Consider the following 56,181-nt stretch of genomic DNA (forward strand, 5'->3'; position numbering starts at 1 on the left):
TCGTGCGCCGTGCCAGCGCTTTGCAAATGACTGCAGATGCTCGCCAAGTGAATGCTGAGCAAGAGGTGGCCGCATGATTGAGGCGATTTTTGCTTTCGGACAAGGTCTGGTGGGTGCGAGCTGGTGGTCCGGTGGCGCTTGGCCGGTCATCTGGAACCTGGTCAAGATCGTGCTGGTGCTTTTGCCGCTGATGGGCTGCGTGGCCTACCTCACGCTGTGGGAACGCAAGGCCATTGGCTGGACCCAGATCCGTATCGGCCCCAACCGGGTGGGCCCTTTGGGTTTGCTGCAGCCGATTGCCGATGCATTGAAGCTGCTCACCAAAGAAATTATTCTTCCTACGGTTGCAAACAAGGGCTTATTTTTTCTGGGCCCCATCATGACCATCATGCCCGCTTTGGCGGCATGGGCGGTGATTCCTTTCGGGCCCGAGATTGCGTTGTCGAACATCAACGCAGGCTTGCTGTTCTTGATGGCGATTACCTCGATGGAAGTCTATGGGGTCATCATTGCGGGTTGGGCATCGAACTCCAAATATGCGTTCCTGGGTGCTCTGCGGGCGTCTGCACAAATGGTCAGTTATGAAATTGCGATGGGCTTTTGCCTGGTGATTGTGTTGATGGTGTCCGCCAGTTTGAACTTGACAGATATCGTCATGGGCCAGGCCAAGGGCATGTTTGCCGAAAAAGGGCTTACCTTCTTGTCCTGGAACTGGCTGCCTTTGTTGCCCGTCTTCTTGGTCTATTTCATTTCGGGTCTGGCCGAGACCAACCGCCACCCGTTTGACGTGGTGGAAGGTGAATCGGAAATTGTGGCCGGCCACATGGTTGAGTATTCCGGCATGAGCTTTGCGATGTTCTTCTTGGCCGAATACGCCAACATGTGGCTCGTATCGATCATGACGGTGCTGATGTTCCTTGGCGGCTGGTTGTCGCCGATCGATAGCGTGCTGTTCAACTGGATTCCAGGCTGGATCTGGCTCGGAATCAAGACCTTTGCTGTCGTCACCATGTTCTTGTGGGTGCGAGCTAGCTTCCCACGTTTCCGCTACGACCAGATCATGCGACTGGGCTGGAAGATTTTTATCCCCGTCACCCTGGTGTGGCTGGTGGTTGTGGGTGGCTGGATGCAGACCCCGTTTAATATCTGGAAATAAAGCGAGTCACGTATGTCCACATTGGCTACTCCTGCCTTTTCGCTCAAAGACTTTCTCTCCAGCTTCATGTTGGCAGAACTGTTCAAAGGCTTGGCGCTGACCGGCAAGCATGCGTTTCGGCGCAAGATTACGGTGCAGTTTCCAGAGGAAAAAACACCCTTGTCTCCCCGTTTTCGTGGCCTGCATGCTTTGCGCCGCTATGAAAACGGCGAAGAGCGCTGCATTGCCTGCAAGTTGTGCGAAGCAGTCTGCCCCGCCATGGCGATCACTATTGAATCGGATGTACGGGCTGATGGTTCACGCCGCACCAGCCGGTACGACATCGATTTGACCAAATGTATTTTTTGTGGGTTTTGCGAAGAAAGCTGCCCGGTGGATTCCATTGTGGAAACACATGTGTTTGAGTACCACGGCGAAAAGCGTGGTGACTTGTATTTCACTAAAGACATGCTGTTGGCTGTGGGAGATAGGTATGAAAAAGAAATTGCAGCCGCCCGTGCTGCAGATGCCAAGTACCGTTAGAGCCCGTTCACAGCTGCTCATTGCTACCCTCGTTTCCACACAATAAGAACTGCTCCATGGACGTTAAGACAGGCCTCTTTTATCTCTTCGCGACAGTGTTGCTGTTCGCAGGGTTCCGGGTGATTACCTCACGTAACCCTGTGTACGCCGCGCTGTATCTGGTGCTTGCGTTTTTCCAGGCAGCCGCTATTTGGATTCTGCTGAAAGCCGAGTTCCTGGCAATTACCTTGGTACTGGTTTACGTCGGTGCGGTGATGGTCTTATTCCTGTTCGTTGTGATGATGTTGGACATCAATGTCGACGCGCTTCGCCAAGGGTTTTGGAAGCATTTTCCGATTGCCGCAGGTGGTGGCGTTTTACTGGCGCTCGAAATGGCTATGGTGCTGATGGGCGGGTTTCGTACCAACGATGAGACACGTAACCTGACCGGCGGGGCCAATATCGGTGCCCAGGTATCCAACACCAAAGAATTGGGCAAGATCCTGTACACCGAGTATCTCTATCCGCTTGAAATTGCCGCGGTGATTTTGTTGGTGGCCATCGTGGCGGCCATTGCCCTGACCCTGCGCCAGCGAAAAGACAGCAAACACGCGAATCCATCCGACCAGGTGCGCGTCAAAGCCCGTGACCGTGTGGAGATCATCAAAATGAAGGTAACCCAGCACGCGGTGGAAGTTGCTGCGCCTGTTGCCCCAGCAGCGGCGGTTGTGGAGAAAAAAGCATGACCTTGACGCTTGGACACTTTCTTTCACTCGGGGCTATTTTGTTTGCCTTGTCGGTGATCGGCATCTTTCTGAACCGCAAAAACTTAATCGTATTGTTGATGGCCATCGAGTTGATGCTGTTAGCGGTAAACATGAATTTTGTGGCGTTCTCGTATTACCTGAACGATATGCGCGGCCAAATATTCGTCTTCTTTATCCTGACGGTGGCCGCAGCCGAGTCGGCCATCGGCCTGGCCATCCTGGTGCTGCTGTTCCGTAATAAGTCCAGCATCAATGTGGATGAACTCAATACGCTCAAGGGTTAATAGAAAATGAGTCAAACCCTCGCAGTTTCTACTCTGCTAGCTGTTCCGCTGGCACCTCTGGCGGGCGCTTTGCTTGCTGGTGTTTTGGGTACCGCATTTGGCGGTAACGTGATTGGCCGCAGTGCCAGTCACTCGCTCACTATTTTGGGTGTGTTCATTGCCTTCGTCTTGTCGGCAATGACGCTGAACAGCGTGGTCAACGACGGTGCCCGCTTCAATGAAACGCTCTACACCTGGATGGATGTGGGCGGTCTTCGCATGGAGATCGGTTTCATGGTGGACGGCTTGACTGCCATGATGATGTGCGTGGTGACCTTTGTGTCTCTGATGGTGCACATCTACACCATCGGCTACATGGAAGAAGACGCAGGTTACAACCGTTTCTTTGCCTACATCTCGCTGTTTACTTTCTCGATGTTGATGCTGGTGATGAGCAACAACATGCTCCAGCTGTTTTTCGGCTGGGAGGCTGTTGGCCTGGTGTCGTACCTGCTGATCGGTTTCTGGTTCAACCGTCCCACCGCCATTTTTGCCAACATGAAGGCCTTTTTGGTGAACCGTGTAGGTGACTTTGGTTTCATCCTGGGCATTGGCCTGATCGCTGCCTATGCCGGTACCTTGAACTACACCGAAGCCTTCGCGAAGAAGGAAGAGTTGGCGCAACTGCTGCTTCCGGGCACCAACTGGATGCTGGTAACCGTGATCTGCATCTGCCTGTTCATCGGTGCCATGGGCAAGTCGGCCCAGTTCCCGCTGCATGTGTGGTTGCCCGACTCCATGGAGGGTCCCACGCCTATTTCGGCTCTGATCCACGCGGCCACTATGGTGACCGCCGGTATTTTCATGGTGGCACGCATGTCGCCCTTGTTTGAGCTGAGTGAAACTGCGTTGAACTTTGTTATGGTCATCGGTGCCATTACGGCACTGTTCATGGGCTTTTTGGGCATCATCCAGAATGACATCAAACGGGTGGTGGCGTATTCCACACTGTCGCAGTTGGGTTACATGACGGTGGCCTTAGGCGCTTCGGCTTATTCGGTTGCTGTGTTCCATTTAATGACCCATGCTTTCTTCAAAGCCTTGCTGTTCCTTGCAGCCGGCTCGGTCATCATGGGTGTACACCACAACCAAGACATTCGCTGGATGGGTGGCTTGCGCAAGTACATGCCGATCACCTGGATTACTTCTCTGCTGGGTTCGCTGGCTCTGATTGGTACACCGCTGTTTTCCGGTTTCTACTCTAAAGACAGTATCATCGTAGCGGTTCAAGCCAGCCATTTGCCTGGCGCAGGATTCGCAAGCTTTGCGGTGTTGGCAGGTGTGTTCGTGACGGCTTTTTATTCGTTCCGCATGTACTTTCTGGTGTTCCACGGCAAAGAGCGCTTTGACCAGAATCCGGATGCCCACCACGGCCATGACGACCAACACAGCGACCATAGCCACGGTGAAAGCAAGCCACACGAGTCCCCTTGGGTGGTGACACTGCCATTGGTTTTGCTGGCAATTCCCTCGGTGGTGTTAGGGTACTTTACGATTGATCCTATGCTTTACGGCGACTTCTTCAAGGGCGCGATTTTTATCGACCTTGAAAAACATGCCGCCATGGAAGAGCTGGCGCACGAGTTTCACGGCGCATGGGGTATGGCAGTCCACGCTTTAACATCTATGCCGTTTATTTTGGCGGTTGCCGGTGTGGCCACTTCCTATTACATGTACATGGTGAATCCGGCTCTGCCCGCCGCCATCAAGCGTGCTTGCCAGCCCATCTACACGCTGCTGGAAAACAAGTACTACCTGGACTTGTTCAATGAAAACGTCTTGGCGCGGGGTGCCCGTGGCCTGGGTACCGGCCTGTGGCAGGTGGGTGACCGCACCATTATTGACGGTGGTGTGGTGAACGGTTCCTGGAAAATCGTGGGATGGATTTCGGGCATGGTGCGTTGGGTCCAAACCGGATTCATTTACGACTACGCGTTTGCCATGATCGTGGGCGTTTTTGCGCTGATGACGTATTTCGTTTGGCTCAATCAGTAGAGGAATAAGAAAAATGGGATTGTTGAGCCTTGCCATCTGGATACCTATCTTTTTTGGCGTTGTACTTTTGGCCTTAGGCCGTGATGAGCAGGCAGGGGCCGTCCGCTGGGTCGCTCTGGTGGGTTCTGTAGTGGGTTTCCTGGTGACTTTGCCGCTGTACAGCGGTTTCAAGCTGGGCACTTCCGCGATGCAGTTTGTGGAAAACACCAGCTGGATCGAACGTTTCAATGTGAATTACCACCTGGGTGTAGACGGCATATCGGTTTGGTTTGTGATCTTGACGGCATTTATCAATGTCATCGTAGTCATCGCCGGTTGGGAAGCCATTACCCACAAGATCAACCAGTACATGGGCGCCTTTTTGATCCTCAGCGGATTGATGATTGGTGTCTTTTGTGCGCTGGACGGAATTTTGTTTTACGTCTTCTTTGAGGCCACCCTCATCCCGATGTATCTGATCATCGGTATCTGGGGCGGGCCTAACAAGATCTACGCAGCCTTCAAGTTCTTCCTGTACACGCTGCTGGGTTCCTTGTTAATGCTGGTGGCGCTGATTTTCCTGTACGTCAAGTCGGGCGGCAGCTTTGACATCGCTACCTGGCACCAGTTGCCATTGGACAGCCGCACCCAGACCCTGTTGTTCTTCGCCTTCCTGTCGGCGTTTGCCGTCAAGGTGCCGATGTGGCCAGTGCACACCTGGTTGCCGGATGTGCACGTGGAAGCGCCTACCGGTGGCTCTGCCGTGCTGGCGGCCATCATGTTGAAGTTAGGCGCCTACGGTTTCCTGCGTTTCTCCTTGCCTATCGCACCGGATGCAGCCCACGAGTGGTCTGGCCTGATGATTGGCCTGTCGCTCACTGCCGTGGTGTATGTCGGCCTGGTGGCCATGGTGCAGGAAGACATGAAGAAGCTGGTGGCCTATTCATCGGTCGCTCACATGGGCTTCGTCACCCTGGGGTTCTTCATCTTCAACCCGCTGGGCATTGCGGGCGGCATCGTGCAGATGATCGCCCACGGTTTTGTGTCTGCCGCCATGTTCTTGTCCATCGGCGTGCTGTACGACCGCATGCATTCGCGTGAAATTGCCAGCTACGGCGGCGTGGTCAACACTATGCCCAAGTTTGCGGCCTTTGCCTTGCTGTTTGCCATGGCCAATTGCGGTTTGCCCGCAACGGCTGGCTTCGTGGGTGAGTGGATGGTGATTTTGGGCGCAGTCAAGTTCAACTTCTGGGTCGGTTTTGCTGCAGCCACCGCGTTGATTTTCGGAGCCGCCTACACCTTGTGGATGTACAAGCGCGTCTACCTCGGCCCGGTGACCAATGACCACGTAAAAGAGCTGAAGGACATCAACGGACGCGAATTCTTTATGTTGCTCTTGCTGGCGATTGCGGTGTTGGCCATGGGCCTGTACCCCAAGCCTTTCACCGATGTGATGGACGCTTCGGTGGCCGATTTGATCAAACACGTTGCAGCATCCAAGCTCAACTGACCCCACTGGATTGAGAACGAAAAGATGATTGACACAATCAGTTGGATCACGGTCTACCCTGAAATCGTGCTGTTGGCGATGGCCTGCATCATTGCGCTGGTCGACCTGGGGGTGAAAAGCCCACGCCGCACTGGCACCTACGCGCTGACCCTTCTGTCGCTGGGTGTGGTGGCCATCCTGCAAGGCCTGTACGCCAGCGGCAACACTACCTTGTACGGTTTCGGCAATATGGTCGTCAGCGATCCGATGGGTAATTGGCTCAAGTGCTTTGCCACCATCGCAGTCATGATTACCCTGGTGTATGGTCGGCCATATGCAGGTGACCGTGGCATGCTGCACGGCGGCGAAATGTTCACCCTGAGCATGTTTGCGCTGCTGGGCATGTCGGTGATGATTTCGGGCAACAACTTCCTGGTCATCTACATGGGCCTGGAGCTGTTGACCTTGTCCAGCTATGCTTTGGTGGCTTTGCGCCGCGACAACGCCACTGCCAGCGAAGCCGCCATGAAGTATTTTGTGCTGGGTGCCCTGGCTTCGGGTTTCCTGCTGTACGGCTTGTCGATGATGTACGGTGCTACCGGCACATTGGAAGTCGGCCAGGTCTTTAAGGTCATTGCCTCCGGCCAGGTCAAGCACCAGGTGCTGGTGTTTGGCCTGGTGTTTGTGGTGGCAGGTCTGGCGTTCAAGCTGGGTGTGGTGCCATTCCACATGTGGATTCCCGACGTGTACCAGGGCGCACCCACGGCCGTGACGCTGATGATTGGCGGCGCGCCCAAGCTGGCGGCGTTTGCCATCTGCATCCGTTTACTGGTCGAGGGCATGCTGCCGCTGGCTATTGACTGGCAGCAAATGCTGGTGGTCTTGTCTGTAGGCTCATTGGCGTTGGGTAATCTGGCCGCCATTGCCCAAACCAATTTGAAGCGCATGCTGGCCTATTCGACCATTTCGCAGATGGGCTTTGTGCTGCTGGGCCTGCTGTCGGGCGTGGTCAATGGCAACACCTTGTCGGCAGCCAATGCCTACAGCTCGTCCATGTTCTACGTCATCACCTACGTGTTGACCACCCTGGCCGGTTTCGGCGTGATTTTGCTGCTGGCCCGCGAAGGCTTTGAGAGCGAAGAAATCTCCGATCTGGCTGGTTTGAATGAACGCAGCCCCTTGTATGCCGCGGTGATGGCCATCTGCCTGTTCTCCATGGCAGGTATTCCACCCATGGTCGGCTTCTACGCCAAGCTGTCGGTGCTGCAAGCGCTGATCGCGTCGGGCTACACCGGTTACATCGCACTGGCGGTGTTTGCGGTGCTGATGTCGCTGATCGGTGCCTTCTACTACCTGCGTGTGGTGAAGGTCATGTACTTCGATGCACCCATTACCGCCACCACCGTGTCCGCACCTTTGGACGTGCGCGCTGTGCTGTCGGTCAATGGCGCATTGGTGCTGATTCTGGGTATCGTGCCTGGCGGCTTGATGACCCTGTGCGCACGGGCGATCGTGCTGACGTTGGGCACCTGATGGTGGCTGGCAGGGGTTTGATTAAGTGACCCAGACCGTTTCCGTGTGGTTGGTGCTGTTGGCGGCCGTGTGTGCTGCCAACCTGCCGTTCATGGGCCGCCGCCTGTTTCTCGTGTTCAAGCTGGCCCAGTCCAAGACTTTGGCCATGCGCTTGGGCGAGCTGGTGGTGTACTACTTTGCGGTAGGTGGCCTGGGCTTGCTGCTGGAAAATCACGGCGGCCAGATCGTTCCCCAGGGCTGGGAGTTCTACGCCATCACCGGCACCCTGTTCATCACCTTGGCGTTTCCGGGCTTCATTGCCCGGTACCTGCTTAAGCACCGCATTTGAGCTTTGCCGAACTGCCGCCAGTGACGCTGTCGGCCCTCCCGAATGATTTCCATGTCTATCCCCGATCAGCACCTCGTTGAGCACAAGACCGGCAGTGAAGAGCTGCTCAAGGGCCGCTTCCTGCACGCCTTTCGCGACACCGTGCAATTGCCAGATGGCAGTACTTCCACCCGTGAATTCATCCAACACCCCGGCGCGGTGATGGTTGTGCCGATGCTGGACGATGGCCGCCTGGTGCTGGAGCGCCAGTTCCGCTACCCGCTGGACCGGGTGATGGTCGAATTCCCGGCAGGTAAGCTGGATGTGGGGGAGGCCACCTTCGCCTGCGCCCAGCGCGAGCTACTTGAAGAAACCGGCTATTCCGCCACCGAATGGGCACGGGCTGGCATGCTGCACCCGGTGATTGCCTACTCCACCGAATTCATCGACATCTGGTTTGCCCGTGGCCTGACGTTGGGTGAGCGCAAGCTCGACGCGGGCGAGTTTCTGGACGTGTTCACCGCCACCTTGCCCGAGCTGCTGGAATGGTGCCGCGATGGCCGGGTGAGCGACAGCAAAACCCTCACCGCCGCCCTGTGGCTGCAAAACATGGCCTCTGGTGCCTGGTTGCTGGATTGGCAGCCTACCGCGTCTGTAGTAGCCTAGTCAGATGAAAGTCCTGGATCTCCAATGCGCCCACCAGCACAGCTTTGAAGGTTGGTTTGGATCGGAGGATGATTTCCAGAGCCAACTCGCCCGGGGCTTGGTCGAATGCCCGCTGTGCGGCAGCAGTCAGATTGTCAAGAAGCTCAGCGCCCCGCGCCTGAATTTGGGTGCGGTGCAAGTGCCCGCCAAGTCCGATACCGCACCTGTCGTCGAGCCCAGCTCTGCCGTAGCCGCCCCGGCACCGTCGCCCGAAGCCCAGGCCGCCTGGATGAAGATGGTCCGCCACGTGATCGCCAACACCGAAGATGTGGGCAGCCAGTTCGCCGAAGAAGCCCGCAAGATCCATTACGGGGAGCGCAAGGAACGCAACATCCGGGGCGAGGCCACGGTGGAAGAAACCGAAGCCTTGCTCGACGAGGGCATCGACGTGCTGCCGCTGCCGATTCCAGCAGCGCTGAAAAGGCCGCTGCAATAGACGAGCGGATAATTAAAATGCTATTGATTTAATAGCTGCTTCCGCATGCTAAACAAATGTCAGCGGTACAAACGGCTTTAAGCCAGCGCAATTAGCACCCCTTCCAGAGATACCGCGGAACTGGCTTTGCCAGGCCGCTGGTATCGCCCCCTGCAAGGGGGTTGGCGAAAAGTGCGTAGCACTGCAGCATGGGGGTGTTGCAATTTCAGGGGTAGAGACCGCGCAGTTCGCGGGTGTGCAGAATCCGCTTGCAGGCCACGATGAAAGTGGCGGTGCGCAGGCTCACCTTGTTCTCTTGCGCCACCAGCCAGACGGCGTTGAAGGCCTCTTTCATGATGCGCACCAGGCGGGCGTTGATTTCGTCTTCGTCCCAGAAGAAGCTCGAAAAGTCCTGTACCCATTCAAAGTAGCTCACCGTCACGCCGCCCGCATTGGCGATCACGTCGGGCAGCACCAGGATGTTGCGTTCTTGCAGGATGTCATCCGCCTCAGGGGTGGTGGGGCCGTTGGCGCCCTCGATCACCATGCGCGCGGTGATGCGTCCGGCGTTGTCTTTGGTGATTTGCTGCTCCAGCGCGGCGGGGATCAGGATGTCGCAGGGTACGTCCCAGAATGCGTCCTTGGCAATTACCTCGCCACCGGCAAAGCCGCCGACACCGCCGGTGTCTTTCACATGCTGCAGCAGGGCAGGTACGTTGAAGCCGGCTTCGCAGTAAATGGTGCCGCTGTGGTCCTGCACGGCCACCACGCGGGCACCGGCTTCGGCAAACAGCTTGGCCGCCACGCCACCTACATTGCCGAAACCCTGCACCGCGAGGCGGGCGGTAGACACGTCCAGGCCGATGTGTTTGGCGGCTTCCGTGCCCACGGTGAACACGCCGCGGCCCGTGGCTTCACGGCGGCCCAGCGAGCCCCCCAGATCGACCGGCTTGCCGGTGACCACGCCGGTGGCGGTGGAGCCCTGGTTCATGGAATAGGTGTCCATCATCCAGGCCATGATCTGCTCGTTGGTGTTCACATCGGGGGCCGGAATGTCCTTGTTCGGGCCAATGATGATGCCGATCTCGCTGGTATAGCGGCGCGTCATGCGCTCCAGTTCACCGCGTGACAGGGTTTTAGGGTCCACGCGGATGCCGCCCTTGGCGCCGCCGTAAGGCACGTTGACGGCGGCGTTTTTGATCGACATCCAGGCCGACAGCGCCATCACTTCCGACAGGGTCACATCCTGGTGGAAGCGCACGCCGCCTTTGCCTGGGCCGCGCGAGGTGTTGTGCTGCACGCGGTAGCCTTCAAAGTGGGCCACCGAACCGTCGTCCAGGTGAATCGGCACATCGACCACCAAAATGCGCTTGGGGCGCTTCAGGGTTTCGACCCAGCGCGCCAGGTTGCCCAGGTAGGGTTCGACCCGGTCCACTTGCTGGAGAAAAATGCCCCACGGACCCACATGGTCCGGGTTCAGGTACGAGGGCAGGGCGTGCACGGTAGGCGCTTGGTTGGACATGGAATAAATCCCTTGTGTAGGTAGAAAGCAGAAGCTTAAAACCCGCGCCCCCATCTGTCCAAGGCCAGCTTTAAGGCCATCTATGCACAAAATGCATGGATTTACAAACGCGGCTTCAGCCCGGCGTATCCACCGCCAGCAGCCGCCCGGCCTGTACCCGCAGCGGCGGCAGCAGATTGCCGATCAGGGCCAGTTGGCTTTGCACCACCCGGTGCGCCGCGTCGGTGGGGGCGGCGCACAAGGCCTCCAGCACAGCCTCTTCGTCGGGTTTGGCGGGCGGCACGGGCTGGCTGGCAGCCAGACTGGTGGCCAGTTCGTCCAGTACCTTGCTGACCAGGGCGGCGGCCTGCTCGGTCGACGCATCGCCCGGGGCGTTTTGCAAAGCTTCGCGGTGTGCGCCCAGGCCCGACAGGTAGTTCAACAAGGTGTGCGAGAGCAGCAAAAACCGCAAACCGCTATCGCTGCGGCCCTGCAGGAAGCCCGGCTCCTGGAACAGGTTGGACAGCGCGGTAGACAAGGCCGCATCCGCGTTGTGCGCGTTGCGCCGGGCCGTGCGGTAGGCCAGGTCATCGCGCTGGCCGCCTTGGCCGCTTTGGTATTGGGCCATAATCTGGCGCAGATACAGGTTGCAGGTGGCCAGGGTGCGGGCCGCCACCTCGTGCATGCGGCGGCCTTGCCAGTCGGGCAGGATCAAAAACACCGCCAGCCCGGCGATCAGGCTACCCACCACGGTGTCCACCAGGCGCGGCACGATCAGGCCATAGCCGTCACCAATTTGGTTAAAGCTCAGCAGCACCAGCAGCGTCATCGAGCCCGTGGCTAGCGCGTAGTGCCGCGTGCGGTTGCCAAAGAACACCACGCCCGCCGCCACCGCAAACATGGCCTGTAGCAGCAGGCTGGGGAACAGCCGAAACAGCGCCCAGCCCACCACCAGCCCGGCCATGGTCCCCACCACCCGCTGAACCATGCGCCTGCGGGTCGCGCCAAAGCTTTGTTGGCACACAAACACCGTGGTCAGCAAGATCCAGTAGCCCTGGCGCGCATGCAGCCAGTGCAGCAGCCCGTAGCCCACGGCCAGCGCAATGCTCAGGCGCACCGCGTGGCGAAACAGCGGCGTGGCTGGGGTGAGTTGGCGCCACACCCGGTCGAACGCGTCGCGCAGCGACTGGGGCGAGCGGTCCAGCAGGGCGTGGTCTTGTACCTCCGCTTCGGGGGCAGGTAGGCTGGCGCTGGTCAGCCGGGTTTGCAGCGTGCCCAGGTTTTTGGCCAGCGCCGTCAAGGTGGCCAGCAGACGCTGCCAATGGGGTTGCTGCAGGCCCTCCAGGTGCGCCAGCGCGTCTTGCAAGTCCTGCTGGGCTTGGGCGCTCACTGTGTCGGGAATCACCGCCACGCGCAGCAAAATCGCCCGCGCCAGCCGCTCGCAGGCATGGCCTTGCAGCTTCAACAGCCGCTGGCAGCGGAACAGCACATCGCTGTGGAAAAACGTCTCGGTCAGCTCGCTGTACGGCGAATGGGAAGAACTGGCCCGCTCATGCACCTCCTGCGCGATGAAGTACAGCCGCAGGTAGTACTGCATGCGGTGGCTGGGCACGGCTTCCAGCCGGTTCAGAATGCTTTCCTTGGTGGTGTTCAGCGCTGTGACTACCGCGCCGTTGCGCTGCGCCAAGGCCAGGCGCTTCACCTCCTGGTCCACCCCGCGCACCGGCTCAAACAAAGATGCCTTTAGCGTCAAATACCCGCCCAGCACCCGGTACAGCGCCGCCAGGTTTTGCTGCACGGGCTGGTGGGTGAACAGCACGCACCACAGCACCGACAGCAGGCCGTACCAGGTCGCCCCGGTCAGCAGCAGTGCGGGCTCCAGCCACTCGGCGTTGCCTTGGCCGCTGCGCTGGTCCATGCCGATGGTGGTGTAGATCGACAAGATCAGCGTGCCATAGGCAATCGCCTGGTAGCGCGGGCTGATGGCACCCAGCATGGTCAGCCCAAACGTGGCCAGTACCATGGCGATGGGGAACAGCCAGGGGTGCGGAAACAGCGCCTGCACGGAGAAAGCCGCCAGCGCAAAGCACAGCAGCGTCACCAGCAGCGCCCGCAGCCGCCCGCGCCAGTTGTCGTCGGTCTCGGCCAGGGCGCAGGCAATGGTGCCCAGAAATACCGGCATCACCAGCGCCATCTGGTCTTGCGCCCAGCCCACCGCCATGGTGGTGCTCAGCGCGATGAAGATGCGCAGGCTGTACGGAAAGGTGTCTAGCGCCCAGAGGCGGCGCAAAGACTGGGAGAGCGGCAAAAAGGGCATGCGGGCTTCACTATTAAAAATATAGCTGCTCGTGCTGGTGGAACAAGCGCTAGGCCCTGATTCTATGCAATAACTATGCCGTGAACTGTAATGCGGCCAAGCGGGCGTACACGCCGTTCTGCGCTACCAGCGCCGCGTGGGTGCCCTGTTCGACGATGCGGCCATGCTCCAGCACCACGATGCGGTTGGCCTGCTGCACGGTGGCCAGGCGGTGGGCAATCACCAGGGTGGTACGGCCCCGCATGGCGGATTCCAGGGCGGCCTGCACCATGCGTTCGCTTTCTGCGTCCAGTGCGCTGGTGGCTTCGTCCAGCAACAGCAGCGGGGCGTTTTTCAGCATGGCGCGGGCAATCGCCACGCGCTGGCGCTGGCCGCCGCTGAGGCGCACACCGCGCTCGCCTAGGAAGGTGTTGTAGCCCTCGGGCAGGGCGGTGATGAAGGTGTGGGCAAAGGCCGATTCGGCAGCGGCCATCACCTCGGCATCGGTCGCGTCGGGGCGGCCGTAGCGGATGTTTTCCATCGCGCTGGTCGAGAACATCACCGCATCCTGCGGCACGATGCCGATGTGCTGGCGCAGGTCCGCGAGGGCCAGGTCGGGTGTAGCCACGCCGTCCAGCCGGATGTTGCCGCTTTGCGGATCGTAAAAACGCAGCAGCAGCTGGAACACCGTGCTTTTGCCCGCGCCGCTGGCCCCCACCAGGGCCACGGTTTCGCCCGGGGCCACAGCCAGGCTGAAATCGGCCAAGGCGGGTTGCAGCGGGCGCGATGGGTAGTTGAAATTGATATTTTCAAAAACAATAGCGCTACCCGCAGATGTAATCAGCGCTGGAGCCGAATTTTGTGCAGATTTGATGGGTGACTCGGTGGCCAGCAATTCCATCAGCCGTTCGCTCGCACCGGCTGCCCGCAGCACGTCGCCGTAGACCTCGCCCAGCACGGCGGTGGCGCTGGCCAGAATGATCACGTACACCACCGTCTGCCCCAGGTGCCCTGCCGTAATGCTGCCCTGCAACACCGCCTGCGTGCCCTGGTACAGACCCCACAGCAGGGCAGCCGAGGTGGCGATGATGATGAAGGCCACCAGCACCGAGCGCGCTTTGCTGCGCCCCACGGCGGTCTGGAATGCCGCGGCAGTGGACGCGTTGAAACGGGCTGATTCCCGCCCTTCGGCGGTGTAGCTCTGCACCACGGGAATGGCGTTCAGCACCTCGGCGGCGATGGCGCTGCTGTCGGCCACCCGGTCCTGGCTGGCGCGCGACAGTTTGCGCACCCGGCGGCCAAACCAGGCGCTGGGCAGCACGATCAGCACCAAGATGCCAAACACCTGGGTCATCACCACCGGATTGGTCCACACCAGCACGCCCAAAGCGCCCAGGCCCATCACCGCATTGCGCAGGCCCATGCTGAGCGACGAGCCCACCACGGTTTGCACCAGCGTGGTGTCTACCGTCAGGCGTGACAGCACTTCGCCGGTCTGGGTGGTTTCAAAAAATTCCGGGCTTTGGCGCAGCACGTGGGCGTAGACGGCATTGCGGATGTCGGCGGTGACGCGCTCGCCCAGCCAACTCACGGTGTAGAAGCGCGCCGCCGAAAACAGGCCCAGCGCGGCCGCCACCGCAAACAGCTCAAAGAAATGGTCGCGCAGCGCCAGCACCTGCGCGCCCCGGTCCACGCTGCCGTCGGCACTGGTGTGCACCAGCCCCTGGTCGATCAGCGTGCGCAAGGCCAGCGGAAACGCCAGCGTGGCCGCTGCTGCCAGCACCAGGAACACGATGGCCAGGCCAATGCGGAAGCGGTAGGGCTTTAGGAACGGCAGCAAGCCCGACAGCGAGCGCGGGGACCCCTTGGCCCCAGCCGCGGTGGACGCGGATGCGGAGATCGGGGAGGGGGATGAGGGGAGTGCAGAGGTGGCCATCCCTGCAGTGTAGCCAAATCAAATGTCCAAACAAACAAAGACTTGACAATAATTGCTTAGACAATTAATAATACCGGCCATGACTACACGAGCACTCCCACCGCCAGCAGCGTCGGCCCCGGCTTTCTATGCGTCGGACAGCTACGTTGCCGGAGGCAATGGTGTCGGCCACCTGCTGTCGCGGGTTTTCAACACTCTGACCCAGGAGCTGGAGCGCCAGTTCGAGCCCAGCGGCCTGACCAATGCACAGTGGAAGCCGCTGTTCAAGCTGTCCACCGGTGAGGTGTCCACCGTGGCCGAGCTGGCCCGGGTGTGCACGCTGGATGCCGGTGGCATGACCCGCATGCTCGACCGCCTGGAGGCCAAAGGTCTGTGCCAGCGCGTGCGCTCCAGCGAAGACCGCCGGGTGGTCAATCTGGAGATCACCGAAGCTGGGCGCGATGCCGCCAAGGTCATCCCCGAAGTGCTCAGCCGGGTGCAAAACGCCTACCTCGCAGGCTTCTCGGTCGAGGAGTGGGAGGCCCTGAAAAGCTACCTGCGCCGCATGCTCGACAACGCCAACGATTTTCAACAAGCCCAACAAACCCTATCCGATGCCGGAGAAAACAATGCCGTTTAATTCCTTTACAGTGCCGCGCCTGGCCCTGGCCGCCGTTGCGCTGGCCAGTCTGGCAGCCTGTGCCAATTTTTCGGGCATCACGCCCCAGGCCCAAATGCAGACCCAGACGCAGCCCGCCACCGTGGCTGGTGCGTCGGATGTGGCTGCTGTCGATGCTGAGTGGTGGCACGGGTTTGCTGATCCGCAGCTCGACCGCCTGGTCGCCCAGGCCTTGGACGGCAGCCCTAGCCTGAAGCTGGCCCAGGCCCGCCTGCGCCGCGCCCAGGCCGCCACCGACGGGGCCCGCTCGGCCACGTTGCCCAAGGTCGGTGCCGATGTAGAAGGCATGCGCCAGCTCTACACGGCCAAGGGCCTGTACCCCGCCCCTTTGGCGGGTGAGATCTACAACAGTGGCACGGCCCAGCTCACCGCCAGCTGGGAGCTGGACTTTTTCGGCAAAAACCGCGCGGCCCTCGATGCCGCCCTGGGCCAGGCCAAAGCCGCCCAGGCCGATACCCAGGCCGCCCGCGTGCTGCTGGTCAGCCAAGTGGCGCGCAGCTACTTCCAGCTGCTGCGCCTGAACGGCCAGCTGGAGCTGGCCAACCGCACCCTGGCCCAGCGCAACGAGCTGCTGTCGCTGGTGCGCGACCGCGTCAACGCCGGGCTGGACACCCGCCTGGAGCTGAACCAAAGCCAGGGCAGCCTGCCCGAAGCCCGCCAACAAATCGAAGCCCTGAACGAGCAAATCGCCCTGGCCCGCAACGGCCTGTCGGCCCTGGTGGGTCAGTCGAATGCGGCGGATGCGCTGGTACTGCCTGCGCTGTCAGCTATTAAAACCGCAGCAAATGCGCAGGCCATTCCGGCCGACCTGCTGGGCCGCCGCGCCGACATCGCCGCCGCTCGCTGGCGCGTAGCCGCCGCGGGTGCCGATGTCAGTAGCTCCAAGGCGCAGTTCTACCCTGACATCAACCTGGTGGGCTTTGCCGGTTTCTCCAGCATCGGCCTGGGCAACCTGCTGCATGCGGGCAGCGAGCAGTGGGGCATTGGCCCGGCCATCCACCTGCCAATCTTTGACGCGGGCCGTTTGCGCGCCGGTTTGAAGGTCAAGACTGCCGATCTGGACGCTGCGGTCGAGAGCTACAACGCCGCGCTGATCGACGCCGTGCGCGACGTGGCCGACCAGCTCACCTCGCAGCAGTCCATCGCCCGCCAGCAAACCGAGCAGCGCGCCGCGCAGCAAGCCGCCGAAGCCGCTTACGAGATTGCCGTGCAGCGCTACAGCGCCGGGCTGGGCAACTACCTGAACGTGCTGACATCCGAGACCGCCGTGCTGGCGCAACGCCGGTCGCAGGTCGATCTGGCCGCCCGGGCTCTGGATACGCAGGTGGCGCTGGTGCGCTCCTTGGGTGGCGGCTATGCCGACACCGCTCCCGTACTGGGCGGTTACAGCGCATCTGCTACTGAATCCATAGCTACTAGCGCATATTAAGCCTGCGCTAGAGCCCCATTCCTTATAAATTTATCCGAGGTGAACACCATGTCTGATGCCACAAACAACGCTCCCGCTACTCCTGCTGCCAACCCCCAGCGCAAAAAATCCCTGATCGCTATCGCCGCCGTGGTGGTGCTGGCCGGGCTGGGCTGGATTGCCTACGATGCCGTCGTCGCCAGCCACTTTGAGGACACCGACAACGCCTATGTGCAGGGCAACGTGATCCAGATCACCCCGCAGGTCGGCGGCACCGTGATGGCCATCCTGGCCGACGACACCGACTTTGTGAAGGCCGGCCAGCCGCTGGTCAAGCTCGACCCCGCCGACTCCAAGCTGGCCCTGGACCAGGCCGAGGCCAACCTGGCCCAGGCCGTGCGCCAGGTGCGCACTCTGTACGCCAACAACGGCACGCTGACCGCCCAGATCGCTCTGCGCACGGCAGACGTCACCCGCACCCAGACCGACATCGCCCGCGCCCAGGCCGAGGTGGCCCGTGCCCAGGATGATTTGCGCCGCCGCCAGGCCCTGACTGGCAACGGCGCGGTCTCTAAAGAAGAACTGAGCCATGCCCAAACCCAGTTGGCCAATGCTCAAAGCGGCCTGTCCACCGTGCAGGCCAGCGTAGCCGCGGCCCAGGCCGGTGTGGCCGCTGCCAAAGAGCAACTGACCAGCAACCAGGCCATGACCGACGGCACCAGCATCGACCAGCACCCCAGCGTGCTGGCCGCTGCCGCAAAGGTCCGCGAGGCCTACCTGGCCAGCCAACGCGCCGCCATCCTGGCCCCGGTGGACGGCTATGTGGCCAAGCGCACCGTGCAGCTCGGCCAGCGCATCGCCGCAGGCGCGCCTTTGATGTCCATCATCCCGCTGAGCCAGGTGTGGGTGGATGCCAACTACAAGGAAGTGCAGCTGCGTAACATCCGCATCGGCCAAAGCGTCAAGCTGACCGCCGACCTGTACGGCAAAAAGATGGAATACACCGGCACCGTGGCCGGGCTGGGTGTGGGCACGGGCGCTGCCTTTGCGCTGCTGCCGGCGCAAAACGCTACCGGCAACTGGATCAAGGTGGTGCAGCGCGTGCCGGTGCGCATCGCCCTGGATCCGCAGCAACTGGTCAGCCATCCACTGCGCGTGGGCCTGTCTATGGATGCCACGATTGACGTGACCAAGCAGGACGGTCAAATGCTGGCGGAAGCGCCACGCACGGCCGCCTTGTCCACCATGCAGGTGGGGGCCACGCCAGAGAGTGGTGCCGATGCCGACGTGCAGCGCGTGATCACCGCCAACCTCGGCAACAAGGCCGTTGCCGTGGCCGTGGCCCATGCACCGGTCAAGCTGGCCGCTGCCCACGCCGCTCAGGTGCAATAAGCCCGCCATGGCGACCGCTTTTACCTACACGCCACCGCCTCCACTGGAGGGTTCAGCCCGCATGTGGGGCACCATCGCCCTGTCTACTGCCACGTTCATGAACGTGCTGGACTCGTCGATTGCCAACGTGTCCCTGTCGGCCATCGCCGGGGACCTGGGCGTCAGCCCCAACCAGGGTACCTGGGTGATTACCAGCTTTGCCGTGGCCAACGCTATCTCGGTGCCGCTCACCGGTTGGCTGTCGCAGCGCTTTGGCCAGGTGCGGCTGTTCGTCATCAGCATTTTGCTGTTCGTTCTGGCCTCCTGGATGTGCGGGCTGGCCCCCAACATGAGTACGCTGATCGCCTTCCGCATCTTGCAGGGCTTTGTGGCCGGGCCGATGATTCCGTTGTCGCAGGCGTTGCTGCTGTCCAGCTACCCCAAAGCGCTGGCGGGCACGGCGATGGCGATGTGGGCCATGACCACCTTGGTGGCGCCAGTGATGGGGCCGCTACTGGGTGGTTGGATCACTGACAACATCTCGTGGCCGTGGATTTTCTACATCAATATTCCGGTCGGCATTCTGGCCGCCGGGGCCGCCTGGAGCCTGTACCGCAAGCGCGAGTCGCCCACCAAGAAACTGCCGATCGACAGCGTGGGCCTGGCCCTGCTGGTGGTCTGGGTGGGTGCGCTGCAGATCATGCTGGACAAGGGCAAGGAGCTGGACTGGTTCAACTCTACCGAGGTGCAAATTTTGGCCGCGGTGGCGCTGGTGGGCTTCTTGTTCTTTGTGGCCTGGGAGCTGACCGACAAGCACCCGGTGACCGACCTGCGGCTGTTCGCCCGGCGCAACTTCTGGGCGGGTACGCTGGCCACGTCGGTGGGTTACGGCCTGTTCTTTGGCAACGTGGTGCTGCTGCCGCTGTGGTTGCAGCAGTACATGGGCTACACCGCCACGCAGGCTGGTTTTGTGCTGGCCCCGGTGGGGTTGCTGGCGATCATTTTGTCGCCGGTGGTAGGCAAGAATATTGCCAAGTTTGACCCGCGCCTGTTTGCCACCATGGCCTTCATCGTGTTCGGCATCGTACTGTGGATGCGCTCGCGCTTCAACGTGCAGGCCGACGAGGCCACGCTGATGGTGCCCACCGTCATCCAGGGCATTGCGATGGCGTGCTTCTTCATTCCGCTGAGCATCCTGACACTGTCCGGCCTGACGCCAGACCGCATCCCGGCGGCTTCGGGCCTGACCAATTTCGTGCGGATCACCGCCGGTGCCATGGGTACATCGCTGGTCACCACGGTGTGGGAAAGCCGCACCACCTTGCACCATGCGCAGCTGACCGAGTACATCAACGTGGGGCGGCAAACCGCCACCGGCGCGTTGAACGGCCTGGCCAGCGCGGGCATGGAGCCACAGCAGGCACTGGAAACCGTGAACCGCCTGATCGGCCAGCAAGCAGCGACTTTGGCGGCCAATGATGTGTTTTTTGCCTCGTCCATTCTGTTCTTGCTGCTGATCCCGTTGGTGTGGATCACCCAGCGCCCGGCAGCCATGGGCAAGGCGGCGGCAGAGGCGGCGGCGGGCGCGCACTGATCCGTGGTTAAAATCAAGACCCGATTCCTTTTACAAGAGCGAGAAAGGCACTCCAGGTTATGACACCGCGAACTACAACCTCTTTGGTTACAAGCACGATCAGGTCGTAGTCCGCGCACCTTGAGTGCATCCAGCTATTTAATTGTGAGCAAGCGCGGTCTGTGTACCGCGCTTTTTGCTTTCTGCAGTTCCGGCATTTAAAGAATTCCCACACCATGATCCACATCACGCTTCCCGATGGTTCCGTCCGCGAATTTCCTGGCCCGGTGACGGTGGCCGAAGTGGCTGCTTCCATCGGCAGCGGTTTGGCCAAGGCCGCGCTGGCTGGCAAGATCAACGGCACGGTCGTCGACACCAGCCACCAGATCACGGTGGACAGCCCGTTGGCCATCATTACCGCCAAAGATGCGGATGGCCTGGACGTGATCCGCCACTCCACCGCCCACTTGCTGGCCTACGCCGTCAAGGACCTGTTCCCTGACGCGCAAGTCACCATCGGCCCGGTGATTGAAAACGGCTTTTTTTACGACTTTTCGTACAAGCGCCCGTTCACGCCTGACGATCTGGTCGCCATCGAGAAGAAGATGACGGCCTTGGCCGCCAAAGACGAGCCCGTGACCCGACGCGTACTGCCGCGCGACGAGGCCGTGGCGTACTTCAAAGCCCTGGGCGAGCATTACAAGGCCGAGATCATCGCCAGCATCCCGGCCGACCAGGATGTGTCGCTGTACCGCGAAGGCGCGTTCGAAGACCTGTGCCGCGGCCCCCACGTGCCCAGCACGGGCAAGCTCAAATTCTTCAAACTGATGAAGCTGGCCGGTGCCTACTGGCGTGGCGACCACAACAATGAAATGCTGCAACGCGTCTACGGCACGGCCTGGGCCAGCAAAGACGATCTGCAAAACTACCTCACGCAACTCGAAGAAGCCGAAAAGCGCGACCACCGCAAGCTGGGCCGCGAGCTAGACCTGTTCCACATCGACGACCACGCCCCCGGCCTGGTGTTCTGGCACCCTAAGGGCTGGACGGTGTGGCAAGGCGTGGAGCAGTACATGCGCCGTGTGTACCAAGACAACGGCTACCAGGAAGTCAAGGGCCCGCAGGTCATCGACAAGACGCTGTGGGAGAAAACCGGCCACTGGGACAAGTACCGCGAAAACATGTTCACTACGGAATCAGAAAAGCGCGAATACGCGCTGAAGCCGATGAACTGCCCTGGCCACATCCTGATCTTCAAGCAGGGTATCAAGAGCTACCGCGACCTGCCATTGCGCTACGGCGAATTCGGCCAGTGCCACCGCAACGAGCCTTCGGGCGGCCTGCACGGCATCATGCGCGTGCGCGGCTTCACGCAGGACGACGGCCACATCTTCTGTACCGAAGACCAGATCTTGCAAGAGTGCGTGAACTACACCGCGCTGCTGCAAAAGGTCTATGCCGATTTCGGTTTCAGCAACATCATCTACAAGGTGGCCACGCGCCCGGAAAAGCGCATTGGCTCGGACGAGAGCTGGGACAAGGCCGAGCACGCTCTGATGGAATGCCTGCGTGCCTCCGGGGTCGAATTTGAAATTTCCCCCGGCGACGGTGCCTTTTACGGCCCCAAGATCGAATACACCCTGAAAGACGCTATTGGCCGCCAGTGGCAGTGCGGCACCATGCAGGTCGATTTCTCTATGCCCGAGCGCCTGGATGCTGAGTTTGTGGGGGAAGACGGTGCCCGCCACCGCCCAGTCATGCTGCACCGTGCGATCCTTGGCAGCCTGGAGCGTTTCATCGGCATTTTGATCGAGCAACATGCGGGCGCACTGCCTACTTGGCTAGCTCCGGCGCAGGTTTCCATCCTCAATATCTCGGAGTCGCAAGACGCATACTGTCGCGAAATTGCCAAAACGCTGCAAGATCAAGGGCTTAGGGTGCAGTTGGATTTACGCAATGAAAAAATAACGCGTAAAATACGAGAGCATTCGATGCAAAAGCTTCCTTACATCTTGGTCGTAGGCGACAAAGAAAAAGAAGCCGGGTCCGTCGCAGTGCGCGCCCGGGGCAATATTGACCTCGGTGTGATGTCGCTACAGGACTTCCAGTCTAAAATTGCCAGCGACATTACTCTAAAACTGTAGTTTTTAAATAAACCTAGGCTTTAGTGCACGTCCTGTCTACGGTGGTTGCTATTTAAAATATAGCATTTTGATTTTTAAGGATTTGAGCCATCGCTACTGAATTTCGTGATCGCCGTCACCGCGAAGAACGCAAACACCGTCTGAACCGTGAAATCATGGCCCCGGAAGTTCGTCTCTCCGGCCCAGAGAATGAGCCTCTAGGCATCGTCAGCCTGATGGAAGCTCTGCGTTTGGCCGGTGAATACGATGTGGACCTGGTTGAAATTGTTGCCACGGCGAACCCGCCGGTCTGTCGTTTGATGGATTACGGCAAATTCAAATACCAGGAACAAAAGAAAGCGGCCGACGCGAAGTCCAAGCAGACGGTGATCGAGATCAAGGAAATCAAATTCCGTCCCGGCACCGACGATGGCGACTACAACATCAAGATGCGCAATATCAAGCGTTTCCTGGCCGACGGCGACAAGTGCAAGATCACTTTGCGTTTTCGGGGGCGAGAAATCACCCACCAGGAAATCGGTATGGCCTTGCTGCAACGCATCCGCAACGACTTGCAAGACCTGATCATCGTGGAGCAGTTTCCCAAGTTGGAAGGCCGCCAGATGATCATGATGATCGCACCCGGCAAGAAAAAGCCCGCGTCCAGCAAGCCTGCAGCAGAAGCTGCGCCAGCGCCCGCAACGGCATCGTAAGAATTTCAGCTCGCAGGCCTTGGTTTGCGGGTTGTAAATGCAGAGAAAAACGCAGAAATGTAAGTTTCTCTGCCCCAGTGGAGAGTGAAAACTCGCCATTGACAAGTGGTAAGTGAGAACTCGCCACTACAAGTGGCTCGGGGCCAACAAGTCTGGGATCGGTTTCCAGCGCCTCACGAGCACAATGAACAGGAGCATTGAAATGCCCAAAATGAAGACCAAGAGCGCGGCGAAAAAACGCTTTCGCGTTCGTCCAGGTGGTACCGTCAAACGCGGCCACGCCTTCAAACGTCACATTTTGACCAAGAAGACCACCAAAAATAAACGCCAGTTGCGCGGTACGACTGCAGTGCATGAGACCAACATGGGTCACATGGCGCAGATGCTGCCCGGCCGTGGTATTTAATTTAACGACGAACAAGGAGTAAATACATGCCTCGCGTCAAACGTGGTGTAACGGCTCGCGCCCGCCACAAAAAAGTTCTCGCCCTTGCAAAAGGCTTCCGCGGTCGCCGCGGTAATGTTTACCGCGTCGCCAAAGAAGCGGTAATGAAGGCTGGGCAATATGCCTACCGTGACCGTCGGACCCGCAAGCGGGTGTTCCGTCAACTGTGGATTGCCCGTATTAACGCCGCTGCGCGTGAATGCGGTCTGACCTACAGCCAGTTCGCCAATGGCCTGAAAAAGGCAGCCATCGAGATCGACCGCAAAGTGCTGTCCGATATCGCTGTGCACGACAAGGCAGCTTTTGCCAGCATCGTGGAGCAAGTCAAGGCCCGTCTGGCTGCTTGATTCCCCAGGCTAGTTTGCTATTCTTTGAGTAGCACTCTGCGCAAGTAAACCAAGGGCTAGAGCTTGAAAGAGCGCTAGCCCTTTGTCATTTCCAAGAGATCTTATGAACGAGTTGGACGCGATTGTCAGTGCAGCACACAGCAGTTTCCAGGGGGCCAGCACGCCCGCCGATCTGGAGAATGTCAAAGCCCAGTTTTTAGGTAAATCCGGCCGCATCACCGAGCTGATGAAGGGCATGGGGGCCTTGAGCGTAGAAGAAAAAAAATCACGCGGTGCCTCCATCAACCTGGCCAAACAAGCCATCGAAGCTGCCTTGACCGCGCGCCGCAAAGCCTTGGCCGACGCCGAGCTGGAGCAGCAGCTCAAGGCCGAAGCCCTCGACGTGACCTTGCCAGGTCGCCAGCGCGGGCAGGGCGGTTTGCACCCTGTATCCCTTACGCTGGAGCGCATCGAGGCTATCTTTGGCTCCATGGGTTTTGAAGTCGCCCAGGGCCCCGAGATCGAATCCGACTGGTTCAACTTCACTGCCCTCAATACGCCCGAAGACCACCCTGCGCGCTCCATGCACGACACGTTTTACGTCGAAGGCGGCACTGCCACCGCACCCAACCTGTTGCGCACCCACACTAGCCCGATGCAGATCCGCCATGCGGTCACGCACGTCAAGAAGCACCGCGCTGCCATCGATGCAGGTCAAGTGATGCCCGAGATCCGCGTGATCGCGCCCGGCCGCACCTACCGTGTGGACAGCGATGCCACCCACTCGCCGATGTTCCACCAGTGCGAAGGCCTGTGGATCGGCGAGAACGTCAGCTTCAAAGACCTGAAAGTGGTTTTCACCGATTTCTGCCGCACCTTCTTTGAGTCGGACGATCTGGTGCTGCGTTTTCGCCCCAGCTTCTTCCCATTCACCGAGCCCAGTGCCGAGATTGACATCCAATTCCAGAGCGGCCCATTGTCGGGCCGTTGGCTGGAAGTGGCAGGCTCTGGCCAGGTGCACCCGAACGTGGTGCGCAATATGGGTCTGGACCCCGAGAAATACATCGGCTTTGCCTTCGGCATGGGCCCCGACCGTCTGACCATGCTGCGCTACGGCGTGAACGACCTGCGACTGTTTTTTGATGGCGACATCCGTTTCCTCAGCCAATTTCAATAAACCTTTCAGCAGAACTAGACCATGCAATTTCCTGAATCCTGGTTGCGCGCTTTCTGTAACCCCGACCTGACCACCGAGCAACTGGCCGACACTTTGACCATGGCCGGGCTGGAAGTCGAAGAGCTCAAACCCGTGGCCCCGCCGTTCGCCGGCATCGTCGTGGGCGAAATCAAAACGGCCGAACAGCATCCGAATGCCGACCGCCTGCGCGTCTGCACGGTGGATGTCGGCCAAGCAGAGTTGCTGAATATCGTTTGCGGTGCACCGAATGCCCGTGTCGGTATCCGCATACCCTGCGCGCTTGTCGGGGCCGAGTTGCCCCCCGGCGAAGACGGCAAACCTTTCCTGATCAAGGTTGGTAAGCTGCGTGGTGTGGAAAGCCAGGGCATGTTGTGCTCGGCCCGCGAACTCAAGTTGTCCGAAGACCATGGTGGCCTGTTGGAGCTGGCGGCCAACGCGCCTTTGGGCCAAGACATCCGCGAACACCTGGCGCTGGACGACACCCTGTTCACCCTGAAGCTGACGCCGAATCTGGCGCATTGCCTGAGCGTGTTTGGCGTGGCCCGCGAAGTCGCTGCGCTGACCGGTGCGCCTTTGCTGCAGCCTAGTTTTCCAGCGGTGCCGGTGAAAATCGCCGACCTTGTGCCAGTCAAGATTAGCGCCCCGGACCTGTGTGGCCGCTTTTCGGGCCGCGTGGTGCGTAACGTCAACCCCAAAGCTGCCACCCCGCAGTGGATGGTGGACCGTCTGGCGCGTTGCGGCCAGCGCAGCGTGACGGCACTGGTGGATATTTCAAACTATGTGATGTTTGAACTGGGCCGCCCGTCGCACATATTCGACCTGGACAAGATCCATGGCGGACTCGATGTGCGCTGGGGCCTGCCTGGCGAGCAGCTCAAGCTGCTGAACGGCAATACCGTCATCGTCGATGAAAAAGTCGGCGTGATTGCCGATGACCGCCAGGTCGAATCGCTGGCCGGCATCATGGGCGGCGATGCCACCGCCGTGTCGGATGACACGGTCAACATTTACGCCGAAGCTGCCTTCTGGTGGCCCAAGTCTATTGCGGGCCGTTCGCGCCGCTACAACTTTTCTACCGATGCGGGCCACCGCTTCGAGCGCGGCGTGGATGCCAGCCACACGGTGGAGCATCTGGAACGTATCACCCAGCTGATTCTGGACATCTGCGGCGGCGAAGCAGGCCCGATGGACGACACCCAGGTGAACGTGCCGCAAGCCGTACCCGTCACCTTGCGCGTAGCACGTGCCATCAAGGTCATCGGTATGCCGCTGACCCAGGCCCAGTGCGCCGATGCCCTGACCCGCCTTGGCTTGCCGGTGGTGGAGGGCGATGGCGTGCTGACCGTGACCCCGCCGTCCTACCGCTTCGACCTGACCATTGAAGAAGACCTTATCGAAGAAGTGGTGCGCATGGTGGGCTACAACCAGCTGCCAACCACGCCACCACTGGCCCCGATCACCGCCAAAATCCGGTCTGAAGCGCAACGCAGCCCGTTTGCTGTGCGCCGTGCGCTGGCCGGTTTGGGTTACCAGGAAACCATCAATTTCAGCTTTGTTGAAGCGCGCTGGGAGCATGAATTGGCGGGTAACGCCAAGCCCATTCAGTTGCTAAACCCGATTACAAGCCAAATGAGTGTCATGCGCTCGTCCTTGATGGGTTCTTTGCTACAAGTTTTGAAGTTTAACCTCGACCGCAAGGCGCAACGGGTGCGCGTGTTCGAGCTGGGTCGGGTATTTTTGCGGGACGCCAGCGTGGTCAACTCGGACACCACCGTCGCAGGCTTCCACCAGCCCATGCGGGTGGCGGGTCTCAGCTTTGGTGCAGCCGACCGCCTGCAATGGGGTCGCAGCGAACAAGCGACCGATTTCTTCGACATGAAGGGCGATGTGGAGGCGCTGCTGGGACCGCTGTCCGTTCAATTTGAGCCCGCCGAACATTCAGCGCTTCACCCTGGCCGTTGCGCGCGGGTGCTGGTCGCAGGGCAGGCGATTGGTTTTATCGGCGAGTTGCATCCGCAATGGCGCCAGGCCTACGACTTGGCGCAGGCACCGATGTTGTTCGAGCTGGAGCTGGACGCGGTGCTGCAACGCCCCGTGGCGATGTTTGCGCCTGTGGCCAAACACCAGTTGGTGGAGCGCGATATTGCCGTCATCGTGGCCGAATCGGTAACGCATTCGGCATTGATGGTTGCCGCCCAGGCGGCAGCTACCCATGGATTGTTGCGTGACACGCTGCTGTTTGATATTTACCGTCCCAAGCCCGTGGCAAAGGGCGTGGAGGCTGCGCCAACGGCGGCACCAGGCAGTCTGTTGCCTGGAGAGAAGAGCGTAGCGCTGCGTTTGACACTCAACAGCCCGGATGCCACGCTAACCGAACCTCAAATTGAATCCGCTGTGCAATCGGTGCTGGCGCAACTGGTCACACAGTGCGGCGCGCGGCTGCGTGCCTGAGCAGAGCGGTTTTGATCCCACACCACAACTTGGAGAAAGCCGTGGAAATTGCGGTTGAAAGTCTGGAAACCCCAGCCCTGACAAAAGCGCAGCTTGCCGACTTGCTGTTTGAGCAAATTGGCCTGAACAAGCGCGAGTCCAAAGACATGGTGGATGCATTTTTTGACCTGGTCAGCACCAGCCTGGTGGAGGGCACGGATGTCAAGATTTCTGGTTTTGGCAACTTCCAGATCCGTATTAAAGCCCCGCGGCCTGGCCGTAACCCGCGTACCGGCGAGGCCATTCCTATTGAAGCGCGCCGAGTCGTGACTTTCCACGCCAGCCATAAGCTCAAAGAGCAAATACAGGGCTGAATGGGTGGTTCGACCTGCCTGCGCAGGTGTGATAGTTGCCACGTTGGCTACCGAGGCGCTGCGAAGTATTTTTCTGTGCGGCTATTACTTCAGGTAACCTCATCAACTGCTTGCAAACTCACAGGATCACACTGATTTCTATGGGAAATTCTCTCCCGTCCATCCCTGCTAAACGCTACTTCACTATCGGTGAAGTCGCCGAGCTGTGCGGTGTCAAGCCGCATGTGCTGCGTTATTGGGAGCAAGAGTTCACCCAGTTGCGCCCCATGAAGCGGCGTGGCAACCGGCGTTATTACCAGCACCATGAAGTGCTGATGATCCGCCGTATCCGCGACCTGCTGTACGACCAAGGCTTTACTATCAGTGGTGCTCGCAACAAGTTGCAGGAGTTGGTGCTGGGGGAAAGGGACAAACAGCGTAATGGCGAGGTTTTGTTAGACGGGATTGATGTCCTTGACGAGGGTGATACGCCTTTCGAACGCCTTGAGGACGTGATGACGCTTGACTATGACGAGGCGGCTGTCCAGCATCTTCTGTCAGTACGCCAAGAATTATTCGAAATTCGTGACCTTCTCTCAGAAGTGCTCTAAGCGCAGGCTATAATTCAAGGCTAGATCGGTGTGTGGCGCAGCCTGGTAGCGCACTTGCATGGGGTGCAAGGGGTCGAAGGTTCGAATCCTTTCACACCGACCATTACGAACGATAAGAGCCGCTAAGGAGTAATCCCTAGCGGCTTTTTTCATTGGTAAATCAGTAGCTTACAGGGCAGGGATGTACAAAGGGCTACATTGACTGACAGCCTAAAGCGGGGGTACAAACGGGGGTACAGAGGGGCGAAATGGGGGGGATAGGGGTGTTGTACCCCCATTCCCCAGTCAAAACAGCACCTGTACCCCCAACCCGATAGAGGATGTACCCCCATGCTGACGGATGCCCAATGCAGAAACGCCATTTGCCCGCCCGACAAGAAGCAGGCGCGGCTTAGTGATTCAGGCGGTATGTACCTGCAAGTCAGCCCAGCCGGTTCCAAGCGGTGGTTTCTGAAATACCGTATTGCCGGGGTCGAGAAGCAACTAGCCCTTGGCAGCTACCCCGATGTAAGCCTTACGGCGGCACGCAAGGCCCGCGATGCGGCCAAGCTGCAAAAGTCCGAAGGCCGTGACCCCGTACAGGCACGCAAGATCGAAAAGCTGAAAGCACTTATCCCGGACGGCGACACCTTCAAGGCCACCGCATTGGAGTGGTACGCCAACAAGCTGGACAGTTGGAGTAGCCACTACGCCATCCGCGAGAAACGCAACCTGGAAAAAGACCTGTTCCCGCTGTTTGCGGCCCGGCGCATTGCCGACATTGAACCCATAGAGCTACTGGCAGCGGTGCGGCGGGTGGAAGAACGCGGCGCATTGGATGTGGCCCACCGGGTGCTAACGACCGCAGGGCAGGTGTGGCGCTATGCCGTGGCTACGGGCCGGGCTGCGCGGGACGTGAGCGCCGATATCAAAGGCGCATTGAAGCCCCACCACGGCAAGCACTTCGCCGCCACCACCGACCCGGTAAAGCTGGGCGAGTTGATCCGCTGCATCCGCGGCTACCAGGGTGGGCCGATTGTGCGGGCAGCGTTGCAACTTGCCCCCATCCTGTTCCAACGTCCCGGCGAACTACGGGCCGCAGCCTGGGCAGAGATCGACCTGGACGCGGCGCTGTGGACGATCCCCGCAGCACGGATGAAACGCAGTGTGGAGGGCAAGCGCAATGGCGACCCACACCTGGTGCCGCTGCCCTGGCAGGCAGTGGAGATACTGCGCAAACTGCACCCGCTGACCGGGCACGGTGCTTTGGTGTTCCATGGCGAACGCAGCCACGACCGCCCCATATCGGACAACACGCTACGCGCCGCATTACTGACGCTAGGTTACGGCCCCGACGTGCAGAGCGTGCATGGTTTCCGGGCCACGGCACGCACGCTGCTGGCGGAAGAATTGAACGTTGATCCGCTGGTCATTGAGGCCCAACTGGCCCACGCGGTGAAAGATGCCAACGGGCGGGCCTACAACCGCACCCAGTACCTGAAACACCGTGCAACGATGATGCAGCAATGGGCGGACTATCTGGACAAGCTGGCTATCGGGGCGGATGTGGTGGAGTTGCGGGTGGCCTAGTGGTTTTGAGTCGCGCCTAATCACGAGTTCGATGAGTTGAACAAGATAGGCGATAACTGCAGCGATTTCGACAGCAAAGCGTTCATGTTTTTCTGTGGCATCGAAAATTATCTTTAGATGTTGCTAAAAAGCTGCATGGAAACATCTTGTTTGTGTTGGGTGATGTCTTATTGCAATCCGCCATCGTTATTCGCTTGGCAAGTTGTGGCACAACTTGTTCCTGTCTAACCCGGTGGATAGATTTAAATAGCTTATCGCAATAGATCGCAACGAAGTGTTTCTACACTTCAGGAGATCTCAATAGATTGCACAATCCACAGCCTATTTGCTAATGATTTTTAGAACTTATCCACAGAATCATGTGGATAACTTTTCTACCTGTGGATAGATGGCTGTTTTAGGGCTTGCATTGAACCTTGATTGCACGAATAGCCTCATCTTAAAAAGCTGATGGTTTTATTAGCCAAGCCCCACAGTGGCCATCAAGCCGCCTCCAGTACAGCGTTGCTTAATTTGGCTACCCAATCCTCCATTTAACGGAAAAGCGATACACGGCCGCGATACACAACGAGGCAAGTTTGTGGATAGTGCAAAGTAATCGCATAATCACCCTGTTGGATGAATTCGCTGTATTTCGATATAGCCTTGTCCGATAAGCCGCTGAAAAGCAAAACCCGTCAAAGCTGTAGGAGGCGATGACGGGTTCAGGGCACAAGGCCAATAAGTATTGCAACTTACAGTCTTGGATTCTAGGAAAAATATGCATCCTTGCATATCAATATCCTTACGAATTGCTAAGTGGAAACGCTTGGAGTGCCTGCGCTAGACAGTATTTTTTTGGACCTGCTTTGTGGGTCCGGTGGATTATTGTTTTTAAAAAGGCATCCATGCCCGTTACCCCTCAGGCCATCCCCACGGAAGCCACAGCCCCGCAGTACGCACGCGCAAAAGCCGTGTGTGACCGCTACCAGATTGCGCCGTCCACGTTGTGGCACTGGCTCAAACACTCCCCCGACTTTCCCAAGCCAACTAAAGCGGGAGCCCGTGTGACCCTGTTTGACGTGAATGCCATTGAAGCCTATTTCAAAGCGCGGGCGGTTTAACCATGGGACGCATCACCACGCACGGCGCAACGCCGGGATACCGCACGCCCTTTAGCACTTCTGCTCAATCCTATGGCGTACTGGGAGGTAAGCAATGACCATTCTCAGAATGAACGCCGTTAAGGCAGAAACGGGCCACCGCAGCCACGCCAGCATTTATAACGCCATCCGGGTCGGGCTGTTCACCCGAGGCGTTTCGCTGGGTGCGCGGTCAAAGGGGTGGCCAGACTACGAGGTTGCGGCAATTAATGCTGCGCGTATCGCAGGCCACACCGATGAGCAAATCAAGGCGCTGGTGAACCGTTTGCACGCCAAGCGGGCCGAACTGGCCAACGTTTAAGGGGTAGACCATGACAAACACCCACACACGGGCTACAGCGTGCTCCGCCGTTCCATCCTCTACACAAAAAGTAGCACTCTACGCCCGCATCCATTGCGCCACAGTCCGCTGCGCCACCTGGCTGGCACTCACGTTAAGGGGTATCGCATGACCACCCCCTACAAGATCGACGCCCTGCACCAGATCCGCGACCGCCACCCCGGCGACAGTGGCTGGACCCAATGCGACCGCATCCGGGCCGCGCTCGCCCTGTTCCCCCTGTCCACCTTCGAGGCCAGCCGCTACTTGGACGTGTACGACCCCCGCGCCCGGGTGATGCAATTGCGCAATGCAGGCAGCGCCATCGACACCCACTGGCAAACCATCGCCACGGAATCCGGCCAACAGCACCGCGTGGGCGTGTACGTGCTGCGCGTCGAAGGGATGGGAGGCCCCCATGGGTGAATTCATCCGCGAGCAACTGCCCGAACCCATCGGCTACTACGAAGCGCGGGACCTGGTGCTGCAAGGCCGGGGCAAGTGGCGCACCACCCGCTGCGAATTCCACGGCGGCAGCGACTCCCTGCGCATCCAGACCGATAGCGGCGCGTTTGTCTGCATGGCCTGCAACGCCAAAGGCGGCGACGTACTGGCCTACCACCGGGCCGCCCATGGCCTGGAGTTTGTCGATGCGGCCAAAGCCCTGGGTGCCTACCGGGAGGACGGCCACGCCTACACCGGCAGCACCCGGCCTGCCGCCATCCCGGCGCGGGCACTGCTGCAGGTGATCGGCTTCGAGGCCCTGGTGGTCTGCATGGTGGCCTGCGACCTGGCAGCGGGCCGGGCTGTATCGGCGTTGGACAAACAACGCCTGCTGACCGCGACCGGACGCATCCAGCACATCGCGGAGGTGGCCAATGCTTGATGCAATCCAGCACACCGAATTTGCGCGCCACCTGGCCCGCCTGGATGCCGACATCCAAGGCAAGGCCACCACGGTGCCGCTAACAGTGCCCTCCACTGTGTCACCTTGGCAGGGCAGGGCGCAGCCACGCACCCCAGCCCCCGGTGCATCGGCCATCTTTCCACCCATCGCCCACGGTGCGTCAGACCGGGCAGACAGCCCCACGCCATCCGCACACACTTGGCCTGACCCCGTACCCCTGCCCGACAGCCTGCCCCCGGTGCAGGCCTTCGACCCCGAATTGATGCCCGAGGCACTGCGCGGTTGGGTGGTCGACATTGCCGACCGGATGCAATGCCCGCCCGACTTTCCCGCCGTCGGCGCGGTAGTGGCACTGTCCAGCTTGGTAGGTGCTCGTGCCGTGGTGCAACCTAAAGCCAAAGACGACTGGCAGGTGGTGCCCAACCTGTGGGGGCTGATCGTGGGCCGCCCGGGTGTGATGAAGTCCCCCGCATTGGGCGAAGCCTTGAAACCGTTGCAGCGCCTGCAGGCCAACGAACACGAGCTATGGCAGGCCGCACACGAAGCCTGGGCACTTGACGGCAAGGTGGCCGAACTGCAAACCGCCGACCGGGAGAAGCAGGCCAAAGCCGCCGTGACCAAAGACCCAGCCAAAGCCCGCGCCTTGCTCTCCCCGGTAGAAGCACCCGCCGAACCCCAAGCCCGGCGCTTTGTGGTCAACGATGCCACGGTGGAGAAACTGGGCGAGCTGCTGACAGCCAACCCCTGGGGCACCCTGGGCTACCGCGACGAACTTTATGCACTGCTGACCGGAATGGACAAGCAAGGCCAAGAGGGCGCACGGGGCTTTTACCTGCAAAGCTACGACGGCAACCAGGGCTACACCTTCGACCGCATAGGACGCGGCACCGTCCATATCCCGCGTGTCTGCCTGTCCCTGATCGGCGGCATCCAGCCCGGCAGGATTCAGGAGTACGTGCGCGGCGCAGTCGCAGGCGGCAGTGCCGACGATGGCCTGTTACAACGCTTCGGCCTGGCGGTATGGCCCGACACCCACGGCAAGTTTGTGCACGTAGACCGCTGGCCCGACACCCCCGCCAAACTTACCGCCTGGGCGGTATTCGAGCGCCTGGCCCAACTGGAACCCGCCAGCGACTCCGAACCCACCGTATGGCGCTTCGATACCGCAGCCCAAGCCCTGTACGTGGAATGGCGCATCCCCTTCGAGCAAGAGCTAAAAAGGGGCGAACTGCACCCGGCCATGGAAAGCCACCTGGCCAAGTACCGCAAACTGATCCCGGCGCTGGCGCTGGTGTTTGCCTTGATCGACACCCCCAATAGCGGGGGCCTGGTGCAAGAGCGAGAACTGGTGCGGGCGCTGGCGTGGGGCGATTACCTGCGCAGCCACGCCGAGCGCCTGTATGCGGCGGCAGTCATTCCTGAAACCGCCGGAGCGCGCACCCTGCTGGCCAAGATCCAAAGCGGCAAGCTGGCCGACCGCGACGGCGTACTGCTCGACAGTTTCACCCCCCGCCAAGTGGCCATCAAACATTGGGCCGGACTGGACACACCCGATGCGGTGCGCAAAGCCTGCGACCTGCTGGCCGACTACGACTGGTTGCGGCGCGACGTGGTGCATAGCGGCGCGGAAGGGGGGCGACCCAGTGAGCAATACACCATCCATCCGGCTGCACTCAAGACTGGGGGCCGCGTATGAACTGGCTGGCACGCTTGAAGCAACAGGCCCACCCGGTAGGCACCGCAGACACCACGGACGCGGTATATCCGGTAAATGTGCCCCGGCCTGACGCTACAGAACCTACAAAACCAGGTTCCGTAGGTTTTGTAGCCCCCATGCAGGCACCCATGCAAAAAATCGGGGCAACGGGGACGGCGGCGAATGATCCGGCAAAGGATGCAGAAGATCCGGACCGCTGGGCCTGGCCGCATAGCGATGCGATGAACGGCGCGGAGATTGACAGCTTCACCGCCCGGCTGGTGCGCTTCACCGACCGGGGGCTGGACCTGGCCCACGCCGAAACTCTGGCCGACACGCTGACCCTGCGCGACCGTGAGAGCGACGAGCGCAGGCACTGCCTGGAATGTGCGCGTTTGAACACCAGCGGCCAGTGCGGCCAACGCCGGGCCGTGCTGGAGGTGCTGCAGCGCTGCCACGTGTTCAAAGACCCCCGGCCCCTGGCGGCACACCAGTTACAGCCCCCGGAGTTACACCACGGGTTACACCTGCAACCATCCCCGCAACCCATCCCGCAAGGAGGCCCCCATGGCGAAACGCAAACCGATTGAACTGCTCCAAGGCCATGCCGCCCACCGCCGAACCGAGGGCGACTACATGGGCGCGCTGCTGGACACCGTGACGCTAGAGGATTGGAAAGGGGTAGTGGCGGGAGCACTGGCCGCAGCCAAAGACGGCGATGCACAGGCCCGCAACTGGCTGGGCCAGTACCTGGTGGGTAGACCCGAGGGCAAGGCCCCCACGCCCCTGACGGTGGTGGTGCAGCAACTCAACGGCGTAGATCCCGTGGTCAACAAGCTGGCCAGCCCCCTTATCCACCGCTACCAATACCCCGGCCAGCACCGGGATGATGACCAGCAAGCCTATATCCGTGCGCAAATTGCCGCTGAATTGGTTGAAAAAGTGAAACAGGTGGAAACTCCGGAAAACCCAGAACTGGCGCGGGCTGGCGAGGATTTGGACCCATGAAATTACGCAACACCTTGCAAAAATTTCTTTATGGTTTCGGTAAATCCTTTCTGTGAGGGTTGCGGACCATGGGCGGATACAACAGCGGCAGGCACGGTGGCAAAGACTGCACCACCGATATGCGGGCACTGGACGTGCGCAAGCTGCAGCGCAGCGGCTGCTTAAACCCTGGTCCGTCCTTTGGCTGGAGTTGGACACGGGGCGGTAACACCGTTGCCAGCATCAATATCCGGGTAGACAGCCGCTGCAGTGTGGCGCTTTACTACCGCAGCCGCGCCCCTGGCGGGGAATGGGTAGACCGGGCCTTCAACGTCGCACTGACCTGGACCGCCTGCCACTATGGGGGGCAGCGTGCCTGGTGGCGCTGCCCGGCGGTGGGTTGTGGGCGGCGCGTGGCGGTGCTGTACGGCGGCGCCATCTACGCCTGCAGGCATTGCCACCAACTGGCCTACCCAAGCCAACGCGAAACCCCGGACGACCGGGCCACCCGGCGGGCCGACAAGCTGCGCGAGCGGCTGGGCTGGGAGGCTGGGATTCTGAACGGGGAGGGCGGCAAGTCCAAGGGGATGCATTGGGCCACCTACGAGCGCTTGAAGGCACAGCACGATATGAATGTGATGCGGGCTATGGTGGGACTATCGCAAAAGCTGGGTTTGCTGAATGGACGGCTGCGCGGGATCAATGACCGGGTGGATGCGCTAGGGCTTTGATTGGCAGGTGCCGGGAAATAGCCGCCTAGTTTGTAGCTTCCGAGACAAACTTTAAAAATAGATTTTTGCTTACGTGGCCCATGTGGAACGGGTATCGCGAACAAGGGGTATCAAAAACAAACAGGGGGTACAGACGGGGGTACAAACTCCAATGTGAAATAAGAAAAGCTAGTATCCATGCGGGTTGTGGGCTATCTTTAGAGAGGTTTCACACGAACGATAAGAGCCGCTAAGGAGCAATCCAGAGCGGCTTTTCTCATTGGGGAATCAGTAGCTTACAGTGCAGTGAGCGACAAAGAACGATATTGACTGGCACACCAAAGCGGGGGAACAAGTGGGGGTAAATCGGGTTTTGGGGTGTTTTGTTCCCCCGTTCCCCTGTGAAAACCCCTGTCGTTCCCCCGCCGCCCCTGGAGTTGTTCCTCCATGCTTACCGATGCCCAATGCAGAAACGCTGTTTGCCCGCCCGACAAAAGGCAGGCTCGGCTCAGTGATCCCGGTGGCATGTACGTGCAAATCAGCCCGGCCGGGTCCAAGCGGTGGTTTCTGAAATACCGCATTGCGGGAATGGAGAAGCAATCAGCCCTGGGCAGTTAGCCGACTTTGGATCGAGCGCGTGCAAGCGGGTGAAACGGTGAGTTTCGAAAAAAAATATCGAGGTCGGAGCAGCTATTCCCATCTCGCTATCAGTTATGTTCCACTATGGCTAGATGATGGTACGGTCGATGGCTTTGTCCAAATCGCCCAAGATATCACCCAACACCGCAACGAGGAAGAGCGGCTCTGCAACTCAGCCAGATAGACCCGTTGACGGGGCTGTTGAACCGTGCAGGCTTTGCTCGCTATATGGTCCACCAGGCGCATCCCGGCACACAGACCTCGCTGGCATTGCTCTATATCGATATGGACCATTTCAAATCCGTCAACGACCAGCACGGACACCCGGTTGGAGACCAAGTGCTGCAGGTGTTTTCGCAACGCTTGCGCGCCTTGGTTCGCCCCAGCGATGCTGTCGCGCGACTGGGTGGTGACGAGTTCGCGATTGTGCTGTCAGGTGTCCGCTATGAGGCTAATGCCGGCATGGTCGCGGACAAAGTGGTAGTAACAGCTAAGGTGCCGTTTGAAATAGGTGCCTTGCATTTGCTACTCGGTGCCAGCGTTGGCGTGGCTTTCAGTGCCAATGCCTCGGTAAACTTGTCTGACCTGGTGGCGCACGCCGACACCATGCTGTACCAGGCCAAACGAGCCGGGAGCGGCCGCCGCGCTGGGGGCCTGTTTTAAGGTTACGGCCCCATTGCCCCATGCAGGGAGATCTTGGATACGTTCTTAACCGCGCAGGTTCTCGTTAAAAAATGCCAGTGTACGTTCCCACGCCAATTTGGCCGCTGCGGCATCGTAGCGGGGCGTAGTGTCGTTGTTGAAGCCGTGTTGTGTGCCCGGGTACTGGTAGGCGGTGTAGCGCACTGCAGCGGCTTTCAGGGCGGCTTCGTACGCGGGCCATGATGCGTTGATGCGCTCGTCCACGGCGGCAAATTGAATCAATAGGGGAGCCTTGACCTGGCTGGCGGCGCTGGCGGCAGGCTGGTTGCCGTAGAAGGGCACTGCGGCACCCAGGTCGGGCAGGCGCGTCGAGAGCATGTGGGCCACACCGCCGCCGTAGCAGAAACCGACTACGCCAATCTTGCCCACGACCTCGGGGCGGGCTTTGAGGAAGTTGGCTGCAGCCACAAAGTCTTCCGCAGTTTTAGTCTGGTCAAGCTGGGCAAAAAGAGCCAGGGCTTTTTGCTCGTCACCGGGATAACCCCCCAGTGGGGTCAGTGCATCGGGCGCGAAGGCAACGAAGTTGTCCAGCGCCAAGCGGCGGGCGATATCTTCGATGTGGGGATTTAGTCCACGGTTTTCATGCACCACCAGAATGGCGGGAAGAGGGCCTGTGGCGTTTGCGGGGCGGGCCAAATAGCCCTTAACTGTGCCGGAGCCGTTGGGAGAGGCATAAGACAGCGTTTCGGTGACGATGCGGGGGTCGGTGGGTGGGACTTGCTGGCCTAGCGCGAAATTGGGGCTGAGCGCACCGAGCAGCATGGTGGCTGTGACACCGCCCACCGCAAACTTTTGGGCTTTTTCCAGGAAGCCCCGCCGGTCCAGCGTGCCATGCACATAGGCATCGAACAATATCAGCAGTTCCTGGTCGAAATCCTGGGCGGTTTTGCGCTGCATGGGCTATCTCCAAAAGATTGGAGCTTATCGGCTTGGCCGATTTCCGCAAAGACCGTTAGAACTCGCGGGTCTTAACCTGCAAATTAGTTAGCAGGCTTGGTATCGGCTTCGGCGCTGGGGGTGACGCGGCGGGCGCCATCAAAGCGGCGTTGCCAGTAGGCGGCGCGCATGTCTTCTACGCGCACTTCGGAGCCACTGCGCGGGGCGTGGATGAATTTGCCATCGCCCACATAAATGCCGACATGGCTGAAAGCTTTGCGCATGGTGTTGAAGAACACCAGGTCGCCAGGGCGTAAATCGCTTTTGTCGATGCGGTCGGTGGCGGCGGCCTGCTCGTTGGCGCGGCGTGGCAAGACTAGGCCAATGGTTTGCTCGTACATGGCGCGAACAAAGCCGCTGCAATCAAAACCCGTGTCAGCCGAAGTACCACCAAATTTGTACGGTACGCCCAGGAACCCCATGGCATTGACCACCAAGTCCGATGCCCGGGAACTGACGGTCTGCCTTACCTGCTCGAGTTGGTCGATGGTGTGGTTTAGCAGGCCGCGATCGGCCAGTAACTTGTCCATGTCTTCCTGGATGGTGGATTGGGGCGCAGCGTGTACAGAAGCGCATACAAGAGATAAAACAGCGAGCCATTTATGCATCAACCGAAGGTTAGAGGCTGAAGCGATATTAGTCAAGTCTGTAGGGCTACGTAAGCTGTTGATTTGTAATGAACTTTACCATACGCTTTGTAAATATCAGGATACAAGATGGTATGTGGGCATGAGATGAAATGCCAAGGCAACAGACTCGCGGGTTTGTACGGGCCCTTTAGCGCTTTAGAGGAATTTTGGCAGTTGGCACATGTGCAATATGCGCTATTAGCTATTATTTATATAGCAAATGGCCGGAAGACTATTTTTTCTGCCATTGGCTGGCCCATAGCGTGTCCAGCGCATCGGCAATGTCGGGCGGGGGCTCGCCCAGGTAGCCGATGCGGCCTTGTTGGTGGACCTTGCCAAACAGCCGGTCGCGGTCTTCGGCATAAAGCAGGGCAGCGTTGAAATCAGCACAGTCATGAGGTTTGCACACCGCCAGCAGCAGGTAGTCCATACCTGCTACCCGTACCCGCCGTGCGGGCGGACGCGGGCCATTGAACTTGGCCAACCAAGCCTCGCGTGCCAACGGGCCCAAGACCCGGAGAAAGGTGGCTTTGAATGCCGGGTTGAGCAGCATTTTTTCGGCATCGCTCATGGGCTCGTTTTGGGTGGCGCTGGCACCTGCGGTAGGCGGGGGGGTGTCGTCACAGCGGTGGTATTTGGGGCTAAGCAAGGTTTTGCCCAGGGTGGCGTGCAGCGCGGCATCGGCCTTCAGATGGATGTTGGTGCCGGTTTTGTCTTCAAACACCATGAAGTCCAACGCCGATCCAGTCACCACCTCACTGACCAGTGCTACCTTGAAATAAGGCGGGGGGGACGGGCCAAAGTAAGCGAAGGCCGCTTGCACCTTGCGGCCCAGAATGCGTTTGTCGCCTTGTTCTACCACCAGCGCGTCGCGCAGGACCCGCAGCCTGGGCGCCTCGGGATTGCTGCAGTTGCTAGCGCAGATGCCACCGTATTTACGCACTACATCGGGTTTGAAATGCGCTTGTGACCATGCCGTACTGGCCACCAGGCATAAGCCACTTGTCGCAGCGACCAGACGGCACGCGCTGCGGCGGGAGAAAAACTGCATCAAATACGCCTTTGAATGGGTAGCTGGTGGCGGTGTGGCAAATCAAGGTCCGTATGTCAAATATGGCGCCGGTGGCACCACGCTCGCAGAGGCTGTTTACGATTTATTCCACCTCTCCCCAACACATCGTAAACAGACTCTTGGACACTGGCGCTTTGTTCGCCGGGGGTCATGCGCCCCGGCACCGACATGTAAACGAATGTAGCTTGCGGCTGCCAAAGTACAAGCGTGTTCAGCACGACGCGTGCCAACTATGTCCGGTGAACGGCGCAAATTTTGGGCCCTGGGCGGGTATGCAAACGTGCTTGAGACGTTTAAGTAATAAACAACTGAGAATTCATTCGTTCCAGTTTGGATGGTTCGCTTCCAAAATCCAACCCATCGCACTTAATCTGGAATCGTAATCCTCTATGTTGACCCGTCGCCACCTTTCCAAAGCCCTTGTCGCCATCGCCGCAGCTGCCGCAGGTCTTTCGGTCCACGCCCAGGCACCCGCTCCGGTGACCTTGCTCAACGTGTCGTACGACCCGACCCGCGAGTTATACAAGGACTTCAACGCCGCCTTCGCCAAAGACTGGCTGGCCAAAAATAAGCAAGAGGTCACCATCAAGCAGTCGCACGGCGGCTCGGGCAAGCAGGCGCGTTCGGTGATTGACGGGCTGGAGGCCGATGTGGTCACCCTGGCCCTGGCCTACGACGTAGATGCGCTGAACGAGTTCGGCAAGCTGATTCCCCCCGACTGGCAAAAACGCCTGCCGCAGAACGCTTCGCCTTACACCAGCACCATCGTGTTCCTGGTGCGCAAGGGCAACCCGAAGAAGATTTCCGACTGGTCGGATCTGGTGCGCCCCGGCATCGGCATCGTCACGCCCAACCCCAAGACCTCCGGCGGCGCGCGCTGGAACTACCTCGCCGCCTGGGGCTTCGCCGTCAAGAAAAACGGTGCCGACGAAACCCATGCCCGTGATTTTGTGAAAGCCCTGTACAGCAACGCTGTGACGTTGGACTCCGGTGCCCGTGGTGCCACCACCAGCTTCACCGAACGCGGCCAGGGCGACGTACTGATCGCCTGGGAGAACGAAGCGTATTTGGCGCTGCAAGAGTTCGGCAAAGACAAGTTCGAGATCGTCACCCCCAGTCTGTCCATCCTGGCCGAGCCGCCGGTGAGCGTGGTCGACAAGGTGGTGGACAAGCGCGGCACCCGCAAGGTGGCTGAGGCCTACCTGCAGTACCTGTACAGCCCCGTGGGCCAGGACCTGGCGGGCAAGAACTTCTACCGCCCCCGCGACAAGACCGCCGCCGCCAAGTACGCCAAACAGTTCGGCAATGTGAACCTTTTCACCATCGACGAACTGTTTGGCGGCTGGACCAAAGCCCAGAAAACCCACTTCGCCGATGGCGGCGTATTCGACCAGATCTACGGCAAGCGCTAGGCACACCCCCAGGCTGCAGTGCTACGCATCTTTCGCCAACCCCCTTGCAGGGGGCAACACCGGCAGCCTGGCAGAGCCAGTTCTGCAGTGTTTCTGGAACACGTGCGTTGAGCCTAAAGATGCGTAGTTGCAAGTCACAAAAATACGAACAGGGAACTGATAAATGTCCATTCTTCTGATTGCCGGTAGCCCGTCCGAGCGTTCGCGCTCTGCCGCTTTGCTGGATGCCGTGCAGTTGCACCTGGCGCTGCGCGGGGCCGAGGTGGAGCGGGTGCTGATCCGCGACCTCTCGCCCCAGGCCTTGGTGCTGGCCGACGTGGCCCACCCCAGCATTGCGCAGGCGGTGGCCAAAGTGGCGCGGGCGCAGGCGATTGTGGTGGCCACGCCGATCTACAAGGCGGCCTACAGCGGTGTGCTCAAGCTGTTTTTAGACCTGCTGCCGCAGACCGCCTTCAAGGGCAAAACGGTATTGCCCCTGGCCACCGGGGGCAGCCCCAACCACATGCTGGCACTGGACTACGCGCTGCGCCCCGTGCTGCAGTCGCTGGGGGCCGACCACATCCTGCCGGGGGTGTTTGCCACCGACGGCCAGGTCGTTTTGCTGCCGCCCGATGGCCACCAACTGGACGACGACCTGGCGCAGCGCCTGCACCGTGCGGCCGGTCTGCTGCCGGTATCCAAGGACTGGGGTAAGCACGCTGCCAACGCACCTATCCATTTCTCGCGCGTGCGCTGTAGCGTCTAACGCAGCTTCCCGTTTTCCCGTTTTTTGACACGGCTGCAACGCGGCAGGGCGGAGCCTTGTCTGCACACCACCCCGAAGGATTTTTATGAGCCCATCTAAGTTGATCTCCCGCCGCCACGTGCTGACCGTCGCCACGCTGGCCGTACCGGCTTTCAGCAGCTTCGCCCAGGCCCCACGGGTGCTGCGCATCGGCAACCAGAAAGGCGTTTTGAGCTTTTTGAAAGCCCGTGGCACGCTGGAAAAGCGCTTGGCCCCGTTGGGTGTCAGCGTCACCTGGACCGAGTTCAACGCCGGGCCGGTGCAGCTTGAAGCGCTCAACGTTGGTGCCATCGATTTCGGCGACGTGGGCGAAGCACCGCCCATCTTCGCCCAGGCCGCCGGTGCGCCGCTGGTCTATGTAGCGGCAACCGCGCCCCTGGTCGGCAGCGAAGCGCTGATCTTGCCCAAGGGCTCGGCGGTCCAGAAGGTTGCGGATCTCAAGGGCAAAAAAGTGGCCTACAACAAGGGCTCGAACGTGCAGTTCTTTCTGGCCAAGCTGCTGGAGAAAAACGGTCTGGCCTATAGCGATGTGCAGCACGTGCACCTGGCACCCGCCGATGCCCGTGCCGCTTTCACCCAGGGCGCGGTAGATGCCTGGGTGATCTGGGACCCGTTCTTCGCTGCCGCACAAAAGACGCTGGACGCGCGCCTGCTGGCCGATGCCACCGGTGTGGTCAACAACCGGGGCTACTACTTCAGCTCGCGCAGCTTTTCCGACAAGAACCCCGACATCCTGCGCATTGCGGTGGATGAGGTAACCGCTATCGACAAATGGTTCGGCACCGACCGCGCCGCCGCTGCGGCCGAATACGCGGCCATCCTGGGGCTGGACCGCAGCGTGGCCGAGTTGACCTTGCAGCGCCGCCCCGTCGGCACCGTGCCCATCACCAAAGCCATCCTGGCCGAGCAGCAGGTGATCGCGGACACCTTCTTTGATCTGAAGCTGCTGCCCAAGAAGATCAGCATTCTGGAAGCCGCCCAGGCGGGTCTGGCCTGAGTAGCACGGCATGGACCATCCCAACCACCGCTTCAACGACAGGCGCAACACGTTGCGCGTGCTGGCAGCCAGTGCCGCAAGTTTTGGTATTTTTAGCCCTCTAGCGCTTATTCCACCTGCACAAGAAGCTACAAAAAACGCAGCAGATGCGCCTTTGTTGCAATTACGGATTGGCTACCAGAAATCCGCCGTCAACCTGGTCATTACCAAGCAACTGGGTTGGCTGGAAAGGCGCTTGCCCGATACCAAGATCACTTGGCTGGAATTCCCCGCCGGGCCGCAATTGCTGGAGGCCTTGTCGGTCGGCAGCCTGGAATTTGGCCTGACCGGCGACGCACCCCCGGTGTTCGCCCAAGCCGCAGGCAAGGACCTGGTCTACGTGGGGGCCGAGCCGCCTAAGCCCGACAGCTCGGCCATCCTGACGCAGGCCGACTCCCCGCTGCGCACCCTGGCCGACCTGAAGGGCCGCAAGGTGGCACTGCAAAAGGGGTCGAGCGCCCACTACCTGCTGGTGCGGGCCGTGGAAAAGGCTGGCTTGCAGTGGAGCGACATCCAGCCCATTTACCTTACGCCCGCCGATGCACGGGCCGCGTTCGAGCGCAAAAGCGTGGATGCCTGGGCCATCTGGGACCCGTTCTACGCCGCCACCGAGCTGGCCGTGCAACCCCGCGTGCTGGCCAATGGCCGCGGCCTGTCGAACAACAACTCGTTCTATCTGGCATCAAGAACCTTTGCCACCCAGCACCCGCAGGCGATTGCCGTGCTGTTTGAAGAACTCACCCGCGCCGACCGCCTGGCGCAGGACGACCGCAAGCAGGCCATCCAGCTGATTGCCGATTTCAGCGGCCTGGACGCGGGCGTGGTCAGCCTTTTTTTGACGCGCCGCCCACGCTCCCCGGTGGCCGCGCTGGCGGCTCCGACCGTGGCCGACCAGCAGCGCGTAGCGCAGGCGTTTTTCAAGATCGGCTTGATCCCCAAACCCCTCAACGTGGCCGACGCCCTGTTGAAGTTCTAGTTTTACCGAGGTTTCCATGCAAGTTTTCTGGTTCATCCCCACCCACGGCGACAGCCGCTACCTCGGCACCGCGCAGGGCGCGCGCGAGATCGACCACGATTACCTGAAGCAGATCGCGCAGGCTGCAGACAGCCTGGGTTACGAAGGTGTCTTGCTGCCCACCGGTCGTTCGTGCGAAGACCCCTGGGTGGTGGCGGCCAGCCTGTTGCCGGTGACCAAACGCCTGAAGTTCCTGGTGGCTGTACGCCCCGGCCTGCACCAGCCCAGCCTGGCGGCCCGCATGGCCGCCACGTTCGACCGGCTGTCTGGCGGGCGGCTGATGATCAACCTAGTGACCGGCGGCGACCAGACCGAGCTGGAAGGCGACGGTGTCTATCTAGACCACGCCCAGCGCTACCAGCAGTCGGCCGAGTTCATTCGCATCTGGCGCGAGATTCTGACGCAAAGCCACAAGGGCGAGGCATTCAACTTCGAGGGCGAGCACCTCAGCGTCAAGGGTGCCAAGCTGCTGTACCCGCCGATCCAAAAGCCGTATCCACCCGTGTACTTCGGCGGCTCGTCCGACGCGGCGCACGACCTGGCGGCCGAGCAGGTCGATACCTACCTGACCTGGGGCGAACCGCCGGCCGACGTAGCCAAGAAAGTGGCCGATGTGCGCGCCCGCGCCGCCCAACATGGCCGCACGGTGAAATTCGGCATCCGCCTGCACGTCATCGTGCGCGAAACCGAGGCCGAAGCCTGGGCCGCCGCCGACAGCCTGATCAGCAAGCTGGACGACGACACCGTGGTCCGCGCCCAGGCCGCCTTCGCCAAGATGGATTCGGCAGGCCAGCGCCGCATGGCTGCCCTGCACGCCGGGGGCACCAAACGCACCCGCGCCGACCTGGAAATTAGCCCCAACCTGTGGGCAGGCGTGGGCCTGGTGCGCGGTGGCGCGGGCACCGCCCTGGTGGGCGACCCGCAGACCGTAGCTGCCCGCATGCAGGAGTACGCCGACATCGGGCTGGACACCTTTGTGCTGTCGGGCTACCCGCACCTGGAGGAGGCCTACCGATTTGCCGAGCTGGTGTTCCCTCTGCTGCCACGCAAGTTGCAAGACCAGCTGCCCGGCCAGCGCGTGACTGGACCCTTCGGCGAGGTGGTAGCCAACGAATACCTGCCGCGCGTGTCGCAAAGTTAGTGTCAAAGCGAAAGAAATTCTATGAACATCCATTCCATCCACCACGCCCAGCTGCCCTTCCGCGCGGGCGACGAGGCGCAGATCCGGCGCTTCTACAACCAACTGATCGGCCTGACCGAGTTCCACTATGGCGAGCACGTGGCCACCCATGCGCCGCTGCGTTTTGTGGCCGGCCACCAGCGGATTGATTTGGTGCCCACCGACAACTGGCAGCCCAACCCTATCCCCAGCCCCAATTTCAGCCATCTGGCTTTTGAGGTGCAAGGCCTGCCCACGCTGCGCAATCGCCTGCTGTCTGCCGACGTGCCGCTAGAAGAAAGCCGCCCGCTGGTGGGCTACCTGCGCTTTTACGTCAAAGACCCGGCGGGTAACCAGCTGGAGTTTCTTGAACCCGATGCATCCCAGGCGAGCACGGTATGAGCGGCCCGCTGACCTACGAGCGTGAGCTGCAAACCACGCCGTTCCCCCACACCGCAGCCGACGCACCCGACACGCAGGACAACCCTTTCCCGTACAAAGCCTTTGCTGCCAGCGTCGGCCAAGGCCTGCTGCCCTGGCTGCTGCCCATCGTGTTGGTGGTGGCCTGGCAAATCGCCTCCAGCGTGGGCTGGCTGGCGACCCGCATCCTGCCTGCGCCGGTGGATGTGTTCAAGGCCGCGTGGACTCTGGCCGCCTCGGGCGAGCTGGCCAAGCACGTGGGCGTGAGCGCCTGGCGTGCGCTCACCGGTCTGGCCATCGGCGGCGGGCTGGGCCTGGTGCTGGGCCTGCTGACCGGCTCGGTGAAGTTCTTCGAGACCCTGCTCGATTCCAGCCTGCAGATGGTGCGCAACATTCCCGCGCTGTCGCTGATTCCGCTGGTGATTCTGTGGTTTGGCATTGACGAGACGGCCAAGCTGTTTCTGATCTCGGTGTCGGTTTTCTTCCCGATCTACCTGAACACCTTCCACGGCATCCGCAATGTGGACCCGGCGCTGATCGAGATGGGGCGCAGCTACGGGCTCACGCGCTGGCAGCTGTACCGCGACATCATTTTGCCGGGCGCGCTGTCCAGCATCCTGGTGGGCCTGCGCTTTTCGCTGGGGCTGATGTGGGTGATTTTGATCGTGGCAGAAACCATCTCGGCCCAGGCCGGTATCGGCTACCTGACCATGAACGCCCGTGAGTTTTTGCAGACCGACATCGTGCTGGTCGGCATCCTGCTGTACGCCTTGCTGGGCAAGCTGGCCGACGTGTTTGCCCGCTGCCTGGAGCGCTACTTCCTGCGCTGGCACCCTGGCTACCAAGCCACAACGCATTGAAAGAAAACCATGTCTGATTCCACATCGTCCGAAGGCGTGCGCCTGCAACTGCAACATTTAAGCAAGCGCTACGGCGAGCGCACGGTGCTGCACAACACCCAGCTCACCATCGAACCCGGCCAGTTTGTCGCCATCGTGGGGCGCAGCGGCTGCGGCAAAAGCACTTTGCTGCGGCTGGTGGCCGGGCTGGAGGCGGCCAGCAGCGGTAGCCTGCAGCTGGATGCGGAAGCCATCGACGGCATCCGCGAAGACACCCGCATCATGTTCCAGGACGCGCGCTTGCTGCCCTGGCGCAAGGTCATCGACAACGTGCTCATCGGCCTGCCCAAGTCAGCCCGGGAGCTGGGCCAAAAAGTACTGGCCCAGGTGGGGCTGGCCGACCGCCAGAAGGACTGGCCCGCCAAGCTCTCCGGCGGCCAGCGCCAGCGTGTGGCCCTGGCGCGCGCCCTGGTGCACAACCCGCGCCTGCTGCTGCTGGACGAACCCCTGGGCGCGCTGGATGCGCTGACCCGCATTGAGATGCACCGCCTGATTGAAGGCCTGTGGGAAAAGCACCGCTTCACTGCGCTGCTGGTCACCCACGACGTGCAAGAAGCTGTGGCCCTGGCCGACCGCGTGATCCTGATCGAAGACGGCCGTATCGCACTGGATGAAAACATCGCCCTGGCCCGTCCGCGCTGGCATGGCGACGCCGAGTTCGCCCGCATCGAAAAACGCATTCTCGACCGCGTGCTACAGAAACCAGAGCGTCCTGCCCAGGTTCCACCTGCGCGGGGGGGCGATTTGGCGCCAATTTTTGGCCTGAACTGGGCTATTTGATTTTTAAAACCGGAGACACACCATGGCAAGAGACAGCACCCACTGGAAGTTTGAAACCAAGTCGGTCCACGCAGGCTATTCGCCCGACCCGACCACCCGCGCCGTTGCGCCGCCGATCTACCAAACCGTGGCCTACGCGTTCGACAGCGCGCAGCACGGCGCCGACCTGTTCGACCTGAAGGTGCCGGGCAATATCTACACCCGCATCATGAATCCGACGCAAGACATCCTGGAGCAGCGCGTGGCGGCCCTGGAGGGCGGCATTGCCGCGCTGGCGCTGGCATCCGGCCAGGCGGCGGTGACCTACGCCATCCAGACCATTGCCGAAGCGGGCGACAACATCATCAGCAGCACCGCGCTCTACGGCGGCACCTACAACCTGTTTGCCCACACGCTGCCGCAGTTTGGCATCACCACCCGCTTTGCCGACCACCGCGACCCGAAAAGCTTTGAAGGCCTGTTCGACGACAAGACCAAGGCGGTGTTCGTCGAGTCGCTGGGCAACCCGGCAGGCAACGTGACCGACATCGCCGCGATTGCCGAGATTGCCCACCGCCATGGCGTACCGCTGATTGTGGACAACACCGTGCCCACGCCCTACCTGAGCCGCCCCATCGAACACGGCGCCGACATCGTGGTGCATTCGCTGACCAAGTACCTCGGCGGCCATGGCACCAGCCTGGGCGGGGCGATTGTGGATTCGGGCAAGTTCCCGTGGGCGGAGCACAAGGCCCGCTTCAAGCGCCTGAATGAGCCCGACCCCAGCTACCACGGCGTGGTCTACACCGAGGCGCTGGGCGCTGCCGCCTACATCGGCCGCGCCCGCGTGGTGCCGCTGCGCAATACCGGCGCGGCCATTTCGCCGTTCAACGCCTTCCTGATCCTGCAAGGCATCGAGACCCTGGCCCTGCGCATGGACCGCATCAACAGCAACACGCTGGCTATCGCCCAGCACCTGCAAAAGGCGGCCAAGGTGCAGTGGGTCAACTACGCGGGCCTGGAAGACCACCCCGACCACGCGCTGGCGAAGAAGTACCTGAGCGGCAAGGCCTCGGGCATCTTGACCTTTGGAGTGGGCGGTGGACGCGAAGCCGGGGCGAGGTTCCTGGATGCCCTGCAGCTGTTCACCCGGCTGGTCAACATCGGCGACGTGCGCTCGCTGGCCACCCACCCCGCGTCCACCACCCACCGCCAGCTCAACCCGGCCGAGCTGGCCAAGGCGGGCGTGAGTGAGGACACGGTGCGCCTGTCAGTGGGCATCGAGCATATCGACGATCTGCTGGCGGACCTTGACCAAGCACTGAACGCAGTGTGATCTGGAAATTTATAAAAAATATGCCTCTAGCGCGGGTTTTATATGCGCAGACAGCTCTTTATTTAATAGCAAAACCCTATTTGCCATGACCCAATTCCACGCCTTGCCCGATCCGTCGCTGGACCAGCTGTTCCGCACGGCCCGCACCGCCCACGCCTTTCAGCCCGTGCCGGTCACCGACGAGACCATCCACCAGCTGTACGAGCTGCTGAAGTGGGGCCCTACGGCGTTCAACGCCCAGCCCGCGCGCTACGTGTTCGTGCGCAGCGCCGAAGCCAAGGCCCGGTTGCTGCCCACGGTGTCGTCGGGCAACCGGGCGCAGACCGCAGCGGCCGGTGTCACGGTGATCGTGGCGCAAGACCCGCAGTTTTACGAGCATCTGCCCAGCCAGTTCCCGGCCTACAACGCCAAGCCCATTTTTGAAGGCAATGCCCAGGCTGCCGAATCCACGGCCTTTCGCAACGCCAGCCTGCAGGGGGCCTACTTGATCTTGGCGGCCCGGGCTTTGGGGCTGGACGCGGGTGCGCAGTCGGGCTTTGACGCGGCAGCGGTGAACCAGGCTTTCTTTCCCGATGGCCGCTGGCAAGCCAATTTTCTGGTCAACCTGGGTGTGGCCGACCACCAGGCCACCCACGCGCGCGGGCCCCGTTTAGCGTTTGACGAAGTCGCGCACATCGTCTGATTTTTTAGATTTTTCAACCACCAGGAGTATTTCCATGACCATCCAAGCCATCAACGTCCGCAACCAGTTTCGCGGCAAGATCAAAGAAATCATCCGCGGCGACGTGGTCTCTGAAATCGACGTCGAAACTCCCTGGGGCATCGTCACCTCGGTCATCACCACCCGCTCGGTCAATGACCTGGAGCTGAAGATCGGCAGCGAAGTGGTCGCTTTGGTGAAGTCCACCGAAGTGTCGATTGCCAAACTGTGAGGATTGGCATCGCCACGACATGATTGAGTTACACAACATCCACCAGACCTACCCCGGCCCACAAGGCCCGGTGCAGGCATTGCAGGGCATCGACCTGCAGATCCAGGCGGGTGAAATCTTCGGGGTGATTGGGCGCAGCGGCGCGGGCAAAAGCTCGCTGGTGCGCGTGATCAACCTGCTGAACCGCCCCTCGCAGGGCCAGGTCCGGGTCGACGGGCAGGACCTGACGGCGCTGGGTGCCCCCGCACTGCGCGCCGCCCGGCACCAGATCGGCATGGTCTTCCAGCACTTCAACCTGCTCTCCAGCCGCACGATTTTTGACAACGTGGCGCTGCCCCTGGAGCTGACCGGCACCCGGCCCGCGATCATCAAGGCGCGGGTCGATGACCTGCTAGAGCTGGTGGGCTTGTCGTCGTTGCGCGACCGCTACCCGGCGCAGATCAGCGGCGGGCAAAAGCAGCGTGTGGGCATTGCCCGGGCGCTGGCCAGTAACCCCAAAGTTTTGCTCTCGGACGAGGCCACCTCGGCCCTCGACCCCGAAACCACCCGCTCCATCCTCGGCCTGCTGCGCCAGATCAACCGCGACTTCGGCCTGACCATCGTGCTCATCACCCACCAGATGCAGGTCATCAAGCAGGTGGCCGACCGCGTGGCCGTGATCGATGCAGGCCGCATCGTGGAGCAGGGCGCGGTGATTGACGTGTTCACCCGCCCGCAACACGCCACCACCCGCAGCCTGGTGGCCGAGATCGTGCCGCAGGACTTGCCGGAAAGCGTGCTGGCGCGCATCCGCGGCCTGATGGCCACCGAACCGGCCCACAGCGGGCAACTGCTGCGGCTGGCGTTTGCGGGTGGCGATGCCGACCGGCCTGTGCTGTCGGACGTGATCCGCCGCTTTGGGCTGGACCTGAACATCCTGCACGGCCAGGTGGACGAGATCCAGGGCCAACCGTTTGGCGCGCTGGCCGTCCATGTGCGCGGTGCACGCGAGCAACTGGTGGCCGCCGTAGCCCACTTACGCCATGCCGGTGTCCAAGTACAGGAGGTCGCCCATGTTTGATACTTTTACTCCGCAACTGCTGGAACTGTTTGCATCTTCTTTCTGGGAGACGCTGGTGATGGTGGGCATCTCGGGATTGGTGGGCGCGCTGATCGGCGTGCCGCTGGGCGTGTTCCTGCGCCTGACCGATGCGGGCGGCGTGCTGCACAAACCGGCGCTGAACCGCACGGTGGGCGGCATCGTCAACGCGGTGCGCTCCACGCCTTTCATCATCCTGCTGGTGGCCATCATTCCGCTGACGCGCTTGCTGACGGGCTCGTCCATCGGCACGATGGCGGCGGTAGTGCCCCTGACCATCGCTGCCGCGCCCTTCATTGCCCGGCTGGTGGAAACCGCGCTGCGCGAGGTAGACCACGGCCTGGTCGAAGCGGCGCAGGCCATGGGTGCCAGCACCCGGCAAATCGTCTTCAAGGTGCTGCTGCCCGAGGCCCTGCCGGGCATTGTGGCTGGCCTGACTATCACCCTGGTGAGCCTGACCGGCTACTCGGCCATGGCCGGTGCCATCGGTGGCGGCGGCCTGGGCGATCTGGGCATCCGCTACGGTTACCAGCGCTTTCTGCCCGGGGTGATGCTGGCCGTGGTGCTGGTGCTGATCGTCTTTGTGCAGGCCGTGCAAAGCCTGGGTGACTGGTTTGTGCGCCGCTTGAGTCACAAGTAACTACCTTCATTTTTCGGAAATTTCCCTATGTACAAACGCACATTCCTCCACTCCACCCTGTCCCTGTCGTTGCTGGCCGCACTGTCGGGCAGCCTGTGGGCGCAAGACAAGCCCTTGAAGATCGGTGTGACCGCCGGGCCGCACGCCCAGATCTTCGAACAGGTGAAAAAGATCGTTGAAAAAGAGGGTCTGAAAATCCAGATCGTCGAGTTCAGCGACTACATCCAGCCCAATGCCGCTTTGGCCGCGGGCGACCTGGATGCCAACAGCTACCAGCACAAGCCCTACCTGGACCAGCAGGTGAAGGACCGGGGCTACAAGATCGTGCCGGTGGGCTACACCGTCAATTTCCCCATCGGCATTTATTCGAAGAAGGTCAAAAGCTTGGCCGACCTGAAGGAGGGCGCACGTGTCGGCATCCCCAACGACCCGACGAATGGTGGCCGCGTGCTGTTGGTGTTCCAGGACAAAGGACTGGTCAAGCTGCGCCCCGAGGCGGGCCTGAAAGCCACGCCGCTGGACGTGGTGGACAACCCCAAGAAAATCAAGTTCGTGGAAGTGGACGCAGCCCAACTGGCCCGCACGCTGGACGACCTGGATGCTTCGGCCGTCAACACCAACTACGCGCTGGCCGCCGGGCTCAACCCCAAGGACGCAATTGCCCAGGAAAACGCCAAGAGCCCCTACGTCAACCTGCTGGCCGTGCGCGATCAGGACAAAGACAAGCCCTGGGTGGCCAAGCTGGTGGCGGCCTACCACTCGGATGAAGTGCGCAAGTACATCCAGACCGAGTTCAAGGGCGCGGTGCTGGCGGGATTTTAGGAGCCTGGTTGCTTGCATAAATTGATATTTACGTCAATAATCTACAAGAATATGAATTTTGTTGATGTAAATATCAAGTGCAAACCCTCCAAGAACTCGGTGCAGCCCTGGCTGTACGCCGCAAGCTCCTGGGCCTGAAGCAAGCCGATGTGGCCTTGCAGGCTGGGCTGACGGCGGAGTCTCTTTCCCGCTTCGAGCGAGGCAGGTGCGCCGAGTTTGGTTCGCGCAAGTTGCTGGCCGTACTGGCCGTGCTGGGTGCTGAGCTGGATGTTATCGCGCAAGGCCAGTCTGGTAACCTGGACGAGCTGCGCCGCGAGCGGGGGCAGGCGCCTACCGGGCGCGTTGCTGGCTCTGCGGGTGAGGGAGTGCGCTGATGCAGTTGTCTGTGTTCGTGCTGGGCCGTGAGGTCGCTACGCTGGAGCAGGCGGGCGACTTCAAGAGCGTGCTCAGCTACCACCCGCAGGTGGCGGCAGAGGACTTCGTGTCGCTCACCATGCCCGTGCGCACCGAGTCTTATGTGTGGGACGACCAGCTGCCGCCCGTATTGCAGATGAACCTGCCCGAGGGTTATTTGCTCCAGGTGCTGCAGGAGCAGTTTGGCCCGCATATGGGAGCCAGCCCCATCGCCTTGCTCTCCGTCATCGGGCGCAACATGGTGGGCCGCGTGCAGGTAGCACCGTCGGGCGTGGAGCTCGACGCGCAGGCGCAGCCCTTTGAAGTGGCTGCGCTGCTCAAGGGTGACAACTCCGAAGCCGCCTTTGCCGCGCTGGTGCGCGAACATGCCACCAGCGGCGTGTCGGGCGTGGTGCCCAAATTTCTGGATGCTGACCTGGAAGACTTTGCCAGCCCGATGGCCGCTCACAAGAAGGCCAGCGTCGTCACCCGCCGCCACATCATCAAGGGCTCCAGCGCGCAACTGCCTTTCGTCGCCCTGAACGAACACCTGTGCATGCAGGTGGCCCGCCGCGTCCTGCCCGCCGCCACCACCGAAGTGTCGGACGACGGCCAGGCCCTGGTGGTGCACCGCTTTGATGTGGACGCAGATGGCCAGGCGCATTGGGGCATGGAAGATTTTTGCGCCTTGCTGGGCCTGCGCCCCGCCGCCAAGTACGACACCACCTGGGAGCGCATCGCCCGCGCCGTGCGCGACCACGTGCCTGGCCCCCAGCGGCTGCAGACTTACCGCCAGCTCGCCACCACCTTGCTGCTGACCTACGCGCTGCGCAACGCCGACTGCCACGCCAAGAACTTGGCACTGCTCTACACCCGTCGTGCCGATGCCCATCTGTCGCCCGCTTACGACATGCTGACCACCAGTGTCTACGCGGGCTACCAGCACAACCCGCCAGGCATCGAGTTCATGGGCAAAAAGACCTGGACGCCGGGCAAAAATCTGCAGAAGTTCATCGCCGCCACCTTCGGCATCCCGCCCAAGGAGCAGCAGAAAATGGTGCAAGCCATCAGCGATGCCGTGGCCGATGTAGCCCCCCTGGTGCGCCAGGCCATGCTGCAACACCCCGGCTTTGCCGACATCGGCAAACGCATGCTGCTTGCCTGGGCCGATGGCGTGCAGGGCCTGCGCGACCAGCGCGTGTACGCCGTAGGCGACTGGGCGGCGGGTGCCGCATTGGCAGACTTTTCACCGCCGCCCAAGTTGAAGGCCGACAGCCCAAAGACCGGCCGCTCTCCTTTGCTGGGTAAGCGCTAAATTTGTACAAGAAAATGGCTGCTAGCGCTTATTCCATGGGCGCAAGAAGCTCTTTTTTCAATAGCGTTCAGGCGGTGATCGGAAACCCCGTGTCAAACGTCTCCCGCACATCCAGCCGCTGCTTGAGCAGTCCGGCCTCCAGGTAGAAGTCGGCTGTGCGTTGCTGGTCGGCCAGCACCGGCGCGTCTATGGGCAGCCAGAGGGTCTGGCGGCGTTCAAACTGCAGGCGGGCGGCCTCGGCGGGGATGCCGATGGTGCGGGCCAGGCTGGCGCTGAATTCGGCCGGGTGCTGGGTGGCCCAGGTCTGGGCGCGCACCAGGCGCTGGTGGATGTCCTTCAGCGCAGCACGTTTGTCGCGCAGGGCGTTGTCGGTGGCGGCCAGAAAGCTCAGGCCCGTGGACAGTCCGCGCCCGTTCACCAGCACGCGGGCGTGGCCACCCGTTTCGGCCAGCGCGGTGTACGGTTCCCAGGTGGCCCAGGCATCGACCGAGCCTTGGGTGAGGGCCAGCTTGGCATCGGGCGGGGCCAGAAAGCGCAGGTTGATGTCGTCGGGCTTCAGGCCCACCGAGGCCAGGGCTTTGAGGGTGACAAAGTGGCCGATGGAGCCGCGGTTGGTGGCCACGCTTTTGCCCTTCAGGCTGCTGGCATCCTTGAGCGGCGAGTTGGGCGCGACGAGTACCGCCGTGCCATACGCATCCGAGCGGTTGGCGGCAAAGGCTTTGACGCGGCTGCCTGCGGCCAGGGTGAATAGCAGGGGTGCATCGCCGATGGGGCCGAAGTCCACCGCGTCGGCGTTCAGCGCTTCGGCCAGCGGCGCTGCTGCGGGGAACTCGGTCCACTGGATGTCGTAGGGCAGGGTCTTGAGTTCGCCCGCGGCTTCCAGCAGGGCGCGCAGGCCGCCTTTCTGGTCGCCCGCGCGCAGCAGCAGCTTGGTTTGGCTGTGGCCCAGCACAGGGGACAGGAAGGCCGCAGCCGACAGGAATTGTTGGAAGGTACGTCTTTGCATGGTGAATGGTGGTAGTTAACAAATCAGGATGTGGCGGCCTGCCGCAATGCGGGCACTGTCGTCTTGCGGGGTATGGATGCGCCCGCACAGTACATCGCGCAAATGGCGCTGCAGTGGGTGGTGGCGCGACAGACCGTGGTTGCCGGCCAGCGATAGCGCGGCTTCCACCGCCTGCACGGCGTTGTTTGTCAGCAGCGATTTGAGGAGGCCGCTGTCGGTGGCAGACACCGGCACGCCGGTGTCCACGTCGCGCGCCAGGCCTGCCAGCAAGCGTTCGTTGGCCAGTAGCAGGCCCTGGATGCCGCCCACGGTTTCCTGTGCGCGGGGCAGGGTGGCCAGCGCGGCCCCCAGGTTGGCAGGCTTGCGCTGGCGCAGGAATTCCACTGTCCAGTCGCGGGCCGCGCAGGCCACACCGGTGTATAGCGCGCCCAGCAGCACCGCCATGTCGGCCTGCAATCCGGCATCTACACCGCCCCATGCCTGGGGTTCGCGCAGGTCGATGGCGTTGTCCAGGTCCACCAGCACATCGTCAAACACCACGTCGTGGCTGCCGCTTGCGCGCAGGCCCAGGTGGTCCCAGGTTTCCACGATGCGGGTGCCGGGCAGACCGGCGGGCACCAGCAGCGTGCCGACGCGCGGCGTGGCCTCGTCGGTGCGCAGCCACACCGCGTACCAGTGCAGGATGGGCGCGCCGGTCGAATACACCTTGTGTCCGGAGACACGCCAGCCGTCCGCCGTCCAGCGCGCGGTGCTGCTGGGCAGGCCGCCCCGGGCGGGCGAACCCAGCTCGGGTTCGACCCGCAGGGCGTTGACCATAGACACGCTGGTCACCGACTCGCGCACCAGCCGCTCGGCCAGATGCTGCGGCCAAGTGCGACCCATTTGGCGGCCCGCCGGGCTGGTCTGGCCCATGCTGCGGTGCTGGATGTACTGCATCACCAGCACCAGGGCGGTGGCCGGGCAGCCGTAGCCCACCGCGCCAATCACTTCGCCCAGTTGCGCCAGCGTGGCCCCCTGGCCGCCCAGATGGCGGGGTGCGGCCAGGGCCAGCAGCCCGGCCTGCTGGAGCTCGGCGAAGTTGTCGAACGGAAAGCTGGCATCGCGGTCGTGGGCATCGGCGCGGGCCGCAAATTCCACGGCCAGGGTGCGGGCCAACTGGCCGGGGTTGAGCGAGGCATTCATGGCAACCCCACTCAGGCGGCTTTGCGCGCCAGGTGCTCCGCCTGCTGTTCGCGCTCCGCCACCTTCTGGCGCACCAGGGGCAGCAGGTCGCGGCCATAGGTGATGGTGTCCACCAGCGGGTCGAAGCCGCGGATCAAAAAGGTGGTGATGCCCAGGTCGTAGTACTTCAGCAGCGCGTCGGCCACCTGCTCGGGCGTACCGACTAGAGAGGTGGAGTTGGAGCGGCCACCGTTCTCGCGCGCCAGCGCGGTCCACAGGTGTGCGTCCACGCGGTCGCCCTGGGCGGCATCGGCCAGCAGGCGGCGCGCGCCCTCGCTTTGCTGCGGGCCGCCGCGCGAGAAGCCCTGGCTGACCTTCAGGCGGCGGGTGTCTTCCAGAATTTGCTCGGCCTTGGCCCAAGCTTGCTCCTCGGTGGCGCCCAGGATGGGGCGGAACGAGATGCTGAACTCCACCGTGCGGCCATGCTGCGCGGCGGCGGCCTGCACCTGGCGCACCAAGTCCCCGGCTTGCGCCAGCGACTCGCCCCACAGGGCGTATACGTCGGCATGCTTGCCCGCCACCTGCAACGCGGGG

At 61.2% G+C, this 56,181-nt stretch carries 59 protein-coding genes and 1 tRNA gene (2 of these 60 only partly in view); 51 read left to right on the forward strand and 9 right to left on the reverse strand.

The annotated features are described in order from the left end of the window. The 11 genes in view from nuoG to AC097L_RS10230 are tightly spaced (at most 56 nt apart) and all read left to right on the forward strand, a layout consistent with a single transcriptional unit that may run on beyond the window. Positions 1-77, forward strand: the final stretch of a protein-coding gene (nuoG, locus tag AC097L_RS10180; RefSeq protein ID WP_479586255.1) for an NADH-quinone oxidoreductase subunit NuoG. It extends 2,071 nt beyond the left edge of the window; 77 of the gene's 2,148 nt are visible here — the last part of the coding sequence; its start codon lies off the left edge, out of view; it ends in the stop codon at positions 75-77. Then, the gene (gene nuoH, locus AC097L_RS10185) at positions 74-1,156 is read left to right on the forward strand and encodes an NADH-quinone oxidoreductase subunit NuoH (protein WP_479586256.1); all 1,083 of its coding nucleotides are present in this window, start codon (positions 74-76) and stop codon (positions 1,154-1,156) included. Before nuoG ends, nuoH begins: the two co-directional genes overlap by 4 nt. Positions 1,157-1,168: 12 nt before the next feature. Next, the gene (gene nuoI, locus AC097L_RS10190; RefSeq protein WP_295956916.1) at positions 1,169-1,678 is read left to right on the forward strand and encodes an NADH-quinone oxidoreductase subunit NuoI; all 510 of its coding nucleotides are present in this window, start codon (positions 1,169-1,171) and stop codon (positions 1,676-1,678) included. Between the two features lie 56 nt (positions 1,679-1,734). Next, complete coding sequence (locus tag AC097L_RS10195) at positions 1,735-2,403, forward strand: NADH-quinone oxidoreductase subunit J (protein ID WP_479586257.1); 669 nt, start codon at positions 1,735-1,737, stop codon at positions 2,401-2,403. Further along, a complete protein-coding gene (gene nuoK / locus AC097L_RS10200) occupies positions 2,400-2,708 on the forward strand; it encodes an NADH-quinone oxidoreductase subunit NuoK (RefSeq protein ID WP_315185702.1) in 309 nt (102 codons plus the stop codon). The genes AC097L_RS10195 and nuoK overlap by 4 nt, the downstream gene beginning before the upstream one ends. Before the next feature lie 6 nt (positions 2,709-2,714). After that, positions 2,715-4,742: an NADH-quinone oxidoreductase subunit L gene (nuoL, locus tag AC097L_RS10205; protein ID WP_479586258.1), complete on the forward strand. Its 2,028-nt coding sequence runs from the start codon at positions 2,715-2,717 to the stop codon at positions 4,740-4,742. Positions 4,743-4,755: 13 nt separating this feature from the next. Then, positions 4,756-6,231: an NADH-quinone oxidoreductase subunit M gene (locus AC097L_RS10210; RefSeq protein WP_479586259.1), complete on the forward strand. Its 1,476-nt coding sequence runs from the start codon at positions 4,756-4,758 to the stop codon at positions 6,229-6,231. Between the two features lie 24 nt (positions 6,232-6,255). Then, the gene (gene nuoN / locus AC097L_RS10215) at positions 6,256-7,743 is read left to right on the forward strand and encodes an NADH-quinone oxidoreductase subunit NuoN (protein WP_479586260.1); all 1,488 of its coding nucleotides are present in this window, start codon (positions 6,256-6,258) and stop codon (positions 7,741-7,743) included. Between the two features lie 25 nt (positions 7,744-7,768). Beyond that, entirely contained in the window at positions 7,769-8,071 is a 303-nt protein-coding gene (locus AC097L_RS10220) for a DUF2818 family protein (RefSeq protein WP_479586261.1), read from the forward strand. A gap of 51 nt (positions 8,072-8,122) precedes the next feature. Then, positions 8,123-8,716, forward strand: coding sequence for an NUDIX domain-containing protein (locus tag AC097L_RS10225; RefSeq protein ID WP_479586262.1), 594 nt, complete (start codon positions 8,123-8,125; stop codon positions 8,714-8,716). A gap of 4 nt (positions 8,717-8,720) precedes the next feature. Further along, positions 8,721-9,191, forward strand: a complete 471-nt coding sequence (locus AC097L_RS10230) for a DUF1178 family protein (RefSeq protein ID WP_479586263.1) — start codon at positions 8,721-8,723, stop codon at positions 9,189-9,191. Positions 9,192-9,396: 205 nt separating this feature from the next. On the opposite strand, the gene AC097L_RS10235 is transcribed toward AC097L_RS10230, so the two are convergent. The 3 genes from AC097L_RS10235 to AC097L_RS10245 all read right to left on the reverse strand — a co-directional run bounded on the left by AC097L_RS10235 (position 9,397) and on the right by AC097L_RS10245 (position 14,903). Further along, positions 9,397-10,692: a Glu/Leu/Phe/Val family dehydrogenase gene (locus AC097L_RS10235; protein WP_479586264.1), complete on the reverse strand. Its 1,296-nt coding sequence runs from the start codon at positions 10,690-10,692 to the stop codon at positions 9,397-9,399. 115 nt (positions 10,693-10,807) lie between these two features. Then, positions 10,808-12,988: a YccS family putative transporter gene (gene yccS / locus AC097L_RS10240; RefSeq protein WP_479586265.1), complete on the reverse strand. Its 2,181-nt coding sequence runs from the start codon at positions 12,986-12,988 to the stop codon at positions 10,808-10,810. A 73-nt stretch (positions 12,989-13,061) separates the two neighbouring features. Then, positions 13,062-14,903: an ABC transporter transmembrane domain-containing protein gene (locus AC097L_RS10245; protein WP_479586266.1), complete on the reverse strand. Its 1,842-nt coding sequence runs from the start codon at positions 14,901-14,903 to the stop codon at positions 13,062-13,064. A 79-nt stretch (positions 14,904-14,982) separates the two neighbouring features. Between AC097L_RS10245 and AC097L_RS10250 the strand changes: the two genes are divergently transcribed. The 24 genes from AC097L_RS10250 (at position 14,983) to AC097L_RS10365 (ending at position 36,744) form a co-directional block, all read left to right on the forward strand. Continuing rightward, a complete protein-coding gene (locus AC097L_RS10250) occupies positions 14,983-15,522 on the forward strand; it encodes a MarR family winged helix-turn-helix transcriptional regulator (protein ID WP_479586267.1) in 540 nt (179 codons plus the stop codon). Further along, positions 15,512-16,990 (forward strand): efflux transporter outer membrane subunit, encoded by a 1,479-nt coding sequence (locus tag AC097L_RS10255; protein WP_479586268.1) that lies wholly within the window; start codon positions 15,512-15,514, stop codon positions 16,988-16,990. Before AC097L_RS10250 ends, AC097L_RS10255 begins: the two co-directional genes overlap by 11 nt. Positions 16,991-17,038: 48 nt before the next feature. Further along, positions 17,039-18,361 carry an EmrA/EmrK family multidrug efflux transporter periplasmic adaptor subunit gene (locus AC097L_RS10260; RefSeq protein WP_479586269.1) on the forward strand — a complete coding sequence of 441 codons (1,323 nt, stop codon included), beginning with the start codon at positions 17,039-17,041 and terminating at the stop codon, positions 18,359-18,361. A 7-nt stretch (positions 18,362-18,368) separates the two neighbouring features. Continuing rightward, positions 18,369-19,934, forward strand: coding sequence for a DHA2 family efflux MFS transporter permease subunit (locus AC097L_RS10265; RefSeq protein ID WP_479586270.1), 1,566 nt, complete (start codon positions 18,369-18,371; stop codon positions 19,932-19,934). Positions 19,935-20,149: 215 nt separating this feature from the next. Further along, positions 20,150-22,057, forward strand: coding sequence for a threonine--tRNA ligase (gene thrS / locus AC097L_RS10270; RefSeq protein WP_479586271.1), 1,908 nt, complete (start codon positions 20,150-20,152; stop codon positions 22,055-22,057). A gap of 89 nt (positions 22,058-22,146) precedes the next feature. After that, a complete protein-coding gene (gene infC, locus AC097L_RS10275) occupies positions 22,147-22,749 on the forward strand; it encodes a translation initiation factor IF-3 (RefSeq protein WP_315240889.1) in 603 nt (200 codons plus the stop codon). A 202-nt stretch (positions 22,750-22,951) separates the two neighbouring features. Beyond that, positions 22,952-23,155, forward strand: coding sequence for a 50S ribosomal protein L35 (rpmI, locus tag AC097L_RS10280; protein WP_295956885.1), 204 nt, complete (start codon positions 22,952-22,954; stop codon positions 23,153-23,155). A gap of 26 nt (positions 23,156-23,181) precedes the next feature. Further along, positions 23,182-23,541, forward strand: a complete 360-nt coding sequence (rplT, locus tag AC097L_RS10285; RefSeq protein WP_295956883.1) for a 50S ribosomal protein L20 — start codon at positions 23,182-23,184, stop codon at positions 23,539-23,541. Between the two features lie 103 nt (positions 23,542-23,644). Further along, entirely contained in the window at positions 23,645-24,697 is a 1,053-nt protein-coding gene (gene pheS / locus AC097L_RS10290) for a phenylalanine--tRNA ligase subunit alpha (protein ID WP_479586272.1), read from the forward strand. A gap of 21 nt (positions 24,698-24,718) precedes the next feature. Further along, positions 24,719-27,169 carry a phenylalanine--tRNA ligase subunit beta gene (gene pheT / locus AC097L_RS10295; RefSeq protein ID WP_479586273.1) on the forward strand — a complete coding sequence of 817 codons (2,451 nt, stop codon included), beginning with the start codon at positions 24,719-24,721 and terminating at the stop codon, positions 27,167-27,169. A 41-nt stretch (positions 27,170-27,210) separates the two neighbouring features. Further along, positions 27,211-27,522, forward strand: a complete 312-nt coding sequence (locus AC097L_RS10300) for an integration host factor subunit alpha (protein ID WP_479586274.1) — start codon at positions 27,211-27,213, stop codon at positions 27,520-27,522. Positions 27,523-27,662: 140 nt separating this feature from the next. Continuing rightward, complete coding sequence (locus AC097L_RS10305; protein ID WP_479586275.1) at positions 27,663-28,112, forward strand: MerR family transcriptional regulator; 450 nt, start codon at positions 27,663-27,665, stop codon at positions 28,110-28,112. Between the two features lie 26 nt (positions 28,113-28,138). Then, a tRNA-Pro gene (locus AC097L_RS10310) sits at positions 28,139-28,215 on the forward strand. A gap of 227 nt (positions 28,216-28,442) precedes the next feature. Then, a complete protein-coding gene (locus AC097L_RS10315) occupies positions 28,443-29,681 on the forward strand; it encodes a tyrosine-type recombinase/integrase (protein ID WP_479586276.1) in 1,239 nt (412 codons plus the stop codon). A gap of 887 nt (positions 29,682-30,568) precedes the next feature. Continuing rightward, complete coding sequence (locus AC097L_RS10320) at positions 30,569-30,784, forward strand: helix-turn-helix transcriptional regulator (RefSeq protein WP_479586277.1); 216 nt, start codon at positions 30,569-30,571, stop codon at positions 30,782-30,784. Between the two features lie 94 nt (positions 30,785-30,878). Then, complete coding sequence (locus AC097L_RS10325) at positions 30,879-31,124, forward strand: helix-turn-helix transcriptional regulator (protein ID WP_479586278.1); 246 nt, start codon at positions 30,879-30,881, stop codon at positions 31,122-31,124. 147 nt (positions 31,125-31,271) lie between these two features. Then, positions 31,272-31,568, forward strand: coding sequence for a helix-turn-helix domain-containing protein (locus AC097L_RS10330; protein WP_479586279.1), 297 nt, complete (start codon positions 31,272-31,274; stop codon positions 31,566-31,568). Further along, on the forward strand, positions 31,561-32,028 hold the full coding sequence (locus tag AC097L_RS10335; protein WP_479586280.1) for a CHC2 zinc finger domain-containing protein: 468 nt from the start codon (positions 31,561-31,563) through the stop codon (positions 32,026-32,028). The genes AC097L_RS10330 and AC097L_RS10335 overlap by 8 nt, the downstream gene beginning before the upstream one ends. Continuing rightward, on the forward strand, positions 32,021-33,745 hold the full coding sequence (locus AC097L_RS10340) for a YfjI family protein (protein WP_479586281.1): 1,725 nt from the start codon (positions 32,021-32,023) through the stop codon (positions 33,743-33,745). Before AC097L_RS10335 ends, AC097L_RS10340 begins: the two co-directional genes overlap by 8 nt. Before the next feature lie 149 nt (positions 33,746-33,894). Continuing rightward, the gene (locus tag AC097L_RS10345) at positions 33,895-34,335 is read left to right on the forward strand and encodes a hypothetical protein (protein ID WP_479586282.1); all 441 of its coding nucleotides are present in this window, start codon (positions 33,895-33,897) and stop codon (positions 34,333-34,335) included. Further along, on the forward strand, positions 34,313-34,753 hold the full coding sequence (locus tag AC097L_RS10350; RefSeq protein WP_479586283.1) for a hypothetical protein: 441 nt from the start codon (positions 34,313-34,315) through the stop codon (positions 34,751-34,753). Before AC097L_RS10345 ends, AC097L_RS10350 begins: the two co-directional genes overlap by 23 nt. Before the next feature lie 68 nt (positions 34,754-34,821). Beyond that, positions 34,822-35,463, forward strand: coding sequence for a hypothetical protein (locus tag AC097L_RS10355; RefSeq protein ID WP_479586284.1), 642 nt, complete (start codon positions 34,822-34,824; stop codon positions 35,461-35,463). Positions 35,464-35,889: 426 nt separating this feature from the next. Further along, on the forward strand, positions 35,890-36,060 hold the full coding sequence (locus tag AC097L_RS10360; protein ID WP_479586285.1) for an Arm DNA-binding domain-containing protein: 171 nt from the start codon (positions 35,890-35,892) through the stop codon (positions 36,058-36,060). 201 nt (positions 36,061-36,261) lie between these two features. Beyond that, positions 36,262-36,744 carry a GGDEF domain-containing protein gene (locus tag AC097L_RS10365; RefSeq protein ID WP_479586338.1) on the forward strand — a complete coding sequence of 161 codons (483 nt, stop codon included), beginning with the start codon at positions 36,262-36,264 and terminating at the stop codon, positions 36,742-36,744. Between the two features lie 45 nt (positions 36,745-36,789). Here AC097L_RS10365 and AC097L_RS10370 read toward each other — a convergent pair whose 3' ends face one another. From AC097L_RS10370 to AC097L_RS10380, 3 genes are all read right to left on the reverse strand, one after another. Next, positions 36,790-37,680: a dienelactone hydrolase family protein gene (locus AC097L_RS10370; RefSeq protein ID WP_479586286.1), complete on the reverse strand. Its 891-nt coding sequence runs from the start codon at positions 37,678-37,680 to the stop codon at positions 36,790-36,792. A gap of 83 nt (positions 37,681-37,763) precedes the next feature. Continuing rightward, positions 37,764-38,327, reverse strand: a complete 564-nt coding sequence (locus AC097L_RS10375; RefSeq protein ID WP_479586287.1) for a C40 family peptidase — start codon at positions 38,325-38,327, stop codon at positions 37,764-37,766. A 253-nt stretch (positions 38,328-38,580) separates the two neighbouring features. Beyond that, a complete protein-coding gene (locus AC097L_RS10380) occupies positions 38,581-39,399 on the reverse strand; it encodes an Ivy family c-type lysozyme inhibitor (protein WP_479586288.1) in 819 nt (272 codons plus the stop codon). A gap of 410 nt (positions 39,400-39,809) precedes the next feature. Between AC097L_RS10380 and AC097L_RS10385 the strand changes: the two genes are divergently transcribed. The 16 genes from AC097L_RS10385 (at position 39,810) to AC097L_RS10460 (ending at position 53,420) form a co-directional block, all read left to right on the forward strand. After that, positions 39,810-40,832, forward strand: coding sequence for a sulfate ABC transporter substrate-binding protein (locus tag AC097L_RS10385; RefSeq protein ID WP_479586289.1), 1,023 nt, complete (start codon positions 39,810-39,812; stop codon positions 40,830-40,832). A 163-nt stretch (positions 40,833-40,995) separates the two neighbouring features. Further along, a complete protein-coding gene (gene ssuE, locus AC097L_RS10390) occupies positions 40,996-41,577 on the forward strand; it encodes an NADPH-dependent FMN reductase (RefSeq protein WP_479586290.1) in 582 nt (193 codons plus the stop codon). A gap of 85 nt (positions 41,578-41,662) precedes the next feature. Continuing rightward, positions 41,663-42,613, forward strand: a complete 951-nt coding sequence (locus tag AC097L_RS10395) for a sulfonate ABC transporter substrate-binding protein (protein ID WP_479586291.1) — start codon at positions 41,663-41,665, stop codon at positions 42,611-42,613. A 10-nt stretch (positions 42,614-42,623) separates the two neighbouring features. Beyond that, positions 42,624-43,628 carry a sulfonate ABC transporter substrate-binding protein gene (locus AC097L_RS10400; RefSeq protein WP_479586292.1) on the forward strand — a complete coding sequence of 335 codons (1,005 nt, stop codon included), beginning with the start codon at positions 42,624-42,626 and terminating at the stop codon, positions 43,626-43,628. A 16-nt stretch (positions 43,629-43,644) separates the two neighbouring features. Beyond that, positions 43,645-44,808, forward strand: a complete 1,164-nt coding sequence (ssuD, locus tag AC097L_RS10405; protein ID WP_479586293.1) for an FMNH2-dependent alkanesulfonate monooxygenase — start codon at positions 43,645-43,647, stop codon at positions 44,806-44,808. Between the two features lie 21 nt (positions 44,809-44,829). Then, entirely contained in the window at positions 44,830-45,228 is a 399-nt protein-coding gene (locus AC097L_RS10410) for a VOC family protein (RefSeq protein WP_479586294.1), read from the forward strand. After that, complete coding sequence (ssuC, locus tag AC097L_RS10415) at positions 45,225-46,106, forward strand: aliphatic sulfonate ABC transporter permease SsuC (protein WP_479586295.1); 882 nt, start codon at positions 45,225-45,227, stop codon at positions 46,104-46,106. Before AC097L_RS10410 ends, ssuC begins: the two co-directional genes overlap by 4 nt. 9 nt (positions 46,107-46,115) lie before the next feature. Continuing rightward, entirely contained in the window at positions 46,116-46,925 is an 810-nt protein-coding gene (locus AC097L_RS10420; RefSeq protein WP_479586296.1) for an ATP-binding cassette domain-containing protein, read from the forward strand. A 22-nt stretch (positions 46,926-46,947) separates the two neighbouring features. Further along, positions 46,948-48,240: an O-acetylhomoserine aminocarboxypropyltransferase/cysteine synthase family protein gene (locus AC097L_RS10425; RefSeq protein ID WP_479586297.1), complete on the forward strand. Its 1,293-nt coding sequence runs from the start codon at positions 46,948-46,950 to the stop codon at positions 48,238-48,240. Positions 48,241-48,325: 85 nt separating this feature from the next. Further along, a complete protein-coding gene (locus AC097L_RS10430; RefSeq protein WP_479586298.1) occupies positions 48,326-48,922 on the forward strand; it encodes a malonic semialdehyde reductase in 597 nt (198 codons plus the stop codon). Between the two features lie 34 nt (positions 48,923-48,956). Further along, positions 48,957-49,172, forward strand: coding sequence for a TOBE domain-containing protein (locus AC097L_RS10435; RefSeq protein WP_295960117.1), 216 nt, complete (start codon positions 48,957-48,959; stop codon positions 49,170-49,172). Between the two features lie 19 nt (positions 49,173-49,191). After that, entirely contained in the window at positions 49,192-50,232 is a 1,041-nt protein-coding gene (locus tag AC097L_RS10440) for a methionine ABC transporter ATP-binding protein (protein ID WP_479586299.1), read from the forward strand. Beyond that, positions 50,225-50,890: a methionine ABC transporter permease gene (locus AC097L_RS10445; RefSeq protein ID WP_479586300.1), complete on the forward strand. Its 666-nt coding sequence runs from the start codon at positions 50,225-50,227 to the stop codon at positions 50,888-50,890. Before AC097L_RS10440 ends, AC097L_RS10445 begins: the two co-directional genes overlap by 8 nt. 27 nt (positions 50,891-50,917) lie before the next feature. Next, the gene (locus AC097L_RS10450; RefSeq protein WP_479586301.1) at positions 50,918-51,712 is read left to right on the forward strand and encodes a MetQ/NlpA family ABC transporter substrate-binding protein; all 795 of its coding nucleotides are present in this window, start codon (positions 50,918-50,920) and stop codon (positions 51,710-51,712) included. A 77-nt stretch (positions 51,713-51,789) separates the two neighbouring features. Then, positions 51,790-52,086 carry a helix-turn-helix domain-containing protein gene (locus AC097L_RS10455; RefSeq protein WP_479586302.1) on the forward strand — a complete coding sequence of 99 codons (297 nt, stop codon included), beginning with the start codon at positions 51,790-51,792 and terminating at the stop codon, positions 52,084-52,086. Then, positions 52,086-53,420 (forward strand): type II toxin-antitoxin system HipA family toxin, encoded by a 1,335-nt coding sequence (locus AC097L_RS10460; protein WP_479586303.1) that lies wholly within the window; start codon positions 52,086-52,088, stop codon positions 53,418-53,420. Before AC097L_RS10455 ends, AC097L_RS10460 begins: the two co-directional genes overlap by 1 nt. Before the next feature lie 67 nt (positions 53,421-53,487). Here the strand turns inward: AC097L_RS10460 and AC097L_RS10465 are convergent, their stop codons facing one another. The 3 genes in view from AC097L_RS10465 to AC097L_RS10475 are tightly spaced (at most 15 nt apart) and all read right to left on the reverse strand, a layout consistent with a single transcriptional unit that may run on beyond the window. Beyond that, on the reverse strand, positions 53,488-54,426 hold the full coding sequence (locus AC097L_RS10465; RefSeq protein WP_479586304.1) for an ABC transporter substrate-binding protein: 939 nt from the start codon (positions 54,424-54,426) through the stop codon (positions 53,488-53,490). Between the two features lie 15 nt (positions 54,427-54,441). Next, positions 54,442-55,608, reverse strand: a complete 1,167-nt coding sequence (locus AC097L_RS10470; RefSeq protein WP_479586305.1) for an acyl-CoA dehydrogenase family protein — start codon at positions 55,606-55,608, stop codon at positions 54,442-54,444. Positions 55,609-55,619: 11 nt separating this feature from the next. Continuing rightward, positions 55,620-56,181: the 3' portion of an LLM class flavin-dependent oxidoreductase gene (locus AC097L_RS10475; RefSeq protein WP_479586306.1), read on the reverse strand. It continues 539 nt past the right edge of the window; the window shows 562 of its 1,101 coding nt (coding positions 540-1,101); the start codon falls outside the window, past its right edge — the gene reads right to left on this strand; the stop codon is at positions 55,620-55,622.

The sequence above is a fragment of the Rhodoferax sp. RT5P35 genome (assembly GCF_056521385.1).

Coding starts and splice junctions, on each gene's coding strand:
- nuoH (WP_479586256.1), top strand. CDS start 74: ATGATTGAGGCGATTTTTGCTTTCGGACAAGGTCTGGTGGGTGCGAGC.
- nuoI (WP_295956916.1), top strand. CDS start 1,169: ATGTCCACATTGGCTACTCCTGCCTTTTCGCTCAAAGACTTTCTCTCC.
- AC097L_RS10195 (WP_479586257.1), top strand. CDS start 1,735: ATGGACGTTAAGACAGGCCTCTTTTATCTCTTCGCGACAGTGTTGCTG.
- nuoK (WP_315185702.1), top strand. CDS start 2,400: ATGACCTTGACGCTTGGACACTTTCTTTCACTCGGGGCTATTTTGTTT.
- nuoL (WP_479586258.1), top strand. CDS start 2,715: ATGAGTCAAACCCTCGCAGTTTCTACTCTGCTAGCTGTTCCGCTGGCA.
- AC097L_RS10210 (WP_479586259.1), top strand. CDS start 4,756: ATGGGATTGTTGAGCCTTGCCATCTGGATACCTATCTTTTTTGGCGTT.
- nuoN (WP_479586260.1), top strand. CDS start 6,256: ATGATTGACACAATCAGTTGGATCACGGTCTACCCTGAAATCGTGCTG.
- AC097L_RS10225 (WP_479586262.1), top strand. CDS start 8,123: ATGTCTATCCCCGATCAGCACCTCGTTGAGCACAAGACCGGCAGTGAA.
- AC097L_RS10230 (WP_479586263.1), top strand. CDS start 8,721: ATGAAAGTCCTGGATCTCCAATGCGCCCACCAGCACAGCTTTGAAGGT.
- AC097L_RS10235 (WP_479586264.1), bottom strand. CDS start 10,692: ATGTCCAACCAAGCGCCTACCGTGCACGCCCTGCCCTCGTACCTGAAC.
- yccS (WP_479586265.1), bottom strand. CDS start 12,988: ATGCCCTTTTTGCCGCTCTCCCAGTCTTTGCGCCGCCTCTGGGCGCTA.
- AC097L_RS10245 (WP_479586266.1), bottom strand. CDS start 14,903: ATGGCCACCTCTGCACTCCCCTCATCCCCCTCCCCGATCTCCGCATCC.
- AC097L_RS10250 (WP_479586267.1), top strand. CDS start 14,983: ATGACTACACGAGCACTCCCACCGCCAGCAGCGTCGGCCCCGGCTTTC.
- AC097L_RS10255 (WP_479586268.1), top strand. CDS start 15,512: ATGCCGTTTAATTCCTTTACAGTGCCGCGCCTGGCCCTGGCCGCCGTT.
- AC097L_RS10260 (WP_479586269.1), top strand. CDS start 17,039: ATGTCTGATGCCACAAACAACGCTCCCGCTACTCCTGCTGCCAACCCC.
- AC097L_RS10265 (WP_479586270.1), top strand. CDS start 18,369: ATGGCGACCGCTTTTACCTACACGCCACCGCCTCCACTGGAGGGTTCA.
- thrS (WP_479586271.1), top strand. CDS start 20,150: ATGATCCACATCACGCTTCCCGATGGTTCCGTCCGCGAATTTCCTGGC.
- rpmI (WP_295956885.1), top strand. CDS start 22,952: ATGCCCAAAATGAAGACCAAGAGCGCGGCGAAAAAACGCTTTCGCGTT.
- rplT (WP_295956883.1), top strand. CDS start 23,182: ATGCCTCGCGTCAAACGTGGTGTAACGGCTCGCGCCCGCCACAAAAAA.
- pheS (WP_479586272.1), top strand. CDS start 23,645: ATGAACGAGTTGGACGCGATTGTCAGTGCAGCACACAGCAGTTTCCAG.
- pheT (WP_479586273.1), top strand. CDS start 24,719: ATGCAATTTCCTGAATCCTGGTTGCGCGCTTTCTGTAACCCCGACCTG.
- AC097L_RS10305 (WP_479586275.1), top strand. CDS start 27,663: ATGGGAAATTCTCTCCCGTCCATCCCTGCTAAACGCTACTTCACTATC.
- AC097L_RS10315 (WP_479586276.1), top strand. CDS start 28,443: ATGCTGACGGATGCCCAATGCAGAAACGCCATTTGCCCGCCCGACAAG.
- AC097L_RS10320 (WP_479586277.1), top strand. CDS start 30,569: ATGCCCGTTACCCCTCAGGCCATCCCCACGGAAGCCACAGCCCCGCAG.
- AC097L_RS10325 (WP_479586278.1), top strand. CDS start 30,879: ATGACCATTCTCAGAATGAACGCCGTTAAGGCAGAAACGGGCCACCGC.
- AC097L_RS10330 (WP_479586279.1), top strand. CDS start 31,272: ATGACCACCCCCTACAAGATCGACGCCCTGCACCAGATCCGCGACCGC.
- AC097L_RS10335 (WP_479586280.1), top strand. CDS start 31,561: ATGGGTGAATTCATCCGCGAGCAACTGCCCGAACCCATCGGCTACTAC.
- AC097L_RS10340 (WP_479586281.1), top strand. CDS start 32,021: ATGCTTGATGCAATCCAGCACACCGAATTTGCGCGCCACCTGGCCCGC.
- AC097L_RS10345 (WP_479586282.1), top strand. CDS start 33,895: ATGCAAAAAATCGGGGCAACGGGGACGGCGGCGAATGATCCGGCAAAG.
- AC097L_RS10350 (WP_479586283.1), top strand. CDS start 34,313: ATGGCGAAACGCAAACCGATTGAACTGCTCCAAGGCCATGCCGCCCAC.
- AC097L_RS10355 (WP_479586284.1), top strand. CDS start 34,822: ATGGGCGGATACAACAGCGGCAGGCACGGTGGCAAAGACTGCACCACC.
- AC097L_RS10360 (WP_479586285.1), top strand. CDS start 35,890: ATGCTTACCGATGCCCAATGCAGAAACGCTGTTTGCCCGCCCGACAAA.
- AC097L_RS10370 (WP_479586286.1), bottom strand. CDS start 37,680: ATGCAGCGCAAAACCGCCCAGGATTTCGACCAGGAACTGCTGATATTG.
- AC097L_RS10375 (WP_479586287.1), bottom strand. CDS start 38,327: ATGCATAAATGGCTCGCTGTTTTATCTCTTGTATGCGCTTCTGTACAC.
- AC097L_RS10380 (WP_479586288.1), bottom strand. CDS start 39,399: ATGCAGTTTTTCTCCCGCCGCAGCGCGTGCCGTCTGGTCGCTGCGACA.
- AC097L_RS10385 (WP_479586289.1), top strand. CDS start 39,810: ATGTTGACCCGTCGCCACCTTTCCAAAGCCCTTGTCGCCATCGCCGCA.
- ssuE (WP_479586290.1), top strand. CDS start 40,996: ATGTCCATTCTTCTGATTGCCGGTAGCCCGTCCGAGCGTTCGCGCTCT.
- AC097L_RS10395 (WP_479586291.1), top strand. CDS start 41,663: ATGAGCCCATCTAAGTTGATCTCCCGCCGCCACGTGCTGACCGTCGCC.
- AC097L_RS10400 (WP_479586292.1), top strand. CDS start 42,624: ATGGACCATCCCAACCACCGCTTCAACGACAGGCGCAACACGTTGCGC.
- ssuD (WP_479586293.1), top strand. CDS start 43,645: ATGCAAGTTTTCTGGTTCATCCCCACCCACGGCGACAGCCGCTACCTC.
- AC097L_RS10410 (WP_479586294.1), top strand. CDS start 44,830: ATGAACATCCATTCCATCCACCACGCCCAGCTGCCCTTCCGCGCGGGC.
- ssuC (WP_479586295.1), top strand. CDS start 45,225: ATGAGCGGCCCGCTGACCTACGAGCGTGAGCTGCAAACCACGCCGTTC.
- AC097L_RS10420 (WP_479586296.1), top strand. CDS start 46,116: ATGTCTGATTCCACATCGTCCGAAGGCGTGCGCCTGCAACTGCAACAT.
- AC097L_RS10425 (WP_479586297.1), top strand. CDS start 46,948: ATGGCAAGAGACAGCACCCACTGGAAGTTTGAAACCAAGTCGGTCCAC.
- AC097L_RS10430 (WP_479586298.1), top strand. CDS start 48,326: ATGACCCAATTCCACGCCTTGCCCGATCCGTCGCTGGACCAGCTGTTC.
- AC097L_RS10435 (WP_295960117.1), top strand. CDS start 48,957: ATGACCATCCAAGCCATCAACGTCCGCAACCAGTTTCGCGGCAAGATC.
- AC097L_RS10440 (WP_479586299.1), top strand. CDS start 49,192: ATGATTGAGTTACACAACATCCACCAGACCTACCCCGGCCCACAAGGC.
- AC097L_RS10445 (WP_479586300.1), top strand. CDS start 50,225: ATGTTTGATACTTTTACTCCGCAACTGCTGGAACTGTTTGCATCTTCT.
- AC097L_RS10450 (WP_479586301.1), top strand. CDS start 50,918: ATGTACAAACGCACATTCCTCCACTCCACCCTGTCCCTGTCGTTGCTG.
- AC097L_RS10460 (WP_479586303.1), top strand. CDS start 52,086: ATGCAGTTGTCTGTGTTCGTGCTGGGCCGTGAGGTCGCTACGCTGGAG.
- AC097L_RS10465 (WP_479586304.1), bottom strand. CDS start 54,426: ATGCAAAGACGTACCTTCCAACAATTCCTGTCGGCTGCGGCCTTCCTG.
- AC097L_RS10470 (WP_479586305.1), bottom strand. CDS start 55,608: ATGAATGCCTCGCTCAACCCCGGCCAGTTGGCCCGCACCCTGGCCGTG.